Source organism: Candidatus Margulisiibacteriota bacterium (genome assembly GCA_041661965.1).
Classification (GTDB): Bacteria; Margulisbacteria; WOR-1; order O2-12-FULL-45-9; family XYB2-FULL-48-7; genus XYB2-FULL-45-9.
The window spans coordinates 1-57,671 of record JBAZTH010000001.1 but is presented as its reverse complement, the minus strand read 5'-3'; the positions used below and the strand labels follow the sequence as shown (position 1 = coordinate 57,671).

The following is a 57,671-nucleotide window of genomic DNA, read 5'->3' as shown; positions in this document are numbered from 1 at the left end:
TTCTACTGGGGCGACTCCCCGTCCGCGATTGAAAGCGGCAGTGCCGCCAGCTTGCCGCACACTTTTGCCTGCGCCGCGACCGACGCCTGTAAATATACCGTTCGGGTCGTCGTCGAGGACAGCAACGGCAAGACGTCGGAGCTGACTTCGTTGGTCACGGTTTGGCCGCAGTAAAGTGAAATTTTTCCGGAAAGTCAACGATAATACATATGATAAGGAGTAAAGATGCAGACAAGACCGATCAACAGAATTAAGGCCGAACAATCGCCGGCAAGGGAACTATTCCCCGCGCGGCGTCTTTCGCGCGGCGTCTACCCGGGAACAGAGAAAGCCGGTCTCTCCTTGTCCGGGTTGGAACAATTTGGCCGTCGAACGCTTATTAATATTACCGCCCGCGCGGCGGAAGCATATTCCCCAGCCGTCGCCGGATCCCCCGAAAATCCGTTAGACATGACGATCGTTTTTATGGCCAACAGCGGCAACACCGCGACCAATATCATGCGCCCTAACAATAACAGGCTAACCACGCGGTCCTTAACCAATCATCTTAATGATAAGATGACTTCTTTTCAGAAGCGCTACAATTCGCTCCTGTTAAATAATTGGGTAACGCTAAGCGGAGTCGCTTTGAGCGTCGGCGCCGGCTTTATGACCCCCTTTTCCTGGACGATGACCGCCGCTTTTTCATTCCTCCCGATCACCGCGCCGGTCTGGGCGCCGGCGGCGCTGGTCAGCTTAATCGGCCTGGGAATCGTCGGCCTGGTCCGGGCCGTCGGCAGACTGCGGGTCAATTCGTCGGTCGAAGAGCTCAAAACACTGGCCGAGGGAAGGGAAAAGAACCTCGCGGGCATTCTCCATCAGCTGGGCGACGATAAAAAAGTCGATTATCTCTTAAATAAACTCCCCCAAGCGCTCCGTGATAAAGTCGCGCAGGAGTTGGTCCGATTAAGCGGGCTGAGAACGGATAGGCCAGATTCTCTTGCCCTGGAATTAGCTTATGACGCCCTAAATGAATATTTAGCTTTGCCGGCGGCCGAACAACTGGCCAAAGAAACTGAAATTGCCTCCCTGATCGAAGAAATAAACACCGCTTCAAAAGAGCTTGGTTTTGACCTGGTTCCTCAAGCCAGGAGCGGGAGCATTATCCCTTATGTGATCGTCCCGGCTAACGCCGCCGCGAAACAAAAGATCAAAGCCCTGGCCGATCGAAAAAATGATAAAGGCTTGCCCGATCCGGATGTTCCCCCGCTGATCGACGGCGGTTGTTTCCTGGGTCGCGGCGGAATGGGGGAAGTTTATCTGACTTTCAACCCTCAAGACCGCAAATTTTACGCCGTTAAAATTATGCTCCCCCAACATCTTAGTTCCGGCGCGGCAATTGACAGTTTCCGCGAGGAATATGATGTTCAGGAAAGGCTTAACCACCCGGCGGTCGTTAACGCTTTTGCCTTCGGCCGATTCGAAAAGAACAGCAAAAAAACTTCGGACTGCCCTTATTTTGTGATGGAATTGATCGAAGGAGTCGACCTGGAAGAATACGCCCGAAAGCTTAATCGGCGCCTGGCGCCGCAGGAAGCCCTGGTTTTCCTCGCCAAGATCTGCGATGCCATGATCGCGATCACCAATGAGCGGGTCACGCATCGCGACCTTAAGCTAAGCAATATTTTTGTCATCCTAAACGGGCTGGCCAAAATGATCAAGATCGGCGATTTCGGACTTCTCGCCAATATCGATAAAGATGACAAATCGGCAACCGGTATTCTGAAAGGGACGGTTACCTACATGTCACCGGAATATCCGCATGAATACGCGAATCTCACCAAACTAGAACGGGAAGCTCGGGCCAGCGCCGGGACTCTCTTTCCAATCTTGGTCCGTCATGACCTGTACGCGGTCGGCGTAATCCTTTATCGCTTGCTAAGGGGGAGCGCCTTGATCTGGGAACACAACGGTCAACTTTATAAAACCTCCCCCAACCTCTTGCAGCCCGGCACCGCCGTCGATGGACGAACCAAACGGGATATCACCGAGATCAGCTGGCTCTTCACCTACGCCGCCGATTATAAGGCCTATCGCGAAGCCAAAGCGGTCGGCAGTCAAGTCGTGATGGATGACATAAAGGCTAAATACCGGCTCCTGCCGTTGGGCGATGAACCGGTCGAGCGGGCAATCACCGAGCTGGTCCAGGAAGCCACCTCGATCGACCCGGCGGAACGGCCGCAGAATTTTACCGGGCTGCGGGATAGGATCGTGGCGCTTTTCAATCAGTATTTTCCCGGCCAACTTATGGACGACAGCTTTATCCAGGCCGAGCTTCTCACCGCTCCGGAGCTCTCATTCCACGAAGAATCGAGCGAGGAAGAAACCAGGCCGGGACAGGATGACGACGAAAAAACCAAGCCGCGGCTTAGCGGAGAGGAACCGACCAATATCGACGGCAATACTCCAACCAACCCTTTGTTGTCAAATACCGCGATCCCGACGCTCCCACAATTAGTCCAAACAATAAATAGCGGCAGCAAGCCGGACCGGCTGCTGCTGCTGCAAAACATCGAACAATATGTCGATGACACGACCGTGGCAAGTCTATTAATCCCCGTGCTTCAAAGATTCATCAAGGTTGAATCAGACCCGGATCTTAAAGCGGCCGGGCGTTCGGCCATGGCCTATCTCTTTGATTATATCCAAAATGATCTTGATGATAACGGAGGCACAGCATGATCTCCAGAATAACAACAACCCATCCATCTTTTGCCAAACTTCAGAAAACGGAAAGGACCTTCTTATCTCTTATCACTAATAAAAGAGGAAATGTTGAGGCGGCGGTCCGGCTTCAAAACGCGCAAAAGTTGCTGGCCGCGGTCCAAAAAGGGGTTATCTGCGATGAAACGGCGATCACCAACGCGTTATCGCCGTTAACCTCTCATCCGACACTCGGAACGCTCTCTGCCCAAATACTGGCGGAGCTTAACCCTGCGCCGGTTTTACCGCCCACGCCGCCAATAATTAACCCGCCGCCGCAAGCGTCGGTCATTATAAACTTTCTTCCGGAAGAGCCGGAACCGCCGACCGTCAAAAACCCGGGCTTGTCACAACCTGCCCCCGTCAAGCCGTCTCTCCCCGTTAAACCAGCGCCGGCGCATCCCGGCCGGGCGTTAGCCATGCTCAAATGGACCGGCCTTATTTTGTCCGGTCCAATTTGGTTGTTGCCGTACCTGGCTTATAAGTTGGTTGCCGGCCTCTATCGGCTGGCAACCCCGAAAATGCCGGCTCATGCCGCGACAACTAAAGGGGCCCTTTATACTCCTTTAAATATTGGTTTTGGGTTGGGCGGTTACTGCTCGGTCGGGGGGCGTGAAAACAACGAAGACGCCGCCGCGATCGACATTGACGGCCCGAAAAAAACACGGTCGCTTTACCTGCGGTTGGTTGACGGAATAGGAGGGCATAACGGCGGCGAGACCGCGGCCGATATCGTCACTCATAAAACCCGTCAAGCCTATCTCGGCCGATCGCCGCGCAAGCCGTTCGACGCGGCCGAAGCGCTGGTCTTAACCGATCAGGCGATAAAAGACCGGGCGGCAAAAAACCTTGCTTTAGAAAAGATGGGGGCGACCGCCGCCACTCTCTTTATTGAAGGAAAAACCGCCCAAGTCGCTTGGGTCGGCGATGCCAGGCTATATATTCTCCGCGAGGGGGACTTGATCCTGATCACCCCGGACAATCATCTCCACACGGCGGTCTATAGGAACGACAAAAACGTTCCGGACTTATACATCAACGGAAAGCTAAACTCCGAATATAGTTTTAATGGGGCGGACGCCGCCGCTTATCATGAATTCACCAGGACCGACTCGGGCTCAACCAACGTTATTACCACCGCCCTTGGTTTACTGCCTCAAACCACGGTGACCGATCCCGACGCCAGATTGGCCGCTCAAAAAGAAAACATCAGCCATCGGCAAATCGCTTTACGACCGGGCGACACCGTCCTGTTGTCTTCCGACGGTCTGCACGGTTTTATCCCCTTCGACGAACTCCGCGGCCTGCTGCGGAATAACACCCATCTCCCGGCAGCGGCGAGGGCGCGACTGTTGGCCGAAACCGCCCTGGATTACATGAAAGCCGCGGGAAAAGAAGGCGACAACGCGACCGCCATTATCGCCGACCTGGTCGACGATAAAAATGGGGGAATAACCTTCCGTCCGACCGCCGCCAAAGCCGCCGTTCAGCTGATTTTACCGGGCGAAAAGAACCCGACCAGGATCGCGCAAGATACCGCCACCTATTACGCCGATGACGCCGCAACGCTCCGCTCGGTTGAACTAAATGAACTAAAAAAATTCCGCGGCGACTTTTTCCCGGCCGGGACGACCGTTTATTTTTCACCGGAAGGCAAGCTCTCCGGGTTCCGTTTAGCGGCCGACCAATTAATCGCTGGGACCAATTTCCCCGCCGGCACCAGGCTGTGGGTTGACGACCAGGAAGAATTGACCGGCGCCCGACTCGGCCAGAACTGGCACCTTCCCGCCGGCCTTGACGTCAAGACCGGTTCTTATCTGTTTTATGAAAAAGGAAAATTGATCAGCGCCGAGCTTTTTGGCCAACATATCCTGTTCGGTCTTTCTCATCCGCATCGGACTAATTTGAGCTTTAAAGATGATAAGGTCACAATCAGGCTGAAGCTTGGAGGCAACAAGAGTAAAAATGTCGGCGGGATCAATTATGAGGCTAAGAGCAGCTTAACCTACGACCTCGGCAAACTAACCGTAGCGGTTTTCTACGGCAGCTTAACCCTGCCCCACTTCACCGAACCGGTTCCGGACGGCAGTCGGCTCATATTTTCCCCTAACGGTGACCTAGAAAAAATAAAAATTTCCGCCCCTCTTCGGGTTTTTGATAAGAGCGATCCGCAGGTTTATGACGAATACCCGGCCGGCTCAACCATTATTTTTGATAACGGGCGCAAAGAAATCGCCAGCATAATCATCGGGGACAGAATGAATGACGCCGCCCTCGGTTCCCAGTTCTGGCTAAACGAGAACCAGGCGATCAGCGCCATTAAATACAACCAACCGCTCACGTTGTTTGGGGTCGACTTCGTACCCGGAGCAACCGTTCAGTTCAATAACGGCCGGCCGCTAAGTATTACCCCGGCTGCCGATCTGGTTTTGGGTAATTTCACGATCGGCGCCGGCTTGAAACTGGACATCAATAAAGACAACGAATCGTTCGTCATCACGGTCCCAGCCGATGCCACCAAGCTCGCCGACCGTCTCAACGCTTATACCGACCTGCCGGTCGGCTCTCAACTGGAAATTTTGGGCAATGGCATGGTTTATTCGATCACCCCGGCGGCGGAATGGGAAGGGATCGTCGCCAATAACACCGTTTATTATTATCCGAATGGCCAACGAGATTTTATGGTTATTCGCAGCCCGCAGGAGATCGGCGGCTATCGTTTCGCCCCCTCCACTGATCCGCTTTTCTTTAATGGGCAAGGCGGTCTGACACCAGATTCGATCGCTCGCGGAGTTAAGGTCAAAACTACCCAACCAGAACCGCCGACCCCACCGACCAGATTCGCTCTGGCGCCGGCCTATGATATTAATGATGTTAAATCGGTCAGAACTTACCTTCGAGCGTTAGGCGCCCTGGCCGACATCGAAGGCGAATTGACCACGGAAGAAGAAGCGATCGTCAACCAGGAGAACACCCGGCTGGCAGAGATCAAACAACGTTACGGCTCCGACCAATGGATCAATATGCAATGCCTAGCCGCCAGGACCAAGATCCTGGAGCTATTAATGTCATAAATAAGGGGATAAAAAATGCCAACAGCTATTAGAATCGACCGTAATTTAATTAATGCGATTAGAGCCCAGCTCCCCAAGGCCAAGGTAAGAGCGGACCTAAGAGCGATTACCGATCGGGTTATAAATCCGGTTACTTCGGGCGCGGTCACCGTTCCTGCAGACATCAAATTAGAGATCGAAGCTTTGCAAGCCCAGCTCCTACAGATCGTCCCCACATTACCAAAAGGGGCCGCCGTCGCGCCGATCGATCTTGAGGCTCTGGCTGGTCAGTCGGCGTCTCCGCCAGTTCCACCGCCAGGCCCACTCCCGCCAGTCCAGCCGCCGCCCCCCCCCAATCCGGGCCGGCAATTGCTGGCGGCGCAACAAAAGGTTGGCGAGCTCGAAGGCCAATTAACCACTCTCCAGGAATCCACCAAAAAGGCAATTGAGGCAAAAGAACGACTCCTCTCTGAAGAAAAAGATCGCACCCGTCGGTTGGAAGTTTCACTCGGCACTAAACGCCAAGAAATAGCCAATTTAGAAAATGATAATAAGACCATTCGGACCAAATTGCAAAGTCTTGAAACGGTCGCTCAAGAACTCAAGGACGCAAGGGCGAAGATTGCCTCCCTGGAAACCGGTCAACAGGCGACCGCAAGCTTAAACGCCGATCTCCTTAAAGCTCAAGGGGAGATTAATCGTTTAGCTTCCGCCCTTACGGCTCTTCAACAGGAGACCAAAGAGAAAAGGATTACCCAAGCCGTACACGCGCAAAAAGTCGAAGAACAAATACAAAAGCTGACCGAAGAAAAACAAGCCTGGCAAGCTAAACTGGAAAAGATCAAAGCTTCAACCGCCGAAAGCATCGAAGAATTATACGCCGCCAACCGAACGCAGGGAAAGACCATCGCCGAGCTGACCGCTAAGCTTGAAACCGCGACCGCTCAAGCCGCGGAGCAAGCGCGGACAATTGCCGAACTAACCGTGGAAATTGCCAAGACCCCTTCTTTTACCATCGAAAACCTTGCCGCTTTAATCAACAACGGGGTCGCCGAATTGCAGGCCCAACTGCAAACGATCAAAGCCGCTTACGCTAAAGCCAATTTAGACTTGCATAATAAAGCGGAAAGCATTGAAGAGCTTGATTTTTCGATCTCCGTCAGGGAAGCGCAAATCGCCCAAACCAGACAAGATTATGACGACCAGATCAAAAACACCCGGGAATTATTCGACACCGCCGCTGTCAGGGACCGGGGAATTCAATTGGCCAAAGACCGGGTCGCGGCCCTGGAAAAGAACGGCGGAGAATTCACGCTCGATCCCGAAAGAAAGAAAAAGATCCAAAACGCGAAAGAGTTTTTAGCTGTTTTGGAAAACGAGCTGAAAAGAAAACTAAAATTGGACGACCCCCAAATATTGGAAAAAGAAAAAACCGAAGCGGTCGCGACGCTGCTCGATTCCTTAACTATGCTGCGCCGAGACCGGGACGCTTTAATTTCCGAGCAAGAGGAAATCAAGCGGGAAATAGTACAGATCACCGGGCAGGCCCAACCGATCGCCCAATCTTTGGCGGCTTTGGCCACTACTTTTTCCAGAGCAAAGGACGGGGTTGCCGAAACCGAAAGGGACCTGCTCTGCACGTTTTCACCATCGGTCCCAAATTAACTGAAATTTCCCCCAGAGGATGTCGATAATTATAAGGAAGGAACAGGAGCGCGCGGCCATATGGCCCCTCGCCCATTTTACAGGAGGCAAATAAAATGATTCACAGCACCAGACCAGCCAGCAGAACAATGACGACAATTAGACCGGGAACTTACGCGACGTCGAGAGAGCATTTCTCTTCTCTCTTGCGGACGGCGACGAGAACCGTCGGTTTTGCCGGCGCGCTCGGACTGGTTCACCTGGCCGCTTGCGGCGGCGGGGACGAAAGATCGCCCGGACTGGAACAACTCGAAAACGGCCTTGACGCCGGGACTTTTAACACTTTTGACGGCGGCCGGACGGACGCTTTGCCGGCGGAAGCCGCCGCGCAAACAGACGCGGTCTCTGAAGAGGTCAAACAAGACCCGCCGATTGGGATTCTAATTCAAAGCGGATGGTTATATAATGAAGCCACCATGATCGGCAAGACCCAGTTTGTTGAAGTCCCTTTTAAAGTTGAAACTGCCGACGGCAAGCCTATCGTCGTGCCGGGCCTGCAGAACGCCAGCGAGGTCCGCTTCGAAATTTACTCCGATTCGACCGTTCTCCCCACCCTCTATGACGATCCCAATAAGAGCCCGACGGCGACCTATCCTTGCTGGCCCGGGATTTGTAATCTTGGGGTTGACGCCGCCGGCAATTATTTAATCAATCTCATTCCGGCGGAAGCGCGCAAAATAATTCCGCTTTATCTGGCCAAAGCCGAAGTTGCCTCCCTTATTTCCAACGGCGGCACAAAACCGTCGCAGTCCCCGGAATTTGACATTGATGCCAACCCTAACGAAGTCGGCGTTGGTTGCGCCCCGGAAATAATTGATGCCGGCCCCGCCATCAAAACCACCCCGGCTTCATTTGCCTTAGACCAGGCAATGTATAATTCCGGCTCCATCCAATGGAACGGCAAAATTTCTTTCGCCGTCAACACCGAAGGGCTCTCTTACAGCGGCTACGCTTTTAATGTTTATTATCTTATTAGGGTGGTGAAATAAAAACATGAAAAATTTCAGAAAGACGTTCGGGACCCTGTCGCTTATTCTCGGCCTGCTTTTGCTGACCGGCGGTTTTTGCGCGGCGGAAGCGGTCACCATCCCGGCTAAAAGCGCCGTTAATCCCATCTATCAAGCAATGTACATCGTAGACAACGCGCCGATCCCGGCCCAAACAGGGGTCTATTCTCAAATTAAGACCTATCAGTATTCAAATGGTTGGTCTTCAAGCCCTAATACCCTCTCTTTGAGCGGGATCTCCATTACCGCCCAAGTCTTCGGTTTAGCAGTTTCCGATGACGGCAATTCGTTATTTGTTTCAATTAACGACTTGACCCAATCTAAGGTCAGGATTTATACCCTGGCAAACGGCGTTCCAACCGGCACCTATCAGAATATCAACATTAACACCGAAGGCTCCGCTTCACTCGCCGGCATGGCGGTCAAGGGGGACATGCTCTTCGTTGCCGATATGAACCTCGGCAAGGTCCACTATTTTAAAAATACGAACGGGACCTGGGCCCACACCGGCGACATTTACAACACGTCCTACATCACCAGGCCGCTGTTTGACGTTGCCGTCTCCCAGTCGGATGCCAGCGGCAATTATTTGATCTTCATCACCAACAAAGAAACCGACACTTTAAAAGAACTCCTTGTTTATAAAAACACCGGCGGGACGATCTCGGCCAACCCGGTCGCCTCCTTTGATCTGCAGGTCCCAACCTCCCTGAAGGTCGCCGGCGACAAGCTCTGCGTCGCTCTCAACGGGACCGACGGCGATGTCAAGATCTATACCATCAGCACTTCCTCCCCTTACTTGACCGAAAAGGCGACCATCAAGAATCCGTCAGGGGTCACCGCCAACTACGGCTGGAACGGCTTTGACGTCACTCCGGATAATACCTATCTTTATTACATCCAAGCCCAAAACGCCAGTGAAACTTCGACCAAGCTCTATAAGGTTTATTTGCCAACTGCCAGCGGCCAAGTGACCGCCCTCAATGTCAACAGCTATACCACCACTTCAAAATATGACGGGTTGGTGATCTCCCCCGATCGTTTAAAGCTCGCGACAACTTATAGCGGCAATGGAAGTTATTTGTCTTTCAATCTTAACTCCGACCTCGGCAATCCCGGCGCGATCCCGCCGGTCGTCACCTCGATCACGCCAAATTCAGCCAATTGGGGGGGGACCAATGTTTCTGTCTCGATCAAGGGTGAGCATTTCCTCTCCACCACCACCGCTTTCCTGGTCAACGGAACGGAATACCAGATCCTGGTCAATGAAGTCCTTTCTTCAACCATGATCGACGCGACCATCGATACCACCCAGTTTGATAACGCGACCAAGACTTATGCTTTGCGGCTCAAAAACGGGACCTCGCAGAACGAACTGCTTAGCGCTTTCACTATTAATAAGACCAATCAAGCCCCGAATGCTCCGACCAATTTGACCCAAAACCCAGCTTTTGGCAATAGAACCAACGCGAACACCATCACCCTAGGCGTCAAAATGTCCGATCCGAACAATCCGGACACTCTGACCCCAGAATTCAAGATCGGCGCTGGCAGTTGGGTCGCCGGCAGCGCGGTCTCCTATTCCGGGACTGCGGTTTCCGGAACTAAAGCCGTTGACATCAGCGCCTTAGCCGACGGCAATTACAATTGGAGCGCCCGGGTTAAAGACGCGGCCGCCGCCTACAGCCCTGAATCCGCGCCAACTTCTAATCCCGACTTCATCATCGATCGGACACCGCCCAAAGTCAGCTCCACGACCCCGGCTGAAGGAGCGACCGGCGTCGCCAGCGGCGCCACCATCAAGATCGTTTTCAATGAAGCGATGCAAACCTCGGTTTTCAACGGCGCGGCCGCCACGGTCAAGGTCGGCGGTACGACCATCGCGCACACCGAAAGCTACGATAACGCCACTAACACTTTGACGATCACGCCGAACGCCCCCGGTTTAATGCCCGGCGCCGCGATCAAAGTTACGCTCTATATGAACAGCGCCAACCAGAACATCACCGACGTCGCCGGCAACGCCCTCGACGGAGACAAGGATGGGGTCAGCGAAGGGTATCCGGCCGACGAGTTCAAGCTGAACTTCACGATCGGCGGCTCAAACTCCGCCCCCAACGATTTCAATAAAATTTCACCGCCCAATATCTCTGATGTTTACACCCAAACCCCGACCCTATCCTGGGAAGGGAACGGCGACCCTGATGCCGGTGATTACGTCGACCATTACTATATTACCGTTTTCGACAACATCACCCACACCTACTCCTATTATACGGTTGCCGGAACGCAAACTTTTTACACCTTTACCGCGCCGCTCACGATCGGGACCAATTACTCCTGGTACGTGGACGCTTTTGATAAATGGGGTACGGTCACCCACAGTTTGCCTTCTTGGTCTTTCGTCGTCAAGGAGGTCCAGGCGCCGACCATCGACACGGTCATCCCCTCCGCCGGCGAGCAAGGCCAAACTCTCAACGTGGAGATTACCGGGACCGGTTTTTACGACCAGACCGCCGTTGATTTCAGCGGCACCGGCATCACCAAAAATTCGACCGTATTCAACAGCGCGACCAAGATGACCGTCAATATCAGCATCGCCAATAACGCGACCCTTAGCGCCAGGGATGTCACCGTTACCAATCCCGGGCAAACACCCGTCACCAAGACCGGCGCCTTTACCATTGTCGCTCCGGCCCCGGCGCCGACCATCGGCACGATTGTCCCCGCTTCCGGCGAACAGGGGCAAACGCTTGACGTGGTTATCAACGGTTCCGGTTTCAACCTCTTAACCGACGTCGCTTTCAGCGGCATCATCAAAGATATTCAGGTTAATTCGGTAACGTTTAACAACGATGCCAAAGTGACCGCCAACATCACCATTTCCAACTTGGCCGATACGACCTACAGGAACGTGACCGTCATTAATCCCGGCGGGAAAACCGCGACCCTGGCCAATGGGTTCAAGGTTAATGAAGCAACGCCGACCCCTACCATTAAGAGCATTGCCCCGAACAACGGCCTGCGGGGTGAAAATGTCTCGGTCACCATCGTCGGCGATAACTTTGCCGCCGGCGCTACGGTCCGCTTGACCAAAATTTTCCAGACCAACATCGACGCAATAAAAGTGATCGTCGTCTCCGCTAAGGAGATCACCTGCGAACTGCCGCTCCCGGCCCTCGCGGCTGTCGGAACATGGAACGTTGAAGTTCTCCAGGGAAGCAAGAGCGCCGTCCTAACCGACGGGTTCACCATTAATTCAAGCGGCGGGACGGCCGATGTCCCCCTCAATCTCAAGGCGGCAAAATCAGGCAATGACGGCCTTTTAACCTGGGAAGTTCCACAAGCAGGTGAACCTACCGGCGGCTACCGCGTCTACCGCGGCACCAGCCCAACCACTATCACGACCCAAATAGGCGGGGATATTCCGGTCGGCGCCCATCAGCTAACCGATACCGGAGCCCTCTTAACCTCTGATTCTTACTACTACGTGGTAAAATCTTTCAGCGGGGCGACGGAATCAGGCCCCTCAAATATGGCCTATATATTAAAGACCAATATTACTCACAATGTTGGGATCGGCAACAAGATCATTATCTCGCTCCCGTATTTAAACAATTACTCGACCCTGGCCGACATTCTCGAAGACATCAACGGGATCGCGGACATAACCACCGGCAGCGGCTTGATAACCGCTCCGACCAAGGTCGGTTACATCGCCAGACTTAATCCGGCCACCCAGGTCTATGAAACCGTTTCCTGGGACGGCGGCTTGGGACAATGGATCTCTTCCGTTGACGACTTCGGCACCGCCAACATGGAATCAGCGCCATACGTGAGAGGCGAAGGGTTCGAGATCGAAGCAATGATCGACTTCACCCTGCAAATCGCCGGGGGATCAGACGGCAATTTCACTTTTGCCCTGACCCACAACATCGGGATCGGCAATAAAAATATTATCTCCATTCCTTACGAGAACAAATATTCGACTATTTCCGACATTCTCGAAGACATCAACGGGATCGCGGACATAACCACCGGCAGCGGCTTGATAACCGCTCCGACCAAGGTCGGTTACATCGCCAGACTTAATCCGGCTACCCAGGTCTATGAAACCGTTTCCTGGGACGGCGGCTTGGGACAATGGATCTCTTCCGTTGACGACTTCGGCACCACCAATATGGAATCAGCGCCATGCATAAAAGGCGAAGGGTTTGAGATCGAAATCATGACCGACTTAAGCTGGAAGCCGACCTTGTAAAGGGGGAAAATGACAATGAAAAGAGCCATCAAATTATTAGGGGCCATATTCATCGCAACCATCTTGTGCGCCTCGGCAGTGTTAGCCGCCGGCGGGTCACACATTATTTCAGGCAAAGCCCAGCCGCAGGGGACAAATTATACCCCGGCGACTTATAAGGTCTGGATGTCTAATAACTCCAGCCAAACCCAGTCCGGAAACTGCGCCTACAGCGCCACCAATTACACTTATTTTCAGGAAAACCTGGCCGACCCAGGCTTTAACTCCTCCTGGACCAACGGCCAGATAGTCATCGGGATCATGGAAAAAGCCAATGGCGCCGAATCGGGCGCCGGTTTATTCACCGCGTCCAGCGTCACTCTTTCAGACGCTACCACCACGCAGAATTTTTCGCCGGACTTCCCCGCCCTGGCTAATGTCCCCCAACCAACGGCAACCGTCAACAGCGCCCAGGGACGGGTTGATCTCTCATGGACAGCCGCGACCGCTCCTGCCGGTATCATCAGCGGCTACAATGTCTACCGCAGTACCGATGGGACGACTTTTACAAAAATTAATGACGCTTTAGTTTCGGGTACAACCTTCAGCGACACAGCGGCCAACAGCACGCCTGATCCCGTTGTCGGCGCCGCTTATTACTACGCGATAAAGATTGTTTTTACGGCCAACGTTGAGTCAACTTATCGGTCTCTGCGCTCCAGCCAGGTCACTTACCCGGCGGCGCCTTCGGCCGGCGCGCTGCAATTCAGCGCGGCGACCTATACTGTGGCGGAAAATGTCGCGACGATCGCGATAAACGTCACCCGGACCGGTGGTAGCGGCGGCGTGGTCAGCGTCCAGTACGCCACCAGCAACGGGACCGCGACTTCCGGCTCCGATTACACCTCTGCCAGCGGCACCCTGAACTGGGCCAGCGGCGATTCGGCCGTCAAAACTTTCAATGTCACGATCGCCAATGACCCGCTTGATGAGGTTGATGAAACGGTCAATTTGGCCTTGAGCGGACCGACCGGCGGCGCCACTTTGGGAACGCCAAATACTTCGGTCCTAACCATTAACGATGACGACGCGGCGCCGACCGTGGCCTTCTCCGCCGCCAGCTCCAACGGCTTGGAATCGACGACCCCGGCCAATCTGGCAGTCGCCCTCTCGGCCGCCTCCGGCCAGACCGTCACCGTCAACTACAGCGTCACCGGCGGGACCGCCACCGGCAGTGGGACCGACTACACCCTTGCCAGCGGGACCCTGACCTTCAATCCCGGCGAGACGACCAAGAATATCAGTGCGACGATCGTTGATGATGCCATCATTGAAGGAGCGGAAACCATCATCGTGACCCTGGCCGCTCCGACCAACGCCACTCTCGGTTTACTGACAAATCATACGTATACAATTAATGATAACGACACGGCCGCCGATCCCCAGGTCACCAGCATCACCTGGGAACCGGGAAAAGATTCCGGCTATGTCTATGGGACGATCAACCTCAACGGTACCAATTTCGGCGCGACCCAGGGGACCAGCACCGTCGCCCTCCAATTCCAGGGCGGCGCTTACAATAATTTAGGCGCGGCCCAGATCTACTACTGGTCCGACACCAAGATCCAGGTCGGCGTGCCGATCAGCATTTCCGGAACGTACGCGGTTGCTGGAACGACTAATGCCCGGGTCACCGTTAACGCCAAAAACGCTTCAAATACTTTCAGCTTGAAACCGAAAGTTTACAGCGTTACTCCGAACAACGGGCCGGTCGGGACTTCCGTCGCGATCGAGGGGACGGCGTTCAACCAGACCGCCGCCGGCAACTCGATCAGCTTTAACGGGACCGCCGCTTCCGCCGGCAGCATCGTCAACGCCGCCGACAAGAGCACCCTGACCGTCGCCGTCCCAGCCGGGGCGACGACCGGACAGCTTTTGGTCACCGCCAACAGCCAAACTTCGAACACCCATTATGATTGGGCGCCGTTCGATCAGATCGTCTTCACCGTGACCAGCGCGGCCCAGCCGACCATTACGACCAACAGTCTCCCTAATGGGACCGTTGCTACGGCTTACAATCAAACTTTGCAAGCCATGGGCGGGACCGCTCCGTACACCTGGGCAATAACCGTCGGCTCACTGCCAGCCGGTCTCTCGCTCAACACTTCAACCGGCGTGATCTCGGGAACGCCAACGACCGCGCAAACCGCGAACTTCACCGTCCAGGTGACCGACGCGGCCGCCAAGACCGCGACCAAAGCCCTGTCGATCACGATCGATCCGGCAGGCGTTGTCAGCGATCCTTCGATCTCCGGGATTTCACCGGCTTCAGCCTACGCCGGCCAAACCCTGATCATTAATGGTTCTCACTTCGGTTCGTCCGGCACGATCACCATCGGCGGAATCAATACCCAGCCAACTGTTTGGACCGACGGGCAGATCATTGCCTCAATTCCAACCGGGGTCGCAACTGGTTCGGCCGCGATCATAGTCAGCGTCGGCGGAAAGAGCACCGACTCCACCGTCACCGTCGACAACAGCCGGATCTACCTCGATGATTTCGAAGGGGGTTCGGTCGGTAATTTCACCGCGCCGGGAACGAACACCGGCTATTACACGTTCGGGACCGGGATCGCGCCGGATAACGCCAATATCAACGCCAGCGGCCCGCAATCCGAAGCGGCCAAAGAAGGGGCCAAAGGGATGAAGGTCAAATACTCCTACACTTCCGATTGGGGCGGCGGCTGGGGGGCGAAACTCGCCAACCAACTCGACCTTTCCAGCGCGGACAAGATTAACTTCTACATCACGTGGGACGGTTCGAGCAACGACGTTAAAGTCAGCCTTAAAGACGCCGACGGGACAGCTGTTGCCGCGACCGTCACCAACGCGGCCCTGGCCGCTGTTTCCGGGTACGGTCAGGTCAGCCTTGATAAATCAAGCCTTGTTTATGACAAAGACGGCAGTGATGCCGCCGCCAACGCGAGCTTTGATTGGACCAAGGTCAACGGCTGTAACTTTGTCTACACGACCAAAGGAACAACCTCAAACTACCACTATATCGACAGCCTTTACGCGTCGGTTGGAAGTACTCCGCCGATCCCGCCGTCAAGCACCGAGTCGCCGGTCATTACTTCAATCGACCCAACCGCCGGACCAGCCGGGACCAAACTGACCATCATCGGCTATAACTTCCGGGACAAAGAGACCAGCACCTCCCGCAAGGTCTTGTTCATTTCGGCCTCCAACACGATCATCGAAGCTGCGATCGTCAGCTGGGAGAGTACCCGGATCGTCCTGACCGTCCCCAATACTTTGGGCACGGGGACTTACGACATCAAGGTCCTGGTGGAATTCCCGTCGGCCTCCGACCCGAGCATCATCCGGTCGTTCTATTCCAACCCGGCCGCCTTCATGGTAACCGCGGTTGCTCCAGGCCCCGGCGCGATCATCGCCTACCCGACGCCGTTCAACCCGAACACCGGCGTGCCGCTCAAGATCGAGTTCGATCCGGGAACGGCCACCAACATCGGCGTCTACATTTTCGACATGACCGCCAAGCTGGTCTCCCGCCAGACCGTCACCGGCTCTCCGGTCACCTGGAACGGGGTTGACATGTACGGCGCGACCGTCGGGGACGGCGTCTTCCTCGTCCGGATCGTCAATAACGAGAACCAGGGTCTGATCGCGAAAGGCAAGATCCTCGTCGTCAAGAAGCAGTGAAATTCATGACAAAACTTGACGATATATATACGAGGGGGAAATGCCAAATGTCAAATTTCAAATGTCAAATTAAGTGGCTCCCGGAAACCGCGACGATATTGTCGCGTGTTTGCGTGGTTCTCTTACTGCTTACAGCTTTAAGCTTACAGCTTATCAGCCCTGCCTTCGCGACCGGCTACCTGGCCGATCCGATGTCAATCGGCGTCGGCGCCCGTTCCATGGGGATGGGAAAAGCTTACGTCGGCATGGCTGAAGACGGCGACGCCATCTTCACCAACCCGGCCGGGATCGCCGGGATCAGCTCCGCCAAGCTGACCACCATGTACACCAACTTGCTCAACGACGTCAACTACACCGTTATCGGCGGCGCTTTCCCGTACGGGGAAAAATCGTCCATCGGTGTCGGTTTGGTCAGTTCCCGCGTGGCCGATATCGTTTTGCGCGACGGAACCGGCGCGATCACCGCTTCGAACCTGACCTGGGGGAGCCACGTTCTCTTCCTCTCCTACGGTACCTATTTAAGCGAGCTCAATTTAAACCTGGGCAAAGATGTCGCGGTCGGCGCCAACCTGAAATATTATAATGTCGGCGGTTCCGGGATCGACGGATCCGGCTCCGGCTTCGACGCCGATCTTTCCGCCCTCTACCCGGCTAGCGAGTACGCGACCCTCGGCGTAACCCTGCAGAACGCCCTGCCAGCCGCTCTCGGCGCCAAGATCACCAAGGCGGGCAGCGAATACGACAGCATCCCTTCGACCCTGAAGGTCGGGGCCAAGGTCGCCCTGCTCGACAAAGAAGGGAAAGGGCTTTTTGCCAACAAGAGCCGCAAACTTTACACCAATATCGATTACGATTATTATCCGACCCGGACCAGCGTCCCAGGGGTCCTGCACGCCGGCCTCGAATTCTGGCCGACCGAAAATCTGGCCCTGCGGGCCGGTTCCGACAACAGCGATCTGACTTTAGGGGTCGGGATCCGGGTTTCCGGTGTTTCTTTTGACTATGCCTACCACCCGTACAGCGGCATCACCGAGAATACTTCCCATTATTTTTCGATCAGTTACATTGGCGATCCGACCAAGCGGGAGCTCCAGCTCTCCGTCGATTCCCCGATGGACAAAGCGGTCATTTACGACGACAACGTCAAAGTCTCGGGCCGGGTCAAATTCACCGAAGGCGAAGTCGGCTCGTCCGTTAAAGAGGTCACCGTCAAAGTCAACGGCGTCAACGCCCAAGTCATGCCGGACGGGACCTTCACCGCCACTTCACCGGTCAATAAGTACGGCAAAAAACTGATCGTCGTGGAAGCGGCGACGCCGAATGGCGATCTCACCAACAAAGAACTGCGGCTCGTCCGCCTGACCTCCTTTGCCGACGTCCCCGAAGGTTACTGGGCGAAAATGCCGATCGAAAACAACGCCACCGTCGGTTTGGTCCAGGGTTTTCCGGACGGGAACTTCAAACCAAACAACGCTCTGACCCGCGCCGAACTGGCCACCCTTTTGGTCCGGGCCAAAGGGATCGAAGTCCCGAACACCCGCGCCCGCCAGGTCTTCAAAGACGTCAAGCCCGATTTCTGGGGCGCTAAATATGTTGAGATCGCCCAGCGCGAAGGCTTGATCAAGGGTTATCCGGACAAGACCTTCCGCCCGAACAACAAGATCAGCAAAGCCGAAGGGATCGCGGTCCTGGTCCGCTTCGACAAGCTCCCGCTGGCGGAAGCCAACGCCAAACCGTACTGGGACGTCTCTACCCATCACTGGGCAGCCAGACACATCCAGGCGGCCAAGGAAGCGGGGATGCTGAACTTTGTCGACAACAATAGGCTTGGTCCCAAGCAGGCGATGGTCCGCGCCCAGGCGGTCGACATGCTCGGTAAGACCTCTCTGGCCAGCACCAAGGTCAAAGACCTGTACAGCTGGGAAAAAGGTTTCCAGAAAGATTTCACGCCGGAAGATCGGCCGAAGATCAGGGCGTCTATTTACTAATACCTGTAATATTGATACAATTAGCGACATAAATAGTACCTCCGAGTGCATAATTAGTTTTTGGCATCCAAGCATATCGGAGGTATGATAATGAAAAAAAATCGAAGTCCGCTTGTTTTACTTGTCCTTTTTGCTTTTTTTGGCGCTTCTTCTGTCCTCGCGGCCGGCGGGTCGCATGTTATTTCCGGCAAGGCTCTGCCTCAAGGAACAAATTACTCTCCAGCCGCTTACAAAGTCTGGATGTCCGACAATTCCAGCCAAACCCAATCCGGAAATTGCGGCTACAGCGCGACCAACTATACTTATTTTCAAGATAATTTAGCCGATCCCGGATTCAATTCTTCCTGGACCAACGGCCAGATAGTTATTGGTATTATTGAAAAAGCTAATGCCGCCGAATCGGGCGCCGGGTTGTTCAGCGCTTCCAGCGTCACCCTCTCCGACGCGACCGCGACCCAAAACTTTTCGCCTGATTTTCCCGCTTTGGCCAATGTCCCCCAACCAACAGCCACCGTCAATAGCGCCCAGGGACGCGTCGATCTCGCCTGGACGGCCGCTTCGGCTCCAGCCGGCACGGTTGCCGGCTACAATGTCTACCGCAGCGCCGATGGAACAACTTTTACCAAGATCAACGATGCCTTGGTTTCCGGTACAACTTACAGCGATACGGCAGCCAACAGCACGCCTGATCCCGTTGTCGGCGCCGTTTATTACTACGCGATAAAGATTGTCTTTACGGCCAACGTTGAGTCTGCCTACCGCTCTCTTAGATCAGCCGCCCAAGTCACCTATCCGGGCGGGGGGAGCCCGGCTATCTCTCTTAATAAACCAACCATTAGTCTCGTAATCGCTCAAGGAGAAAACGCCGCCGCTCAAACTTTCACCATCGGCAATACCGGTACCGCCGCTTTGAATTACACTGTGGCCGATAACCAAACCTGGCTTGATATCAATCCGAAAACCGGTTCGGTCGCCCAGGGAGCCGCGGCTCAAACCATCACCGTCTCGTTTACCACCGCTGGACTGGCCGCTTCGGCTACTCCTTACAGCGCGACCATCACCGTAACCGACCCCAACGCGACCAACAATCCGCAAACGATCGCGGTCTCTCTAACGGTCAACGCCTCCGGCGGGACCAACCACGCGCCAACCGCTAATGATGTGACCGTCTCGACCGCCAGCAACACCGCGGTCGCGGTTAACTTTAGCGCCACTGACGCGGACGGCAACCTCCTGACCTATTCGCTCGTTTCCAGCCCGACCCAGGGGAGTTTGGGGACGATCTCCGGCAACCAAGTAACCTATACTCCCGCCGCCAGTTATGTCGGGACCGACAGCTTCACCTACCGGGCTCATGACGGCATTGCTTATTCCAACGTCGGCACCGTCAACATCACCGTAACCAACGGCACGCCGGGCCCCGGACCGGAACCAACTCCGTCCGGCACCGCGCCGATCATCAATAACATTTATCGGTCCGGCGCTTCCTCTACCGATCCCGACCGGGCCAAAGGTCCAGCCGGAGTTCGGATCATTCTGGAAGGGACCAACTTCCGCGACAGCTTAACCAGCTCCAGCCGCGCCGTGGAATTCACGTCGCTTACCACCTCCGCCCTGACTGAAGGAATTATCCTGAATTGGACGACCACTTCGATCGAAGTTGTTCTGCCGGCGGGCCTCCCCTCCGGCATGTACGGAGTCGATGTTAAGGTTTCCGCTCCGTCAGCGTCCGACCCGGCAGTCGTCACGACCTTTGTTTCGACCCCGAAAGACTTCCTGGTCACCGCTTCCGCGGCCGGGGATGTCGCCCAGGTTTATCCCAATCCCTTCAACCCGCTGGCCGAACAGGCCAATATCGTGGTCAGCAATACCGGCGGCGCCTCCCGCCTCGGCTATTACATCTATGACATGGCGGCCCAGCTGGTCTACCGGACATCGACCGGCGCCAGCCAGATCACCTGGAACGGCGTCGACCAATGGGGATCCCTGGTCAGCGACGGCGCTTATATCTTGAGAGTCGTCAACGAGGATAATAAGAGCCTGCTCGCTAAGGGGAAGATCCTCGTGGTGAAACGGTAATGGAGGAGCAAATGGAGAACATCATGAAAAATATTAACAACCGTCTGTTACTGATAATCGCTCTTATCGCGCTTACAGCTTACAGCTTACAGCTTACCCCTGTCCACGCCGCCAGCTACCTCGCCGATCCGACCGGGATCGCCGTCGGGGCAAGAGCCTTGAGCCTGGGCCGCGCCTATGTCGGCATTGCCGAGAACGGCGAAGCGGTTTTCGCCAATCCGGCCGGGCTCGCCGTGATCACCGGGCCCAAACTTAACGCGATGTACTCTTCGGTCCTGGGCGATGTCGGCTACAGCGTTTTAAGCGGCGCTTATCCGATCAACCAAAAAGCGGCGATCGGCGTTGGGTTCGCCAGCGCCAGAGTTTCCGGCATCCCAATCACCGATTCGACCGGTAATGTTTTAGGCTCCGGCGGCTGGGGGAATCACGTTCTGACCCTCTCCTACGGGACCTTCTTGAGCGCCATTAACCAAAACTTCAACAAAGAGGTCCTGCTCGGAGCGAACTTAAAGTATGTCAGCGTCGGCGGCGATGGGACCGGCGTCGGCACGGTCGGCGGCACAACGCTTAATGCCGACCTCGGCGTTCTTTTCCCGGCCAACAATCAGATCACGCTCGGCGGAGTTTTCCAGAACATTCTCGTCGGCAGTAAGGTCAACGGCAGCGGCGGCCAAACCGACGACAGCCTGGCCCCGACGCTGAAGCTCGGCTCCCGCTTCAGCCTGATCGGCGAAAGCGGCAAAGCCTACTTCAGCCACGCCACCCGCAAGCTCTACCTTTCGGTCGACGGAGATCTTAACTTAAGCAGCCGCAAACCGTCGGCGCTTTACGCCGGCCTCGAGTTCTGGCCGGTCAACAACCTGGCTCTGCGCCTCGGGTCCGACAACAGCGACCTGACCGCCGGGATCGGCATCCGCTATTCCGGGGTTGAGTTCAATTACGCCTACCACCCCTACTCCGATATCCGCGAGAACACGACCCACTACTTCTCGTTCGGCTACCTCGGCGAGGATAAAAAACGCGAGTATGTCATTTCGCTCGACAGTCCGGCTGACAAATCCATCGTCTATAATGACAACATCCCGGTCACCGGCCGGGTCGAAGGGCTCTCTTCGACTGATGCCGCCAAAACCCTGACCGTCAAGGTCAACGACATTAACGCGGTCGTCGAACCCGACGGTCGTTTCCAGGTGAATGTCCCGGTCAACCAGTACGGGAAAAAACTTCTGACCGTCACCGCAACTGATATTGACGGCAACTCCGGCGCCAAGGAACTGCGGATCGTCCGCCTGACCTCCTTTGCCGACGTGCCTGAAGGCTATTGGGCCAAGATGCCGATCGAGAACAACGCCACCGTTGGCCTGGTCCAGGGTTATCCCGACGGCAACTTCAAACCGGAGCGGCCGCTGACCCGGGCCGAACTGGCCACGCTTCTGGTCCGCGCCAAAGGGATCGAGGTCAAGGACGACCGGGCCCGCCAGGTCTTCAAAGACGTCAAATCTGATTTCTGGGCCGCGAAATACATCGAGATCGCCCAGCGCGAAGGGTTGGTCAAAGGTTATCCCGACCGCTCTTTCCGCCCGAACAACAAGATCAGCAAAGCTGAAGGGATCGCGGTTTTGGTCCGGTTCGACAAGCTTCCGCTGGCTGAAGTCAACGCCAAACCGTACTGGGATATGCCGGCTTACCACTGGGCTTCCCGTTACGTGGAAGCGGCCAAAGCGGCCGGGATGCTGGGTTTTGTCACCAGCAACAGACTTTACCCGAAACAGGCGATGCTCCGCTCCCAGACCGTCGATATCCTAGGGAAGACCTCGCTGGCCGGCGGCAAGATCAAGGACCTCTACGAATGGGAAAAAGGGTTCAAGCAACAGACGATTGAACGGGCGACGCTGAAGGCCTCGTTGTACTAAGCTTAAAAAAGCTTACAGCTGTAAGCTTTAAGCTAAAAAAACTAAAAGCCCTGGGGAAACCTGGGGCTTTTCTGTTTCTCCAAATAACCTGAAATTTTCCCAAACACCCTCCGATAGATACATGGTAGATCTTATTAATACTTTGCAGGAGGAAAATTTAATGGTTATCAGAACTAGTCCCGTGGCCCATTCTCGGATTGCTCATATAATGAGAAGGCTTGCCGCTCCGGCACTGCTCCTGGCCGCCCAGGCCGGTTGCGAAAAATCAGCCGCGCCGATCGATGCTCGATGCATTAACCTCCCCACCTCCACTGCCGTCCAAACACCGCCCGCTCCGACCTTATCGGCACCGGTCGTAATTGAAACGACCAAGCTTGATGGGATAAAGAGCACCGCTCCCGCTTTAGCCCCTACCTCGATTACTATTGGGAAAGACACTCCCCTGGTTTTCACCTTTCCGGAAGGGACAAAGGTCGCGTCAGACCTCACTTTTTACGTTAGAATTTTTGACCAATTCGACACCTCCCCTTATCCTTTGTTTGATGGCACCAAAACTGCAGACAACGCCGTGACCGTGACTATTTCGGCTCTCTCTGGCAGACCGGCAAGCGACAATAGCGTCTCATTGTACGCATATGACACGAAAAGCAACCTGTATGCCATCTGGGACTTCAACAAAGTGGAGATTTTGGCCGCCGCCGTGAAATCGACGGGAGAGACCAAAACGCCGCTTCCGGGAAATACTAGTTCCAAGACGCCGGCCGCGACGGATCCTTGCGCCAAAATAAAGGACGACGACATTCGAACGGCCATGGGCTGTCAGTAAGCGCATATTTCAGATGAAATTTCCTTTATATTTCTTCGATAATATATTAGAGGGAATAGAACGGTCAAAAATAAGAGTGAAATTCCCTCCAAAATCTGACGATATATATAGGGGAGAAAAAAGATGAGCTATACATCAATAAACAGGGTAACGCGCCGGATCGCTCCGCTGGCTCTTTCAGCCGCCTCGCTCGTCGCGGCTTGCAAGGGGGCGCCGCCGAAAGAACATGTTTCCGGCCAGCTGCCGAATTACGCTTACGCCAATATTCTTAGCAGCCGCGATCTGATGGGCAAGTCCGTCTGCGGCGCTGAAAGTTCCAACGGCCCCATCTTAACCGCGCCATATAACCCGGTCCTTACCACCACCTTCACCGTTAATGATCGGCAATTGCTTCTGGCCAACGTCGTCGCCGAAGCGGTCATTCGGGAAAGCAAGGAACATCGGGAAAAGTTCCTCCTTCTCCCCCCACAAAAGCAAGCGCAGGCGATCAAAGAGATATCCGAAAAAATCACCCCTAACGGCGCCATCTTATCCAAGGACGATAAGGCCCTTGATTACCTTAAACGTTACTGCGAAACCGGCGGCAACAACACCCCGCTCGGTCTTATCCCGCACATCGATCTTGGGATCACCGACGAGATGATTAAGACCGCGCTTGGTTTAAACCCGGCGGCCCCGGCGGCGGCAGCGCCGGTTCTCGGCTTACGCGCTTGCGATGTCAATCTTCCTTGCGGAACAACTAATATTGCCCCCGGGCAAACAGTTACCGTCACCCTCGTTCTAAACGGCAAAGATCTCCCTTTAAATATTAGCGATTACCTCCTTGATATCGGCAATAACGGCTTAAAAGGGGAAATTAAAACCATCGAAGCCCATGATCGCAATTATACGATCCCTGGCCTCGGTCGTTCCTTAGCGGCTGATGGGACCGTTTTTACAATCGGGTTCACCGCGGCATCTTCCATCCGTGAACCACTGCTTCGCCGACTTGAGTTAAAAGCTAAACAGAACAGTAATCTAGTCACTGTTGCCAACCAAGCAGATTACATCAGAATTAACTTACCAACCGTGGCGCCAACAGCGACGGCAACGGCAACCGCCACAGCAACGGCGACAGCTACTGCGACAACCACGTCAACTGGTAAGCCGCCGGCCGCCGATCCATGCGCCAACATAAAAGACGACGACATTCGAACCGCCATGGGATGTAAATAAGGAGAATAAATATGCCAGATTTAAGTGTGAGTATTAGCACCCTTTCCCCGGCCCAAAAAACAATGGTCCGAGACAAATTAGTTCTGGACGACTTTATCGCTTACACCAGAACTTCTTTTCTTGATGAGGGGGCATTTGTTTCCAGCGATACCCGCAACGCCTTAAAAGGAGCCAGCGATATTTCCGAGCTGGAACGCCGGCTCGGGATCTCCGGTGATGCGGCAAGAAAAAAAAGCGGCATTAAAGGGGCCTTGGATAAAAAGCTAACCAGAGACGGAGAAGCCAAAGCAGCTTATGATCTTCTGGCGGCTACGCTAGTGGACCCGAACACCTCCAAAGATCTGGCAACGGTTCTCGACGACCTGAACAAGCTGGGCCTGTCGGAAGCTAAAAAGAAATTAATCAGGGACCGGTTGGTTATCGAAGATTACATCCATTACACTAAAACTTCTTTTCTAAATGACCGCCAGCTCTCTTCCGATGAAATGAAGAGCGCGTTAACCGGCCAATCCGCCGCGCTGGCAACCTTGCTTTCCGTTCCTGATTCGGACGACACGAAAAAGAAATCAAAAATCAACCCTCTGCTGGACCAAAAGATCAAGGCCGACGCTACGGCCGCTGACGTTTACAGCCAACTAACCAGACGGCTGACCCTTAATAATGGAAACAATGACCTGATTGGAGCCTTGTGCACGCTCGATAGCAATGACTCCTTCTGTCCCGCCTTTGCGGCTACAAATAAAGCGCCGTTTATCCCGGCGGCTCCGGTTACCGTCACTCTTACCGGGGTGAAAAACGTGACCGCGGATAATTTTATCGCCCGGGTCCTTGACGGTGAAATAGTTGTCGCCGATAACTGTAAGATCAAGGTCAGCGGGGAAACGGTGACCTTCGAATTCGTGCCAACCGCCGCCAACAAAAAATATACCGTTCGTCTGGTCAGCGCCGACGGTTTTATAACGGCTGAAAAAAAGGAAGCTGTGGAGCTCGTTCCTTTTACCGCTAAGATCAAAGAGACGACTCCGATCCAAGCCGGCAAAGAGACCACGTTTACCATCACCAGTGAATTTGAATTTAGGGCCGGTTGGAAGATCAAGATCCCTCTGCCAGGCTTAGCCCCGCTTGATCTGACCGTAACAACGAATATGCTTTCGCCCGACAAAAAGAGCTTAACCGTAAAAGTAACCATTCCGGAACAAAAGAAATAATTAGGAGAGTGTAAAAATGACCTTACCAATTAATTTACTCGGACAAGTCGGAGGGACCCGGTATAAAGCGCCCGAGGTCACCGGCACAAAAAAACCGAACGAAAGCACTGAATATCAACTGCCGATAACTATTACCACCGCCGATGATGTTGTAATCGTCAATCCGGGGCCTTTAACTCTGCAGCAACCGAAGGTCGGGGACGACAATCAACTTCCCTCTTGGCGACGGTATATCGGCACAGAAGATACTCCGGGGATGGTCAATCCCTCTTTCCGCTTGAAGCTCGGCTCGGTCCCGAGCGACGAAGCGCCGGTTGCGCTCGGCTCTTATTCCAATTTTGGCGTCGCCCCGCTGGTCCTGGTCCGCTGGGTTGGGCCTAACGGGATCGTCGAAAGTCCGCGCTTGGAAGTTGCCACTCCGCTCAAGGCCAGCTTCGCCACCGACTTCGGCCAGAATCGGTTAATGGATGCCGGCGCCGGGGTTGGCGCTCGCTACGCTTTTTTCCGCGGCTTCCAGCCGGGAATATACGCTCTCGGGGAAGCTCGCAAGAGCCACGCTGAAGACTCGACCCGCCAATTCCCAACCGGCGACGGCGCCACCGCCACTTACGGCCTGGCCGCCAGCGGCTTTGTCGGAGAATCGGCCAGTTACGGCGCCTTTGTTGAACACGATCGGACCGTTTTCTCCTTAAACGACATCGAAGTTTACGGCGGCCAATATGAAGGGACCCGCCGGTCAATTAGAGCCGGAGCCCAGTTCAGATTCAATCCGTATCGCGACCTCCACGTCACCCTTGGTTACGCCCAACTCGCTTGGGGGGAACAATCCGCTCCCGACACCCTGGCCGGAGAAGATTTTCAAGAACGGCTCGGCGCGCAAGCCGGCAGTTTAAGAGCCGATTTCCCTAACCATCGTTGGCGGCCATACGCGCAGTTTGGTTACGGCCGTGAAACTTTAGGCAATAATGATTTCAAATGGCAGACCATCGATCTAACCCAATTCGGGATTGGCGCGTTATTCCCCTGGGGCCGGCCGGAACTTTGGCTCGGCAACATCGCGCCCAATCATTATGCCGACGAAAGCCGGACTTTCCTTCAGGTTTCCTACTTCCCTGAATTCGGCGAAAGTCTGCCGGTCCTCGCCCCACTGGGGGTCAACCTGCAAGTTGCCGATAATCGCGGTGGAGTAACTGCCTCGCTCACTTATGAGTTTGTCAGAGGAATAACCGCCATCATCTATCCATCAAGCGTCTACAAAGGCCAGAGCCGGCTGGGACCGTATTCCGCGCCGCTCCTGCCGATGGGGACACCGGTCAGAAATCTGACGACCAGCAGCGCCCTCCCTTCGTTCCAGAGGCCGCTTAATGTCCACGGGGCCAGCGTCCCGGCAACGGTTGAAGCTTCCGTCGGAAGCGACAAACCTGCCACTGCGGCGGAAAAAAAAAGACCGTAGGTAAACCGCCGGCAACCTTGACCGGCCAGTGGATCAAGCTCGATCGCGGCGGCGAGACCACTTACGCCGTCGTCACGATTGAAGGCAAACCGGGCGAATATATCTGCCCCAACTACTTCGGCGATTGCCACCCGATCACGACCAAACAAGCCGGCCCCGACCATAACCGCGCGGAAATCGACCAAACCGAAGCCAAAAAGGTCAGCGCCAACACCCGGGAAATAACTTTCCGGACTACTATCCCCGGCACCGGCAGCAGCGCCACTGTTCAGCCAACGACTCATCCGGACGGACCCAGCGACGTCCCAAGCGGCCCGGAGATCGCCAGCCAGGAACCGGCAGAAGTCGGTTACAGCGACCGGCGCAAAAGAGAACAAGCGTCAGTCAGCGTTAAAAAAGCGCTCAAAACTTTAGCCGGGCGGGGAAATCTTCAGTTAAAGATCGAAGTTGATAGTGAAGGCAGATTGACGCTTAAATCGACATCCGGCCGCTGGTACAATCCGGAGAATGACTCCAATACGATCCCGGAAGACGAGATCAAAAGACTACTTGGCAGTATGACCTTTTCTCCGGATTTGAGAGGAATACCGGTAATTACTTTTACCGTTCCGTTTACCAAAGTGATGCAGTAAACTAGTTTGAAGCGGACAGCTTAGAGCGTGGCGATCCTGCTCTAAGCTGCCGCTTTTTTTCGTGTAACCAGCCATTTACCAAGTTGTTACCAGATTGTTACCGCTCAAAAGTGAAATCAATCTCCTTTTATCGTTGATATAGTAGTGAGCCCCTTAAAAGGAGAAAAAAATGAACAAGCTTTCTCGTGTCATCCCCTTCATGTTCGCTTTAGCCGTCGCCAAACCAACCCACGCGCAAACCATCACGCCCCCGCCCGTCAAGTCAACCTGGACCGACCGTCTGCACCCAACCGGCCGGCTCCGCCTTCGCTATCAAGGCGAAGAATTGGCTAACGATCAAGAAGGCCGTCACCGGTTGCGTTTTCTCGCCCAAGGGGGACTAACGATCGATCTCCCGGAAAATTTTTCGGCCGGCTTTGGCCTGGCAACCGGACGGGAAGATCCCCGTTCAAACAATGTAACCATGACCGATGTTTTCCGCTCCCCAGAGATCGGGCTGACCGAAACATATCTAGCCTATCAACCGACCCCTTGGTTCAGCCTGGGAGCTGGGAAAAGAGCCTCCCAGTTATGGGTGGTCAACGATGCCACCTGGGACCATGACCTGCGGCCAACCGGCGCTTACTTAAGACTAAACAACCCCGGGGAAAAAGCCAAATTAGGTTTTCCTTTGTTTTTTAACCAATCGGCTTACGTTATCAACGAAGATAAGGCCAAAGCCGACCAGTGGCTAACACAATCGCAACTTGGTCTGCATATCAATCTTGGAACTGATTGTTATCTGCGTCTGGCCAGCGAGTTCAATTATTACCACCGCCTGGCTGGTTCGTTTCTTCCTTATTCAAGCCTTTCCAACAGCCGGACCGAAGTTCCCGGTGAAAAAGATGAAAAGATCAAGGTCTATAGTTATGGTTTCAATTCACTAAATTTTCTTGGCGGACTTAACCTGACGGAAAGCGGGGGGATCGGGATCAGCCTTTTCGGCCAATACCTGCGTAACCTGCAAGCCGCATCGGAAAACCAGGTCTATCTGGGAGGCCTGACCTTGCGGTTTGGCAAAATCTTCAGCTTATCTTACGTCGAAAGTCGATTGGAAAAAGACGCCGTTTGGGATGGCCAAACCGATTCCGACCGTTACGGAGGAAAAACCGACACTCAAGGAGAAGAAGTTGTTGTTCGTTATCGATTAAATCAAAACTTTGAATTCGGCCTTGATTTTTACCGCCAAAATACTATCAAGGGAGAGAAAAACAAACAAATATTAGGTCAGTTCGATCTTTCCGTTATTTTACCGTAAAGATAAGTCGACCTCGTTCGCCTATCCGCCTGGCCGACAAAGGCATTTCATCTGCTCCGCCGCAGGGCGGCAAAAGTCGTTTCGTAGCGGTTAGAGGCGTTCCAGACCAGAAAACGGTCGACCCCCAGTTCTTTGGCCGCCCTAACCTGCTCTAAAATATAGTTCGGCCCAAAATTAGGAGAGTTGAGGTTAAAGCCCTGGATCCAGGGGACCAGGGTGGTCGCCTCGCCCGAGAGGATCGCCAGCGAGCGCCTGACCCCCTGGCTCATGAAATGATAAGGGTAGCTTCCCGGATTGGCATAGCCATCGTAGCCGGCATGAAAATGCGACGGATAGAGCATCGGCGAGAGGACATCAAGGTAGGCAGACATCCGCTTCAGGTCCTGCCCCAATAACCGCACGTCAATAGGCTGCTGCCAGGCGGCAATCCCGAATATATCGACCGCCAGCGAGACATTGTACCGCGCCAGCCGCTTCTTGACCCCGGCCAAAAAATCGCAAACAACATCGACCCGGCTAACCCCCGCTTTCTCGTGAGGGAAATAAGCGTATCGCGCTTTCCCTTCGGCCGGGAAGCGGATGTAGTCGAACTGGACCTCGTCGACCCCGGAAGCGGCCGCCCGCTCGGCGACCAGCTCATTATAGAGCCGGACCTCGTCGGCATAGGGATCGCCCCATTTCCCCCCTTTAAGATCGCGGTAATAGTCCCCGCCGGGAAGTTTGATCGCCAGGTCGGGCCTGGCCAGCGCCAGGTGGTCGTCTTTAAAAACCACCAGCCGGACCGAGACGATAAACCCCCGCTCGTGCAGTTTGGCGGTCAATTCCGACAGCCAGGGATCGGGGGCCGCGACCGTTTTCGCCGTTAACTCTTTTTTCTTGAGCAGGGCCAAAAGGGGCGGGGTCAAGGCGAATTTAGCGTCAACGACGATCGTGTTGAGCCCGCAACTTTCGGCCTGGGCCAGCAAACGGTCGAGCATTTTGGGGGTTCGCGCGACATACCAGGTAATATAGATCCCTTTGTCCGAGCTCTTTTTGACCTTAATCGGAAGGGAGGGAAGGTCATCCGCTCCGCTTAGCTGATGAAAAAGAAAGCAACTTGCGACCGCAGTTATTAGTAAGCCGGCCAGAACCGCGCCAAGTGGGGATTTCATGCTCGCCATTGTAGCAGACCGCCAGCGGATTGACTATCTCCCCCTTTCGTGAGAAAATTTCCGAGGAAGGTGATCTTATGGCAAAGCCGATAATCATGGTTGTGGACGACGAGATCGATGTCGCGAACGTAATTTCCGATACCATTAAAGATTCCGGTAAATACGAAGTCGTAACCGCTTACTCCGCTAAAGAAGCGCTGGAAAAGCTGACCCAGCACCGGAGCTTCCTGGGTCTCGGAGGGAACAAAATCCGCCTGGTCTTCCTCGACATCAAGATGCCGGAGATCGACGGCCTCCAGCTCCTGGAGAAGATCCGCAAGGACTACGGCGAGGATATCGGCATCGCCATGCTGACCGCCTGGGAAGACGAGGAAAAGTGGGACCGGGCCACCTCCGGCTTCGTCATTAATTACATCAAGAAACCCTTCAAAAGCGAAGAACTCCTCGCCACGATCGATAAGTATTTTGAAGGCAAAGACACCAGCATGGTGCTGAATACCTTCGAAAAACATATCGAGAAGAGGGAAGAGTTTAAGAAGAAGGGATAGGGGAAAGCTTAAAGCTATAAGCATAAAGCTTTAAGCTGTAAGCTTACAGCTTTAGGTAATCAATCGTTTCTGAAGCCCATTGATCATTCTGCCGACTTCTTCACAATTCCCAAACAATTCAGCAAAAACTTTTACATCAAAATAATTAAGATCTCGCGCGAGAATAAGATGATATTTTGTTTCTTCTAATGAACCAGCCGCAATATTTAAAAAATTGTTAAGAACCTTGTCGCTTTTTCGTCTATACCCTTCGACAATATTTGCCGGAACAGAAGCCGCTGATCTTCTAATTTGTGAAGTTAACCCAAACTTTTCTTCTGAAGGGAAGACCTTTGTCGCTCTATAAACACAGATAACCAATAAATGCGCCTTTTGCCAAACCTTCAGCTCTTGAAAACTCTCCATCCCCACCACCCCACCTTACCTTGATTAGCTTTAAGCTTTAAGCTGTAAGCTTTCCCCGACAACAGCAATTTTATTGCCAATTAGTTAAAACTCCAGCTTAAAAGTCGTCCCTTTTCCCACTTCGCTCTCAACCGAGATGTCGCCGTCATGTTCGCGAACTATTCTGTAAGCGATCGATAACCCCAGCCCCACCCCTTCGTGCCGGGAAGAAAAGAACGGGTCAAAGATCTTTTCTCTGATCTCCGGCGGGATCCCCTTGCCGGTATCGGAGACCAAGACCACCACCCGATTGTTTTCCTGGAAAGTTTTGATCGTCAGCTGTCCGCCGTGGGGCATCGAGTCGATCGCGTTCTGCAGTAAATTAATGAACACTTCCTGCAGAGCCTCCGGATCGCCATTGACCTGTTGCGCGGCCAAAAGCTCCCTGGTTACTTTGATCGTCCCCCAGGACAAGAGCGGCAGGGTCGCATCGATCAGTTCGTTCAGGTCGATCGCGATTTTTTGTTTCGGCTTTTCTTTGGCCAGGTCGAGCATCCGGTTGACGATCCCCGAGATCCGGTCGATGTGCTTGATCAGCAAATCGCGGAAGCCGGCCAGGTATTCAATGTCCCGGGGTTGGTTGGCCAGGCGCTCGGTTTCCCCCCGGATCACGGTCAAGGGGTTGCGGATCTCATGGGTCACCCCCGCGGTCAAAGTCCCTAATGAAGCCAGACGCTGGGAACGTTCGAGCTGGCGCTCGACCACTTCCAGGTCGGCCCTGATCTTTTCGTAAGAGCGGGTGTGATCCAGCGCCATCGCCGCCTGATTGGCCAGCGCCCGCAGGAGCCGGAGGTCCTCGTCCGTATAGGCGTCTTCGGAAAGTTTACTGCCAAGGGCGAAGAAGCCGATCAGCCGCTCCTCCACAAAGCAGGGAATGACCAGAAAAGCCTCGATCTCCCTGATATCGTGAAGCGGGAGCCGCTTGTCGATCAACGCTTTGAGCCACTTGGCGTCAAACGGAACGATCGAGCCTTCGGTTAAGGGTTGGAAATTCGTCTTGTCGTAAATAACATAGGCTTTGGAGCTCTTTTCATTATCCGAAAAGTACTCCGGCAAAAAGATCCGGGGATTGGAGATCTCAATGACATTGGTAAAAGTGCTGTATAAAACCTTTAGGATCTCGGCCAGAGACATTTTTTCTCCGACTTTGGTGGTAACATCGGACAATTCTTTATAATAATCATATTTACCCCGCAAGAATAATTTATCGGATGTCGTTTGAACGAAAATCCGAATATTGTGGTGCGTTTGACCGACAAATATCCCGTAAATAATGGTCAGACTTAAAAATACCCAGCCAATATTATGACCGACATAGGTAAGGTAGCCCCAAACCAATAACAGATAAAAGGAGGTGTGAATGCCGATTGTCAGGAGCTCGGCAAAAAACCGGCTGATTACGATGGAAATATCCATCAAGTGATGCTTGGTTATAGCATAGGCAGTAAAGACCACAATAAACAAGGTCGAGGCGGCTCCCAAGCTATAAAGAGACTGCGACCTGGTCAACAAAGGTATAATAATATTTGAAGTCCCGCCTACACAGGCCGCCAAAAAGGTTCCGGCAAAAAAGTAGCGAATCTGCGTTTTTTTGTCGGCTGGCAATACCTTATAATTTTTAACCAGCTTAATAAAGCCGTATCCCAAAGAAAGCAAAAAATATAATGGGAAGAAAAAGTATGTTGGCGGCATGCCGAACGCCACGCCATAATCCGGAAATATCACGGTACTTACAATGTAATTGTTTATTATTAACACATCGATGAAAATACATAACGACCCAAAAACAACAAAATCCGGACCGATCATTCTCTGTTTATTCTCACTAACGAAAGAATTTGCAAAAGCGATAAAAAATAAGGGGATAAAAGACGCACAAATAAACAATAATTTTCCAACAAATAAAACAGGTACAATTTGAACCAGGTAAATAAAAAAAATCCACAAGGACAAAGCAAAAACAATTAATGAAAAATGCACATTCAACGACTTCCTCGGGTTTTGAATTAAGACTAAAACACCAAGGAACATATTTAAGGCGGCGATAAAAAGTAGGGACAGATCATATGGGTTTTTTAGGAACATGTCACAATATTACTTTATATTAAGAAAAATTCAAGAAATATGAAGCGGAATAAAACTATGGCTTCCTTAAGACAAAGGTATCGTTATCTCCACCGTATAAATCCGTTCTAAGCCCTACCAGCTCAAACCCCACTTTATTTATCGCCAGATCCTGCCAATAACTGGTCGGCTCAAAATGTGGGCTTCCGCCCATCAAAACTAGTTGGAAAGGGGCAAATTTAAAAAAACCGGCATAAAGCTCAAGCTTATATTTCTGAAGCTCAAACCATGCTCGGCATGTTCCATATTCTTTAGAAAAACTGGCCGAGGCTAAACTGATTTCCTCTTTAACAATATTTCTTGGATTACTGCCGGCCCTTGGATTGCTAACTACCAATAAACCTGTCGGCCGCATAATCCGCTTAATCTCTTCGAGAGTTAACTGTGGGTTTTTCGATAGGTATAGGCCATTAACAACCGCGACGCCATTAAATACTTCGCTGGAAAAAGGAAGATGCGCATCCATATTTGATTGAACAAAGCTCGCGCTCGGCACCTTTTTTTGGGCGATCCTCAACCCAGCCGCGTTATTGTCCATTCCCACAATTTCAATGCCAGGCTGTAACTGCAACATGGTACAGGCAACATTTGCGGTCCCGCAAGCAAAATCAAGATATCGACCACCCGGCTTCAATTGCAGGGATAATGCCACCTCTCGGCGCAATCGCGTATTAGAGTGCATTTTGGCCAGAGCATCATAAAACTTAAAATAACCGGACCAAAATGAGGAAGAGCCAACAATTCTACTTAGTAAGCTCGGCATGTATCTCTCCATTATTTAATTCCTCGAGTTTGTTGTTGCGATTTATCCACCACATATAAAGCGAAACTTTAATCGCTACTCCCAATCTGAAAAAACCAACTATCGGCAAAGTATCAAGTTCTCCCAGCTCATCAAGCGCTTTATTAACATTGGCATACCATTTTTTAGTCAACCAGGATGTAAGCTTCGCAAAATATGTCCTGGGATAAAGATTAAATGTCTCTTTTTCCTTAAAAGCAATACGACCTTTATAAACACCCCTCGCAACTAAGGATTCATCTAGCGGCCGGCTGTGTTGCTCTGAAAAATGCCGCACTATTAACTCCACTTTTTTAGGCGTCTTCTCCCCATCCATTGGAAGCCAAAGATTATCAAGGTCCAGCATGTTGCCAACCACTCTTTTGCTCTGAGTCCAAGCAAAAAGCGGAATCCCCTCATAAGCCATTCGAAAAACCCTTCGGCCTATCGGCATTTCATACCACTTCCGCCAAAACTCCTTCAATAACATTTTTAAAGTTACAAAGGTTACAACTCCCTTCCTCTCCGCGCTTGGTCGAATCATGGCCACAGGAATTTCGAAAGCAGTCCCAACGCCGGGAATATCATCCTGAACATTTCCGGAAATAAAACCCTGGAGCTCCCCGTTTTTCAAGACAAACGTTGCATATCTGGCTAAATAAACTTTTCTTGCGACTTCTTCCGGTTGATCCAACGATAACGCCGCAACAATGTCCTTGTCAGACATTCCGGAATAATCGGGGTTTTCCCGGTACATCGAAACGATCAGTTCCCGGTAAACTCTAACCATCGCCCCTCTAACATCATAAAGTTTTTCTGAAGGGATTTGAACAAAAAGGATCTCTGATCCACCAAAATTCAAAACTTGAGCATGTTTCCGAACTTTATCGAACAGTTCTTGATCACTAACCTGCCAGCTTTCGCCAAAATACTCATGAAAACTGTCACGATCCTCTCTCTCAATTTCAATTTGTCCGCTTTTCGTTTTTCTAAGAATTATTTTATCCGACGTTTCTTCCGGTTTCTCTTCGCTGTTCCAAATAGCGGAAATAGATCCCCCCCTGGCTTCTTTGCGGGCGGCTAGCTTCTCCGCGACCTGGTGGAGGACCATCGTGTGCAATTTGGCGACCAGATCGTCTTTGTCGGTATTGGGGGAGATCGGCGGCCGGTTGGCGATATTAAAATTTTCTTCGTACCTCGCCTGCCCTTCTTCGTCGTTAAAGACCCGGTTGGAGACATGCCAATAACCATAAATACTGCGCGCCCTGATCTCCCGCCTTTCTTCCTGCGGAGCGCTCTTGTAACGCTGTTGGTCTTCCCGGCTTTTATAGACCAGTACGCCGACCAGCAGTTCCGCCTTGTCCCCAATAAAATTTTTAGCGTCGCTTTCTCTGGAGGCGTTGTCAACGAAAGGCTGGTCTTCATTTAAGTTGACCACAAAGGCCTTGTCGTCTTCTTCCACATAACGGCGGCGCGCTTCCGCCAAAAGATAAGCCGGTTCCGTCCAGGCGCTGTAATGAGACTCCGATTCATTCCCTTTCCGTCTAGCCGCCAGGCGGACCAGCCCGGTCGCCGGATCGGCGATAAAGAGCGAGGTTGAGGCCCAATTCCGTCCAAGACATTGCTCGGCGGAGCGGCAAACTTCATGCAGAGTTGCCGCTATTTCCAAACCATTAACCAGATCTTCCGACGTCGATTTGAGCACGGAGATCTGATTGACGATCCGATATATCCCCTCTTTGCCGGGATGTTCTTCAATCTTAAATTCACCGATCATGAACTTTAAAAGCTCGTCTTTTCCGGGGAAGCGATCGCGCTCTTCCGGTCGAAAAGAAAGATCAAACCATTGATCGAATTCAGTCCGGGAAAATTCATGTTTGTTGACCCAGCTGTTCGACCTGACCCGGGTAAAAACGCGTTCGCTCGCCTCCCGGTTCCTGACCGGCTGCATGGTGATCGACCGGGCAACGTAAGCGCCGCCGGCCGGACCAAGCATCCGGGATTGCTCGTCTTTTATCATGGCGACGCTCATGACCGTTAAAGGGGAAAGGGAGGCAAGAGTCGCTCCGGCCAGATGGTTGGCCATAACTGAAATCAAATGATAATAAATACCGGCCGGAAGGTACTTTAAACTAGCCTGATCGGGGAAACTAACCCTCGCGGCAGTCTTGCCGACAGCCAGCCGCTCCCGGCCATAATTACAGTAAGCTTGCAAACGGGCTTCGCCAATAAAACCGCTTCGGTTCCCCATGAATTTTTCCTTGTTTTTAGTGTGTTTTTCAGCCGAATCTCTCTACCTAATTGTTTTCGACATGAATCGGCTAAAATTTCAGTTTAATTGGGGGAAATGCCGATCCGATCGGGACGGTTTCCAAGTTGGGACCGATGAAAAAGGCAGTCAATGAGAAACGGAAACCTGTCCCGATTCGATCGGGACGGTTTCCCGGCTTATTTAACCGCGCAATTAATTGCGCGGTTAAATTGGAAGCCGAGACGCCTGCCCGAATGAAAGTCATAAAAAGTCAGGATCAAGGCAGATCAATCTCGTATATTATGGCGTGATAACGTTTAAAATATGGTTGATGAATAGGTTGATGATAAGTCCAGCCGACCCCGGAACTAGAGGGCGTTACCACCTTCCGCTTAAAGAAATCCGATGAACATTGTTCGAGGAAAAATTGACGTCCTGAATATACGCGTAATCGAGTCTGGCGTGGCCAACTGTAAACCCGACGCCGGCGGTCAGGCCACCGTTATATCCCGCCCGATAGGAAGTACACCCCTGCAACCACTCAAACCCGGTCGCAACCTCCGGAGAGTAGCCCGACTTAATGGTTTGGCTGACATCAACCGCCACCCGGCCTTCCTTCCACGGAAGCCAACTCAAGCCGAGCCGTGCTTTGGGCGGGACATGCTCCACCGTCCCGGTCCCCCACTGCTGGGTATTGACCAGTTCGTCGATCTTAAAACCAAGGGTAACAGGGAATGTAGGGACAGCCCTTGTGGCTGTCCGTTTGGTTCGGACAGGGACAAGCCCTGTCCCTACATCAGCTGTCCCCACGTCTGTCCCTACATCATCGCCACCAAACTTAATAAGTATCCCGGGAGTCAAAGAGTAGCCCCAGCCGCTCCCCCCGCTGATCCCAAACATCTCGGAACTCAAATACTTGGCAGTTAGACCAAAGGCGATATGGTCGTTCAGCTTTTTACCGTAGGAAAAAAGGTAGGCGCTCGAAAAGTAGCTGAATAAGCTAATATTCTGAACTTCGTTGTGGATATCAACCTCGCTCGAGGTTTGGGCAATATTCCCCAACCCAACCTGGATCCAGGAAAGACCGATCGTTCCCCCCAGAGCTGGGGTTACGTAACTAAGATAGTAATGATCGGCATCAGTCGAAAGCCTGGTTTGACTGCTGGTTATCTCCTGGCTACTAATAAAACCTAAGCCGGCAGGATTCCAATAGGGGGCGTCGGCATTATCGGCAATCGCGGTGAAAGCGCCACCCATGGCTAAGGGACGAGCGCCAACACCGGCATTAAGCACGGCGAGGTCGGTCCCGGATTGGCCGAGAGCAAACGCAGGAGAAAGCGTTAAGCAGTAAGCGGTAAGCAAGAAAAATATATTTTTTCTCATTTGAGCACCGCTATCTTTCCACGGCCGCTGACGGTCTTATCACCCATTCGCGCCGTGATCTCGAACGGATAGATTCCATTAACGACCATGTCCCCTCGCCCATTCCGCCCATCCCAGGAAACGTCGTTATACTTCTGCCAGACGCTCATTCCCTCGCCATTGGTTGTCCCATCAAGCTCGGTCACTAATGATCCGGTTATGTCGTAAATCCTGATCCTCACCTCATCGGCGTCAGCCGAGAGCCGGTAGCGGAGTTTGGTCTCTTCCCGGTTCGGATTGAACGGGTTCGGATAGTTAGTCACCCCGGCCAGGGTCAACTCCGGTTGGATCCGGAAGCCCCAGCTCTCCGAGGTCGCCGCATTGGTCGGCGACAGCGCCGTCACTTTCCAGAAGTAGTCGGTGTTCCGTTCCAAGCCAGGGTCGAATTCATGGATGGCGTAGTTAAAGTAGTAGAGATTGCTATCGGCCTTATCCTGCGTACCCGTCCCGGCCGCTTTACTAAAGGTCTGGTGGTCGATCGTAAAGCTATCGTTTTTCGCCACCTCAACCCGATACTCGGTCGTATCCGCCTTATGGTGCTCCCATTCAAAAGCGGGCCGGATGTTTTGGACATCCTGGCGGTCCTTGGTCGGAGCGAGGAGAGAGGGGGTCTCGAGGGTTACGGCTTTTGTTGTTATCTTATCGATCTTAATGGCATATGCGGATGTAAAATCATATGAACAGAGAAGATCTTCACTGGTCGGGTAACTGCAATAATCGCCGCCCGCAGACTGTGATTTGAGCAATGCCGATGACCATGATGCTGCCATCGGATTAAAAATCGCCGTCCAATTATTCCCGTTATAAACCATAGCGGCAACTTCAGAATAACCATCCCCGGCATAGTCACCGACAGTAACGTAATTATAAGGGGAAGCATCCTGAAACATAATAGTATTTAAAAGTGAGCCGGAGGCGCTATAGACATAATAACAATTAGACCAGCCTGCAGGATGATTAACTTGGGGGCTGCTCATCACTATTTCATCTTTGCCATCTCCCGTCATATTGCCGCAGGCAACATAACCAAGATTCTGCGGCGCCGACCAACTGGAATAATAATTGTTCCCGGAAGCTCCATCGTCGATATTCCCCGGATCGAACAAATAAACCGATGTCCCGCCGTTTTGTATTGTTACAATTTCATCTTTCCCATCTTCGTCAAAATCCCCCGCCGCCATCACATTCCCAGCCGCCTTGAAAGACTTGCGCGGAGACCCGTTATAATTATAAATCCTTATCCAGCCATCGTTCCCCAAAGCGGCAACCTCGTCAACTCCATCGCCGTCATAATCGCAGGCCGCCAGACCAGGGTCGTTCGGAATACTAAAACTGCTGACAAGGCCGTGACTTCTTGGATTTATGACCTTCAACTCATTACTGCTGTTACGAACGGCCAACAATGGCTGGCCATTTCCCATAAAATCGCCGGCCGCGCTCGAGGTATGTAAATCCTCATTCGCCGACCAAAACGATGTTGACCAAGTCCACGAACCTTTTGCAATATTGAAAATGCGGATATCTTCGGAATTGCCCTGATTATCATCAACCATAATAATTTCATCGCGGCTCTTGACTCTGGCCTTATTGGGAGAAGTCCAAGACGCTGAATTGAGCGCAGCGTCTTTTGCCGTTATTCTCGCCGAGTATTTGCCGACCGGAACAAGTGAGCCGCTGTTGTTTTTGAGATCCCAGACAACGGGACTGCTGATATTACTAAAGCTCCTGATCGGATTGTCGCCGCTATCTAGAATTTCAAGATCGATCGCGGTTGCGCCGGAAACACTAAAGTCAATAGAGGTTGAATTATTCACCCCGTCGGCAAAAGCGACCTTCGGGATAAAGTTTATCCCCGGGTTAAGGCCAACAACCAAAAGTGTCGGAGGGGTATTATCAACCATAAACGAATAATTACTTGAGTTTGCCGTATTATCGGCATCATCGATGGCATAGAGCCTATAACTGCGCGCCCCTTCTGAAACGGAAGTTGTTGGGTTCCAGGTAAAACTATGCGGCCCACTGCCGACCCAATTATGGATAATAATATTATCTACGTATAAATAGGTGTCACAACGCTCGTTCACCGAATAATTAAAAGTTATTAAGTCATCACTACCCTGGCTCGCGCCGGGGCTAAACGGTCCGTCATCACTAATATCGGAAATTGTCGGCGGCTGGGCATCGATCGTAACGAGACCGGCATTCCCCCAATCCCCATAATTGCCAGCGTTATCCTGGGACTGGACCGAAGCATAGAAGGTTGCGCCATGCCAAAGATTACTATTGGTCATCCAGGAAGTAACATCCCCGACATAAGTCGAGGAAACGACGTTATCCCCACCCGCAGAAGTGCCAATCTTAATATAGTAACCCTTCACTCCCGATGTCACGTCACTAACCGGCGACCAGGTCCAGAGCGGCCGTAATTGATTGTATGGGGTCCTTGGCGGACTGGGCGGCAAGCAGGTTCCCGGTGAGGCCGTATCTTTCTTAATGTAAAAAACATCGGTCAAAACGGCTTCATTCCCGGCCCGATCAAAGGCTTTAACCGTTACATAATTGACCCCTTCGCCGCAAACCGCCCAATCAACCGGCCAATTATCCGTATAGCCGGCGGCGCCGGTCGTAACTGTCGTCAGCGGTAGCCAACCGGAGAACGAATTATCGGGCCGCCGGACCTGATAAAGGACTCTTGAGAGTTTTGACCCATTATCGGCAAAATCAACGTCGTAAAGCGTTCCGCTAGAATTGGCCCAAGTATCGTTACCAGGTTGATTGTCGGTAATAATTGGCGGAGTACTATCAACCGTTACCCATTTCGAGAATGGACTGCCTGGGTTACCGGCAAAATCTTTCACTTCCACAGATATTTTGTATGCGCCATCGACCGCCGGATCACCGGCAGCTAACTTGTCCACTCCGGTCCCAACCCGCCCATCCCAAATGACCGCTTCCGGCGAAGCAAAGGCCGAAATATCCTTAACAATCGTCCTGATTAAATTATCGCCTATGTCATGCACTTTAACGGCATAGGTCCCGACTCTTTTACTCGCTGAAAGCCCCATCGCTTCGATCCGCTCCGGATCGGAATGCCCTTCCGGGGTAGTTGATAAAAATATGTCGAACCATATTTTTGTCGAATTGAGCGAGCTGTTGCCGACTGGAGAAAAATATAACGGATCAGGGTTGAGACCGATAATAGAGGGTTGAATGATGTCCAACACATTTACTTTGATCCAAACAGTGCCGCCCCATTTCCGCTGGGTAAGATTGCCGGCCCGATCACGAACTTCAACAATAAAAGCGTATTTCCCCGGGTCGGCAAAGCCGTCGTTATTGTCGTCAAGCGTCGTCGACTCCCCTCGCCACTGGAGATTGTGCGTCCCCTGGAATTGCAGAACATCGTCCAGGACCGTCGCCGCCCGGTTCTCTTCCCGGAAATCACTCGCCGCGTAGATCGTTTGATCATTGGGAACGCGATGAACTTTTAAGGTCACATGCCCGTCTTCACTGATCGAGTAGCGGAGCGTGGTGTAATTGGGCCGGTCGCCGGTATCAAGCGGATCGGCGTTGGTATAAAACGGGCTCGGACTGGCAATAATATCCGCGCTTCCAGGTTCGGCAATGCCGACGGTTGGATTCAGCAGGTCGACCACAAAGCTTTCGGCAGTCGAGCTCGTTTGAACAAATCCCTCATTCCCGGCATAATCCTGCCCGCTAATAGTGATGACCGCCGGGCCTTCAATCTCTTCCCCAATATCATAACGATAACTGAACTCATGGTCTGAAGCAACAAAAGAACAATTATTATCGTTAACTTTAACCGTCGGATTAAGCGGCAAGGCCTCCGAAGCGTAAAACGAAATCGTGACGCTATCACCGGCTTTGGCGTAATTATCGGCTTTGCCGATTATTGTTGAGCTGATCCGGTCGAATAGCGGTTTGGCGGTATCGACCGTGACGGAGCGGGCAAGCACCGTCTGATTTCCGGCCAGATCGGTCGCTTCTATTGTAATAGCGGCCGGGCCATCCGCTCCGGCACAAGGCTCATATTTTGCCTCGCACAAACTGCCGGCAGTCCCCCAGTCCCCTCCGGTTACGGCCAAAAGTTTTGGCCCATTCGTCTGGGTGACATATACTTTCGCGGCCTGGAGCGGCTCTCCAGCCTTAAATTTAACGCTCAAAGGGCCGCAAATCGAAGCGGCGCTGACCGGATCGGGAGAGATCGAAAGGTCGCTAATTACCGGAGAGGTCTTATCAATTATAAAACCGGCCGTTTTGCTGATCTGGTTCCCCCCCTTATCAACAGCTTTGACCTTAACGGCGACAGCCCCTTCATTCTCATCCCCGTTAACCTTATAGCCGTATTGGAAAGAACCGCCGCCGGTCGATATTAAAGTTGCCGTTCTGACCGCGCCGCCACTTAATTCCAACTGAACGGACGGCGGGGCCGACAACTCTTCGCTAAATTGCAAATTGACCAGGACGTCCGTACCCGATTTCGCGTAAGCAGGCGAGACAGAAAAAGCCGCGGGTTCCGGATTGGCATAATCGATCGAGAACGACAAAATCTTATAAATCGCGGGCGAGCCAAGACTGTCGGCGCCTGATATCCTAACGTAATAATTGCCGGCAGTTAACTTTTGCCCATATTTGTCGATCCCATCATATTGGTAAAGATATGATCCGGCATTGCGGGCAATTCCTTTCTCCCATAATATCTCGCCATTGGTCGATAAAACCTGAAGAACAACCAGGCCGGGCATTGATTGATAATAATCGGCGTAATCGAAAGTATAATTAAAATCGAGCGTATCAAGAGTCCCATCGTCATTAGGAGAAAAAACCGGGGCGCTTAAAGCAAGATCAACGGTCGGACTGGTTGAGACCGCCAGGATACTTCCCAGCCCTTCAACCCGCGCTCCAGTTGAGTCGGTCACCTCAATCTGACATTGGTAATGGCCGTCAGGCGGCAATGGCTTGAGCGGCTCATAAGGGAGCCAGGAGAAAAGCCACTTTCCCGGCCATTCCGGTTCATTGTCGGCCAGGCGCTGGTAGATCGTCCCAAGCGGATTCAAAATATTTACCGTCACATTATAGGGCGGGACTCCCCCACTCAAGGAGTAGGCTATCTGGGTCATATCAGTATGGCCATCGCCGTTTGGCGTAAAGGTCGCGGGCTTCGCGCCAAGTCCGTCAATCTTGATCGGGGACGGCACAATTAAGAATGTCTCACTCTGTTTCTCATCTTTATTTTTCGCCGAATCTTCCGCCGCGACGACAAAATAACGACCGCTGCCAGTCTGCCCGTCATCCAGGCCATAGACGATCTGACGCTCGCCGGCATCGTTATCTTCGGTTGAAAGAGTGGTCAGCAGGTCGCTGTCCGAATTGAAAACTTTGACGGTCACTTTCGATTTTTCCGGCAGGTAGAATTTTAAAACCGCTTTCTTCGCGGTGTAATCGACTGTTACCGGTTGAAGGGTCAAATATGGCGGGGTCGCGTCGACCGCCAGATTAAAGGAAACCTCTCCGCTCGCCAGATTGTATTCGTCATACGCCGTGACTTTGACTTGATACGCCCCATCGGGGACTTTCCTGTCATCACGGCTGGAGTGAGGCCCCACATATGAATCGCTATAACCACCATCCCAATCAACCGAATATTCTCCTTTATTTTTAAGCACCCCATCAACCAACGTCTTAACAATCTGCTTCTCCTTTCCGATAACAACCACGCTAACTTTTAGGTTATCTCGGGAAAGAGCGTATTTGATCCGCCCCGGTTCAATTGCCGGGGAAAAGGGATCGTTTTCTCCGTAGGCATACTTAACCAATGACGGCTCACGATCGACCACGATCAGACCCGCTTCCGAAGTAACAAGGTTCCCTGCCCGATCTTCAGCCGAGATAGTGTAGCTGTAATTGCCGCCGATAACTTCGCCATGTTCTCCCTGGCCATTCCAGGGAAGCGATAGATAACTCCCCATCGATAACGGGCGAAGCTCTCGGAAGAGCTTTTTCCCTTCGTTATAAACCATGATATTCGATTCGACCGATTCGGAAAAATGGCTCTTGAAGGTCGTCGTATCTTTCACGCCGTCACCGTTCGGAGTAAATGGGTTTGGTTCGGCGGTAGCGTTGGCGATGACCGGCGGGATGGTATCCACCTCGATCGAGGTTGTTTTTGACGATCGGTTCCCGGCTTTATCAACCGCCGTGACTTTTAGCCGGTACTTACTATCAGGAACTGGCTGGCTGGAACTGTCTTTGCCTGACCAGGTAAGAGAAAAAGCATTCGGTGGCATGTTTGAAACTGTTAGCGGGATAGGAAAACCGTTACCATCTATAACCTCGACTTCAACCATATTAATGCCACTGCCATAATCACGAAGCTTGAAGCTGGCCGTTAAAAGATCTTTTCGGCCATCCCCATTCGGGGAGAAGGCGGGATTATCAATTTGGAAGTCATCGATCAGCGGGGCCTGGCTATCGACAACAACCTCACAACTCCCCGTGCCCATATTTCCACAATCGTCAATCGCCCGGAGAACAAAGCTATAGTTACCATCATAAACCACGCCATCAACTTTGCCGTTCCAGAGATATTCTCTTTCCATTCCTGTTGGCAAACCGAATTCTTTCCAGGGAGAGTCGATCAGGCGGCCATTCCGATAAGCTAATAGATAAGCGTCAACCGTCGGAGAATAATCGGTAACAGTCATTTTTAATCTGGCCGAATCGTTTATTCCATCCCCATTTGGCGACACGTAGCTCTTGTCCGAAGAAATGAATACCTGCGGCGGGCGACCGTCGATGACAATCTTAGCTTCCTGGCTCTTTTGATAATCACCGAAAGAAACGGTCGCTTTAATAAAATACTCGCCGTCCGGGGCAATTTCAGAGATATTGATCATTTCCTGGGAAGCGGTTTTGATCAGGCCGCCCCAAAACTCGTTGTGAACCCCTTTTTCGCGAAGCGAGTCGCTAGCCAGCGCATAGCTTGGCCGACTGGCAGTGTAGGTAAAAAGCTGGCCAATCTCTTCTTTGGCAGAATTAAGGAGGCGTAAAGTCACTTTCCCTGGCTCGGTTAGTTCATAACCGATTAAAGCAGAATCTCCATTCCCATCACCATTGGGAGAAATCTTTGTCGAACAGCCAAAGTCCTTAATCTCACCTCCGATGTCCCAAACCAACGGCCGGTTATAATTGGCATCGGCAATATAGATATTACTCCCTTTAAGCTTTATCTTTAACGGTGTTATCTCTCCGTCTTCAGAACGATATTCTCTTATATAATCTCCGGCCGAACTAAACTTAACGATCCGATGATTACCAGTATCGGCCACAAATATGTTGCCGAGACTATCAACATCGATTCCTTTCGGCTGACTCAACGTCCCTTCCCCAAACTTTGCCCGGAAAGAGCCGTCAGAATTAAAGACCTGAACTCGATTGTTGCCGGTGTCAGCGACGTAGAGAAATGAAGCGCCATAAGCGTAAACCGATTGAGGCAGAGTAAGACGGCCATCATCACTGCCGGCTGGATTGTTGTGTAAATACATCTCTTTTACCCAATTTTTCCCGCCATAATAATGTGTTTCCCTGACTGAAGAGTTATCAAAATATATATCGTCATTTAATGAGTTCGAGTAAAATAGCGCTTTATCAACTGTTTGGCCGCTTATCCCACTATTTATATTAAATTTGTCCCTAGCCTTATCTTTTAGGTCTGCCTTCAAAATCGAGAACTTCTCTGCTTTCCCATCTAAATCGTACTTTAAGACCCGATGCTTATATCTATCGGCTACAAAAACATTTTTATTTGTTATCGAAACATCTTCAGGCAAGCCATAGGTTTCTCCTCCTGGGCATTTCTTCCCACTACCAGCCGAGTCGGAAAAGCTCATATTGGAAAAACCAAACGCCCAACTATAACTATCAACCTCCCCCTCAACTATATACGCGTCTCTATCCTTTATTTCCCTAATAAGATTCAAATTATTGTCGCAAATAATAAGTCTGATATTGTATGAATCGGCGATATAAACACGGTCCCCCGCAGCAGACAAGCCAAGACCCAGGGGGCAAACCATTGGAATATCGTTAAATCTCCCAACAGTTTTAATTTCTTTTCCGCTCGGATCATACTTAACAAGTTTCGCGGTTTGCCCAAACAGAACATACATATTCCCGGAACTATCAAGATCAATGTCGGTAATTTTGGGCCTGACTTCCCAAGAGGGAGGCTCCGGCAGTTCTACCCTATAAACCTCTCCGGTTGGCGGGGCTGGATAATAACCACCTCTATTGACCGTCATAGTCGGCGAGTAAAATCTCGAAATGTTTCCCGCCAGATCAGTCATTATTATCTCAAAACGATAATAACCATCGGGATACGAGAACGCCTCTTCCCATTGAATCGACATCGCTTCGTCTTTTTTCAAGGATGGATTTGAGGCGATTCTCTGTTGGACAAGGGAATAGTCGCTCTTGACAACATTAACCATTAAAGAATACAAGTCCTCGCTAGGGCTTATCTGGGCCGTAATAATATCTTCAGGCCCAACAACTGTATTCTTTAACATGGTTATTAGCGCCGCTGGCCGGATGTTATCTATTGTTATCTGATCATCCGCCTCCCTCGTCGAAATAAGACCAGTCTCTCTATCTTTTGCCGTTACGCTAAAGCTATATACTCCGGCCGCTTTCCCCTTTCCCCATTCGGTGCGAAGCCAATCCTGATCGATGATTTTCAACTCGTCATATTTTCGATTCGAGCCGTCATAAAACGTGATCGTCCAATCCGATTTATTTTTGGTCCGTGATTCAATGAGGACGTTTTGTTGAAGGTTTTGGTCTATATCAAGAAGATTTGAAGAAATTATCTTATTGTTCGCGTATACGTAAAATATTTCCGGAGGATCAGCCTCAACACCAACAGCAGCCGCTCGCACCCCACCACCCACGCTTGCGACGGCGACCATTGTCCCTTTCTCGCTGGCGATGTCGTCGGGGAGCCAACCAGCCACATAAATATTGGGGTCAACAAAATCCACAAGACTCATCCCAACCGTAATTGTTCTTTCAACTAAAGAATGATCCGCAATGCTTGGAGTAGTTAAATGAAATCCTGCGTCGCCAGGCCCATCACGGTAGCAGGAATATATTTTTGCTGTTATTTTGTATGTTCCGGCAGTTGGATAGAATTTAACCGAATAAAAGTCCTTTGTCACTTCTGAACTTGTAACAAAAGGCTTGGAAAAATTATACGGAGGATCGTTAACCATTTCTTTTAATTTTCTATAACTATCAAAAACGATGGATCTGGTAACCCTGTTAAAATCCTTTGCCCCCAATATTTTTTCAACCTCAAATTCAATTTTGTAGGGGGTCGAATTATGTCTACCGGTATAATGATATGCCTCAATTATTGCCTTAATAGGCTCGCTTGGCTTGCCTACATGTATCACTTGATTTTCGTCTTCTTTTAATTCCGTATTTTCTCCATTGAATGTTTCATCTGATCCAGTAGCAATCAATTTTATCAACGGATCGCCTACCATTATAAACTCGCCATATTGAGGCTGTATCATACCCCCTAATATTGGGTTTATCGTACTTGAAGGATCGAGTTGTTTAGAATCGCTATTGCTCCCTATGCTAAAGTGGAGATGTTCGCCTCTTGACGCTCCAGTATTGCCAGATAAACCTAATATTGTGTCAGTATCCACCAATTGCCCTTCTGTTGCTTCGATACTGCTAAGATGAGCATATCTAGTTTGAAAAGTGCCGTGATTAACTATTACACAATTGCCCCAATCACCGTTATGCGGGTAAACATGGGCGGTGCCAGAGGATACGGGGTAGATATTAGCATGCGTTTTTTTGTTCTCTATATAATAGTCAAATCCATCATGATATTTATAAGTGTTTAGCCCGCGATATTCACCATAATTGTGATTAATATAACCTTTGTCTTTTGCATTTTGCGTATATTCAATTGGGGCGCTTCTAACAAGAGTATAACTGGCATTGGCTTGCAATTGCGCCAAAATGAGAATAGTAAATAATATACTTGTTTTACAAGACTTCACGGATATATTTCAATTCCTTTAATAAAGGATAAAAATATTTCTCGATAAGCTCTAACATCATTAATTGGATTACGGTTTTTATAAACGCCTAAGCTGACATCACAAAACCCATCAGTTTTTTTGAGATAAAAAAGAGCTCTCGTTTCAGAATATCTTTCATCTTTATGTTTATAAATGTATATTTCTCCTCCACGAACACTAATTTTCCTTAATCCGGCAAATGTTTCTTCATTAAGACTATTCAATTTTTTAGCAAAATAGACAAGCTTTGCTGGCAAACCCTGCCTGGCCACCTCCCCTCCCTTTGGGCTTCCCAAATACAAAGAGGCATCCTTAAAAACAGTGAAATCTAAAGAAACGGATTCCTTAACATCTCCGTGATTGATTTGAAAGTTTCTATATCCTTTCAATTCCTCTTCCGATGGTTTAATATCTTTTTCTTCTTCTAAATACCAATCCGCTGGATACGACACCGAAAACCCATATTTACTGACATATGTTTTCATCTCTTGAGTCGAAGCTTGAATCGTCTCAACAGCCGCAGCAGAGAATTGTTCGACTTCCTTCTTTTTTGGCGGAGCACAACCAACAACCATTATTAATATCACTAAGCCCACCAGAAAAAATAAAATTAACCGTTTATCCATTTTCATACCCTCCTATTATTTTTATTGCTCCATTCCTGATTTTTCACTTGAATCTCGTCAATCTTGGCCGTTCCAGTCTCATTAAATACTTGGATCGTCCAATCAACATTTCCCCTCGCCCGCGCTTCGATTAACGCTTTTTGCTGGAGATTAGGATCAATATCAATCAGGTTATTGGTTATAATACTGTTGTTAGCAAAGACATAGAATATTTCTGGCGGGCCAGTATCGCCAACCGCGGCGGCGGCAACACCTCCATGGCTGAAAGAGGTTGACGCCAACATGACACCTTTATCACCAGCGATATCATCAGGAAGCCAGGCGTAAGAATACTCATGGTCTACATAATCAACCATATTCATACCAACAGTAATATAACGTTCAATTATGGTTCCCTTGGTTACACTTGGCGTGGTTAAATGAAAGCCAAAATCATCTCGATAACTAGCATATATTTTTACAGTAATTTTGTACCTGCCAGCTGTAGGATAAAATTTAACAAAATAATATCCTGGATCAGTATATTGCCTTGTTACATAGGGCCGGGAAAAACAATAGTATTCGCCGAAATTATTCAGAATATTAGTCATGGTGTCAAAAACAATTGTTTTCGTCTGTTTTGTCCAAGAAGCATCATTAAACTTTTCAATCTCAAATTCAATTTGATATGGATTAGAACCAAGACTGTTTTCCGTCAGATAAGCTTCTACTATTGCCCTAACGGGCTTATTTGGCTCCGGCACATCAATTATTTCATTTTCCCCATCGAAAGTCCTATCTACACCAGTCCCTAATAATCTGATTCTTCGCTCTGACACCAAATCGGTAACAAAAGATAAGACCCCATAAGAAGATTGTTTTAACCCTGCAAATATAGGGTTTACTGTGTCAGTTGGCAAAACAGATGTTATCCCAAGGCTAAAATGCAGATGCGGCTTCATGCCAGAGATTTTGCCTCCCTCTGTCGAGCCAGAAACACCCAAAACTGTTGATGTGGTCACTGCGGCATTTGCTTCAACATTTATGCTATCAAGGTGCGCATATCTTGTTCGATAACCATCTGGATGCTCAACAACTACATATTTACCCCAAGCATCTGTATTTGCTGGAAATATTCTGGCCGTTCCGGCAGCAACAGGATAAACATTTACTCCTGTTTTCGCCTTAAAATCTATTCCATCATGGATTTTGTATGTTCCCGTTCGGCTTCTAAATTCCCCGAAATTAGCATTAGTTCTTTTATTAATGGCAAGAGGGGTCTCTCTTTCTAGAGAGAACTCCGCGAAAGAACTATTCACAATAAAAACAGTTAGTGTTAAGCCAAATAAGCAGGCCTTCTTTATCATAATTATTTTAATATTTTTATATAAACTTTGTTCATTATTTCTTCTACCGAATATTTACCTTGATTATAAAATATTATCGAGGCTACGCTTCTTGTCTGTGGCAAATAAAATATTAAAACATTGTATTTTTCAAATATCCCCCTAGGTTGGCCATAAGCCAATCCAAAAACATTTTCTCCCTTATCAATCATCTTATAATCTTGAATAGTATTCATGACAACGTTTTCTTTTTTAGCAAAATAGCTTAATTTGTCCTTAAGCGTGTTTGGGCTTGATGATAAATCTTTTTGCGTCTCAAAAAACATATCGACATTCTCATTCTCACTGCCGAGGTCAAAAGACAACCAACCCTTTTTATCTTCTGGAATATTTGTTGTATGCCAATTTTCTTCTAACACCCAATCATTCGGATAACTCACTGAAAACCCATACTTACTCACATAGGTTTTCATTTCTTGAGTCGAAACTTGGGTGACAGCCTTTGTCGTGGCCGACAACTTTTTGTCACCTTCTTTTTTTGGCACACAGCCAACAACCAGCGTAATCGTCAAGACCATCAGGGGAAGCAAAACTAATCGTTTATCCATTTTCAAGCCCTCCTATTATTTACCATCTTTTTATCGAAACAGAAAAATTGCCAGCTTGATAATCCATTCCATCATGAAAATATGTTGGGGATCTATATTCCCCATAATTGTGGCTGATATATTCTTTCTTATTGAGCTCTTCCTGTTTATATTCAATTGGCCGAATTTTACCAAAAGGATACTCGGCATAACAAAATGCGCTTAACAATAACAACAAATATCCAACAAGAATTACTTTAATTAATTTATTCATTCTTTTTTATCGTGTCAATGATCTTAAAATATTCTTCCGTACCATGTTCGGAGTCCAGATCAACGCCAAGCAACGCATCGCTTTCTTGAATATAAAACATAATTCTAATTGGCTTAGTTTCATATTTAACTAGAATTCCAGGGTAAGCCATATTCAACTTGGTCCTATTTTTTTCATTCTCGCCCATATATAAATTATGTTTTCTTGCAAGAAACAATATCCTCTCATAGGGATCAGACGGAATCGTTGACTTATCAATGCCTTTGGTAGTTTCGTCATTAAAACCAAAACTAATAGACACCCCAGGCTCATTTTTTGGATGGTCTGCATCATAATTGTAAATATCAAAAGGGCGATACCCTTCCTTGCAGATATTGTCCGTGTCCTCCTTCAAAAACCAATCCCTCGGATAGCTTACTGAAAACCCATATTTGCTAACGTAGGTCTTCCATTCCTTGGTAGATGTTTGGGTGACGGCCGCTGTCGTGACCAACAGTTTTTTATCTCCTTCCTTTTTCGCTGGAGCGCAGCCAACAACAACCAGCACAATCGCCAATCCCGTCAGAGAAGACAAAATTAATCGTTTTTTCATTTTTAAGCCCTCCTAATACTTATTATTACGCCATAATTTAAAATGCCGAAGTGAAGATGTTCTCCTTCAGATTTTCCCGTGTTTCCTGACAACCCTAAAACTGTTGAAGCGTTCACTGGTTGCCCGTCGGACACATAAGCGCAGGTCAAGTGGGCGTATCGCGTTTGATAAGTGTCATGGTTTACTATCACGCAATTGCCCCAGCCTGTTTTCTCCCCAATTATGCCTTTTCGCAATATTGCTTTTGTTCCTTCTGAAGCGGAGCAAGCCTCGATGCTCGCTGGCGCGGTGCTTGCCTTGAAGATAGGGGTCACCTGGTTGTAATCAATAAACAGCCCTTTAACAGCAGCGGAATCGGCCATTGGTATCGCTGACTTTAAAACTTTCCTAGTTAGGTCTGGGTAAACATAGGCGGTGCCAGCAGCAATGGGATAAAGATTGGAATGATTTGTTTCAAATATCCTGAAATCCGTTCCATCATGAATGTAGCTCTTCGATCTGTATTCGCCAAAATTGTGGCTGATATACCTATTTTCTATCAACTTGTCCGAAGAATATTCGATGGGCAAAACATTACTAAATGGATACTCGGCGGCACAGACATTTCGCGCAAGCAGCAAAAACAAAACAACTAAATATTTTTTACTGCCTATTCGCATTTTTCCTTATTGAATAAACTATCGATAGGAATTCTTCCGTTCCACCGTCCGATTCTATGTCAATCCCGACAGTACTCCCCTTATCTGGAATATAAAATATTGCTCTTGTCGGTTTGTTTTGACGATACTTGTCATAGACCAAGTATCCATCGTAATCCAAATTGAGCTTCTTTATAATATTGCCTTTCTCGTTAGCGTAAAAATTATCTTTTTTTAGAAGCGCCTCAAACTGGTCCGACGAGCTTAATGATTTATTTATATCCTGGGACTCATCACTACCAATTTCAATGCCTATAACAATTCCAGAAGGATCCTGAGGACGACGGTGAAAGTCATCGGTGTATATCCGATAGGATTGGTTGCCAGTTATATAGTCCGACTTCTTGGCATCTGCGTCCCTCTCAAATGCCCAATCCTTCGGATAACTTACCGAAAACCCGTATTTGCTCACGTAGGTCTTCCATTCCTTGATAGATATTTGGGTAATAGCCTCTGTCGTAACCGACATTTTCTTGGAATCTTCTTTTTTTGCCGGGGCACAACCAACCACAACCAGCACTAGCAATAATGCCAACAAGGGGAACAAAGCAAGTCGTTTTTTCATTATTAACAGCCTCCTTAGTAATATCGCCAAACAGCAGTAATAATTTCACCTATTCACGTCGCTGTCAATGCCGAGAAGTCGTCGCTAGGATAATAATTTCCTGTACAAATTATGAGGAAACCGCGGCGATATTGCCGCTGGTTTCCTCGTCAGCTAAAGAGGGTTGCACATAGCCGCTCCAAAACTCGTTGTGCACCCCTTTTTCGCGAAGCGAGTCGCTAACCAGCGCATAGCTTGGCCGACTGGCGGTATAGGTAAAAAGCTGGCCGATCTCTTCTTTGGCAGAGTTAAGGAGGCGTAAAGTCACGCGCCCCGACTCGGTCAATTCATAGCCGATTAAGGCGGAATCACCATTCCCATCGCCATTGGGAGAGATCTTGGCCGAACAGCCAAAGTCTTTTATCTCTCCCCCGATCTCCCAAACTAGCGGCCGGGAAGAATTCGCGTCGGCAATATAGAGCTTGCCCCCTTTAAGCTTTATCTTTAATGGTGTTATCTCTCCGTCTTCGGAGCGATATTCTCTTATAAAATCTCCGGCCGAACTAAACTTAACGATCCGATGATTGCCCGTATCGGCAACGTAAATATTGCCCAAACCATCAACGTCTATTCCCTGTGGAGAAACCAATGTGCCTTCTCCAAATTTAAACCGGTAAGAACCATCGGCGTTAAAAACCTGAACTCGATTATTGCCAGTGTCGGCGACATAAACGGAACCGGAGGCTTGGGCGAAGGCGACTTCCGGAGCAGTTAGCTCCCCTCCTCCAGCGCCATTCCCCGTCGAAGAAATCTCATGAATCATTACATTGGGATGGGGAGCTCCATCCATCGCGTTAAAAGCAGAATAGCCGATCCTATCCGCCCGGTGTCCACTGGAATCTTTTGTTTCATTCAAACTATTAGTGTAGTGGTAACAACAATTATCATCGGGGCCGTGTTTCCCCTCCAGCTTATCAAAGACAACCTCGTCACCGTTAAGATCATATTTCAATATCCGATGCCGCCCTGAATCGGCGACGTACATGTTCCCCCCGGCAAAATAAACATCTTTCGGCTGATCGTAGCCTTCCCCAAGCATTTCATACCGATAATGGTTAGTCGTATGCCCGGTTTTAATAAAGAAAAAATAATTATCAATCTCGTCCCTTGTATACTCTAGGAAAACATCCCGCCCCTGAACCGCCTTTATTAAATTTAGGCCGCCATCAAAGATCAATAAACGATCACTATAAGTATCGGCCACATAAACCCGATCGCCTGACGGGGAAACCGCCAAACCTTGCGGATACCAAAAGTAATCCTGACTATCAGCGCCAAACTTCTCTATCTTGCCAATCTCTTTCCCACTGCCGTCATATTTAACCAGTTTCATCTGCTTCGTATATAAAACGTACGAATTACCATTATCGTCAAAATCGATATCGCCGACCGCGATATTTTTCACCTCTTCGGGCGGATTGGTCCGTTTGATAGGCTCCGTCGGAGCGGTAGTCGTTGGGGAAACGCCCCCCGGCAGGTCGACCCGAACGGGGACATATTTAACCGTTCGATTACCGGCCAGATCGAAGGCCATAATCTTTAAATAATACCAGCCGTTAGCATTGGCCCAAGGATTGACCCAATCAGCTTGAAAGAGCTCGTCTTTCTTTAGATGCGGCTGGACCTTAAAATATTCGGCAATCGATACTCCGGCAATGTCCACGATATCGACGCGCGCCAGCGCCAGGTCTTCGTTGGCGGTAAATTCAACGACCGCTTTCGCGTCGCTGGTCGTAATGTTGATTGTCGAATCGCTTTTCAGCTTTATATCAGGCGGCTGGTTATCGACTATAATTATGCCAATCCCGTCTCTTTCCGCTTTTTCACCACTAACAGCGTCTTGAGCCTCAACCTGATAGGTGTATTTCCCATTCCCCGCTCCCGCCCATTTTTTGGATAAACGATCGCCGGTGCCGGTCAGAGTGGCTGCTGTCCCGCCGCTCTCGTCAAATATCTTGACCGTCCAATTAACATTTTTATCGGCCCGGGCGGAAATGACCGTGTTTTTCGGATAAGTCGTATCTCCCGGGCTCATAGAAAAACGGGGGGCGCTAACGTCGGTGTAATAGATTGTTGGCTCATCATCACCTACCCCAGCGGCGTGAACACCACCGGAGGAAGCCAAACCAGGCAATCCAGTATTTGGGTCGTATTGCGCGAAAGCGTAGCCATAGGGAGAGTCATAATCAATTCCGGCCAGCCCAATTGAAACGATCCGCTCTTTGATTATCGGCGTTTGGAATTTCAACACGCCCCCTTCACGGTACGCGGCATAGACCTTGGCCTGGATCTTATATACCCCCTCGCCGGGAGTCCAATCCATGTAATAATAGGCGGCGCCGCTAAAAGGCTTGGTGATAAACGGCTTGGTAAAGCAATAATATTCGTCAATTTTGCCGTTTATTTCGGAAAGCGTCTTGTTAAAGCGGACGACCTGCGATTTGTTATATGAACCACCAATCTCTGTAATGTTAAATTCAACACCATACGGAGCGGTCCGAAATCCGTTAAATAAGCTATTTTGGTAAGCCTCAACAACTATTTTGATCGGTTCCCCCGCTTTCGGGTAGTTTAGCTCTTCATTCTCCTCCGGATCTTCGATCTTGTTATAAATATCACCTGATTTTACATAATTCAGCCGATCGAATTTACCATCATCACCCGGACCAAGCAGACGAATATACGCGTTCCCCGGAAAAAGGGCGTCGGAATAGGCTTCAATCGTTGTTTGCATATAATTCACGTACGGCTGATTAAGTCCGGCCGCAAGCGGGTTTTCCTCCCCTCCTCTGATTGCCGGGTTCCCAACCTGAAAATGCAAGTGTGACCCAGTCGATGCTCCCCCGCCAGTTGAACCGACATAACCGATGGGGTCAGTGGTGTTGACATTGTAGGGAACTCCTTCTATAAGGCGAGTATTTATCTTGTCTTCATAAGGTATGCTACTCATATGGGCATAAAAGGATTGGTAATTTGGCACACTATTGGTGTGCTTAATTATAAGCACATTGCCATATCCAGGAGATCTCTTTCTTAATTCAAACACTTCTCCCGCAGCAACAGAATATATTGGGGCATTATCTTCATCATCAAGATCGATCCCTTCGTGGCCACCAACATAAGTTATTTTTTTTGTGCCATCAATCTGCTTCGTATATTCTCTGAATTGGCCAAAGGTTGCCGTTACTTTAGCTACCTTCTCAAGAGGATATCTTGTAAATGAGTAATCGGCATAAATCGTTCCACTTGCCAGAACAATACTAGCAAAAACAATAGCTATTTTTATTATTTTAAATCGTAAGCACATTTATTTAAAAACAAATACTTCCTGTTCATTGATTGAAATATCGCTTTCTCCACTTTCTGACTTAAAAATCAAGAACCCCTTTTGTTTAACGGCATATAATCCATTTTTTTCAAAATACTTAACAACCTTATCGTTAATAATTGCCCATTCTGAATTTGTAATATTTCCATTTTGCTTCTTGTCCCATAAATAAAACAAAAATTTGCCATCATATTTAGTGCGGACCGATAAATATCTGGCAATTAATAATTCGCTCACTGGTTTGTCATATTTAAGCAGCTTCGTTTCACCTTCTTTGGGAAATATTACCCATATGCCTTTATCATTATCTGTCATTATGCATTCATCACACACCGAAACCGCCGATGTATTAAAAATTTTATATATTTCTTTATTATCCAAATATATTCTTGATATTTTAGTATTCCCAGGCTTCCCTGCTCCTTTTGTCGCATAATCATAAACAAGCATCCCGTTGTTCATTGGCTGGGTATTATAAGGATTTGTATACAACCCTTTGAAGGTTTTATCGAATGTTACTTTCCCAGTACTATCGACCATCACCAGACGATAATTGTTTTGCCATCCACCAATACCATAGATCATTAAACAATATTTGCCATTTTCGGAAAACTTCTGATAATCATTGCCAAAATAGGCTTTGCCGTCCATTTTCACTTCAAAGTCTTTCAGCTTTTCCCCCTTCGCGTTCATCACCGCATAAGTCCTTGGCAAATGGATGCCCTGGTAATCCCAACCGGGCGCTTCGATAATAAAATTGCCGTCAGGGGAAACGTAATAACAGGTGTACGCGTGCTTCTTTTCCCAAAGGAGATTTCCTTCGAAATCGTAATATCTAGTTGTCTGGCTAAAATCCCGCTCCCTATATTCACCAACAACCATGGCGTAACGTTGATTCCTGGCAATGCTAATATCAATTTTGCAAGCTTCATCCGATAGCGTTAAAACTCTTTTTACTTCACCGTTCTTTCCAATAAAGGTTAAAATATGATGATTATTGTCAATATGTTTATGAACAATATGCGGCTCATCGATCTTGCCATCCAGCATATCGACGTTGTATAAAGCCTGCGAAATAGTTTCGTTCGTCCCGGAATAGATTAACTGCGGGGCCAATTTCCTAGCCGCTTCGCTAGTGTCCAGATGGAGGGTTTTAACTTCTACTTTTTTGGCGGCGGCAATGCTCAAGCCACAGAGGGCCAGCAAGAAAATCACCATTATAAACTCACGCGGTTTTTTCATTTACAACACACTCCTTATGTTTATCGACAAACAGCAATAATAATTTCATCTATTCACGTCGCTGTCAATGTCGAGAAGTCGTCGGCAGGTCAAAACAATTTCCTTTTTTATTTGCGAAGCAAATAATCCGATCTATGATAGTTATTTCAAAGCCTTATTTAACTCTATAACTGATAAAATAGGGTTATCGCGATTGCTTAAAACCCATAAACGATCATCAGCTTTTGACATATAAATATTGGTCGCGTCCCCATCAACATACAAGGTTTTAACATTTATTAATGACGACAATTCACATACTTCAATCCTGCTTGGAATATAATTCTGATAATCGTAACTGAATGGGGCCTGACCTTACCCCCAAAAACTGGACCACTTGCAATTAGAATTTAGGCCGGTAATACTAATTGAAGGAGGATCATTTATGAAGGGGAAAAGGATGTCCGAAGAACAGATAATTGGAGCGTTAAAAGAGG

The 57,671-nt window shown here is 50.2% G+C and carries 33 protein-coding genes (1 of these 33 running past the window's edge); 17 read left to right on the top strand and 16 right to left on the bottom strand.

Annotation, left to right across the window (positions count from 1 at the left end; genetic code table 11):
• The 16 genes from WC772_00165 to WC772_00090 form a co-directional block, all read left to right on the top strand.
• On the top strand, positions 1-174 hold the 3' end of the coding sequence (locus WC772_00165) for a PKD domain-containing protein (protein MFA6169172.1). It extends 3,042 nt beyond the left edge of the window; the window shows 174 of its 3,216 coding nt (coding positions 3,043-3,216); its start codon lies off the left edge, out of view; it ends in the stop codon at positions 172-174.
• Positions 175-225: 51 nt separating this feature from the next.
• Entirely contained in the window at positions 226-2,721 is a 2,496-nt protein-coding gene (locus tag WC772_00160; GenBank protein ID MFA6169171.1) for a serine/threonine-protein kinase, read from the top strand.
• Positions 2,718-5,816, top strand: a complete 3,099-nt coding sequence (locus WC772_00155) for a PP2C family serine/threonine-protein phosphatase (GenBank protein MFA6169170.1) — start codon at positions 2,718-2,720, stop codon at positions 5,814-5,816. The genes WC772_00160 and WC772_00155 overlap by 4 nt, the downstream gene beginning before the upstream one ends.
• A 15-nt stretch (positions 5,817-5,831) precedes the next feature.
• Positions 5,832-7,460, top strand: coding sequence for a hypothetical protein (locus WC772_00150; protein MFA6169169.1), 1,629 nt, complete (start codon positions 5,832-5,834; stop codon positions 7,458-7,460).
• A 95-nt stretch (positions 7,461-7,555) separates the two neighbouring features.
• Positions 7,556-8,488: a hypothetical protein gene (locus tag WC772_00145; GenBank protein ID MFA6169168.1), complete on the top strand. Its 933-nt coding sequence runs from the start codon at positions 7,556-7,558 to the stop codon at positions 8,486-8,488.
• Between the two features lie 4 nt (positions 8,489-8,492).
• Positions 8,493-12,767, top strand: coding sequence for an Ig-like domain-containing protein (locus WC772_00140; protein MFA6169167.1), 4,275 nt, complete (start codon positions 8,493-8,495; stop codon positions 12,765-12,767).
• A 15-nt stretch (positions 12,768-12,782) separates the two neighbouring features.
• Positions 12,783-16,469, top strand: a complete 3,687-nt coding sequence (locus WC772_00135; protein MFA6169166.1) for a Calx-beta domain-containing protein — start codon at positions 12,783-12,785, stop codon at positions 16,467-16,469.
• Positions 16,470-16,516: 47 nt separating this feature from the next.
• The gene (locus WC772_00130; protein MFA6169165.1) at positions 16,517-18,457 is read left to right on the top strand and encodes a PorV/PorQ family protein; all 1,941 of its coding nucleotides are present in this window, start codon (positions 16,517-16,519) and stop codon (positions 18,455-18,457) included.
• A gap of 90 nt (positions 18,458-18,547) precedes the next feature.
• Complete coding sequence (locus WC772_00125) at positions 18,548-20,536, top strand: Ig-like domain-containing protein (GenBank protein ID MFA6169164.1); 1,989 nt, start codon at positions 18,548-18,550, stop codon at positions 20,534-20,536.
• 23 nt (positions 20,537-20,559) lie between these two features.
• The gene (locus WC772_00120; protein ID MFA6169163.1) at positions 20,560-22,449 is read left to right on the top strand and encodes an S-layer homology domain-containing protein; all 1,890 of its coding nucleotides are present in this window, start codon (positions 20,560-20,562) and stop codon (positions 22,447-22,449) included.
• A 208-nt stretch (positions 22,450-22,657) separates the two neighbouring features.
• Positions 22,658-23,275 (top strand): hypothetical protein, encoded by a 618-nt coding sequence (locus WC772_00115; protein ID MFA6169162.1) that lies wholly within the window; start codon positions 22,658-22,660, stop codon positions 23,273-23,275.
• Positions 23,276-23,398: 123 nt separating this feature from the next.
• On the top strand, positions 23,399-24,490 hold the full coding sequence (locus tag WC772_00110; GenBank protein ID MFA6169161.1) for a hypothetical protein: 1,092 nt from the start codon (positions 23,399-23,401) through the stop codon (positions 24,488-24,490).
• Between the two features lie 11 nt (positions 24,491-24,501).
• The gene (locus WC772_00105; GenBank protein MFA6169160.1) at positions 24,502-25,698 is read left to right on the top strand and encodes a hypothetical protein; all 1,197 of its coding nucleotides are present in this window, start codon (positions 24,502-24,504) and stop codon (positions 25,696-25,698) included.
• Between the two features lie 16 nt (positions 25,699-25,714).
• Positions 25,715-27,151, top strand: a complete 1,437-nt coding sequence (locus WC772_00100) for a hypothetical protein (GenBank protein ID MFA6169159.1) — start codon at positions 25,715-25,717, stop codon at positions 27,149-27,151.
• Positions 27,152-27,168: 17 nt separating this feature from the next.
• The gene (locus WC772_00095; protein ID MFA6169158.1) at positions 27,169-27,783 is read left to right on the top strand and encodes a hypothetical protein; all 615 of its coding nucleotides are present in this window, start codon (positions 27,169-27,171) and stop codon (positions 27,781-27,783) included.
• Between the two features lie 169 nt (positions 27,784-27,952).
• The gene (locus tag WC772_00090; GenBank protein ID MFA6169157.1) at positions 27,953-29,080 is read left to right on the top strand and encodes a putative porin; all 1,128 of its coding nucleotides are present in this window, start codon (positions 27,953-27,955) and stop codon (positions 29,078-29,080) included.
• Between the two features lie 47 nt (positions 29,081-29,127).
• On the opposite strand, the gene WC772_00085 is transcribed toward WC772_00090, so the two are convergent.
• Positions 29,128-30,231, bottom strand: coding sequence for a putative glycoside hydrolase (locus WC772_00085; protein ID MFA6169156.1), 1,104 nt, complete (start codon positions 30,229-30,231; stop codon positions 29,128-29,130).
• Between the two features lie 77 nt (positions 30,232-30,308).
• Here WC772_00085 and WC772_00080 point away from each other — a divergent pair, with 77 nt between their 5' ends.
• The gene (locus WC772_00080) at positions 30,309-30,779 is read left to right on the top strand and encodes a response regulator (protein MFA6169155.1); all 471 of its coding nucleotides are present in this window, start codon (positions 30,309-30,311) and stop codon (positions 30,777-30,779) included.
• Between the two features lie 51 nt (positions 30,780-30,830).
• Here the strand turns inward: WC772_00080 and WC772_00075 are convergent, their stop codons facing one another.
• The 15 genes from WC772_00075 to WC772_00005 form a co-directional block, all read right to left on the bottom strand.
• Positions 30,831-31,184 (bottom strand): four helix bundle protein, encoded by a 354-nt coding sequence (locus WC772_00075; protein MFA6169154.1) that lies wholly within the window; start codon positions 31,182-31,184, stop codon positions 30,831-30,833.
• A gap of 84 nt (positions 31,185-31,268) precedes the next feature.
• Complete coding sequence (locus WC772_00070; GenBank protein ID MFA6169153.1) at positions 31,269-32,828, bottom strand: ATP-binding protein; 1,560 nt, start codon at positions 32,826-32,828, stop codon at positions 31,269-31,271.
• 535 nt (positions 32,829-33,363) lie between these two features.
• Positions 33,364-34,110, bottom strand: a complete 747-nt coding sequence (locus WC772_00065) for a methyltransferase domain-containing protein (protein MFA6169152.1) — start codon at positions 34,108-34,110, stop codon at positions 33,364-33,366.
• Entirely contained in the window at positions 34,091-36,379 is a 2,289-nt protein-coding gene (locus WC772_00060; protein ID MFA6169151.1) for a hypothetical protein, read from the bottom strand. The genes WC772_00065 and WC772_00060 overlap by 20 nt, the downstream gene beginning before the upstream one ends.
• 378 nt (positions 36,380-36,757) lie before the next feature.
• On the bottom strand, positions 36,758-37,762 hold the full coding sequence (locus WC772_00055; protein MFA6169150.1) for a hypothetical protein: 1,005 nt from the start codon (positions 37,760-37,762) through the stop codon (positions 36,758-36,760).
• Positions 37,759-46,860, bottom strand: coding sequence for a FlgD immunoglobulin-like domain containing protein (locus WC772_00050; protein MFA6169149.1), 9,102 nt, complete (start codon positions 46,858-46,860; stop codon positions 37,759-37,761). The genes WC772_00055 and WC772_00050 overlap by 4 nt, the downstream gene beginning before the upstream one ends.
• A gap of 1,034 nt (positions 46,861-47,894) precedes the next feature.
• Complete coding sequence (locus WC772_00045) at positions 47,895-48,545, bottom strand: PsbP-related protein (protein ID MFA6169148.1); 651 nt, start codon at positions 48,543-48,545, stop codon at positions 47,895-47,897.
• A 2-nt stretch (positions 48,546-48,547) separates the two neighbouring features.
• Positions 48,548-49,891, bottom strand: coding sequence for a M23 family metallopeptidase (locus tag WC772_00040; protein MFA6169147.1), 1,344 nt, complete (start codon positions 49,889-49,891; stop codon positions 48,548-48,550).
• A gap of 2 nt (positions 49,892-49,893) precedes the next feature.
• Positions 49,894-50,478 carry a PsbP-related protein gene (locus tag WC772_00035; GenBank protein ID MFA6169146.1) on the bottom strand — a complete coding sequence of 195 codons (585 nt, stop codon included), beginning with the start codon at positions 50,476-50,478 and terminating at the stop codon, positions 49,894-49,896.
• Between the two features lie 19 nt (positions 50,479-50,497).
• Complete coding sequence (locus WC772_00030) at positions 50,498-50,731, bottom strand: hypothetical protein (GenBank protein ID MFA6169145.1); 234 nt, start codon at positions 50,729-50,731, stop codon at positions 50,498-50,500.
• Entirely contained in the window at positions 50,724-51,323 is a 600-nt protein-coding gene (locus WC772_00025) for a PsbP-related protein (GenBank protein ID MFA6169144.1), read from the bottom strand. Before WC772_00025 ends, WC772_00030 begins: the two co-directional genes overlap by 8 nt.
• Before the next feature lie 2 nt (positions 51,324-51,325).
• Complete coding sequence (locus tag WC772_00020) at positions 51,326-51,982, bottom strand: M23 family metallopeptidase (protein ID MFA6169143.1); 657 nt, start codon at positions 51,980-51,982, stop codon at positions 51,326-51,328.
• Positions 51,966-52,586 (bottom strand): PsbP-related protein, encoded by a 621-nt coding sequence (locus tag WC772_00015; GenBank protein ID MFA6169142.1) that lies wholly within the window; start codon positions 52,584-52,586, stop codon positions 51,966-51,968. Before WC772_00015 ends, WC772_00020 begins: the two co-directional genes overlap by 17 nt.
• A gap of 109 nt (positions 52,587-52,695) precedes the next feature.
• A complete protein-coding gene (locus WC772_00010; GenBank protein MFA6169141.1) occupies positions 52,696-55,359 on the bottom strand; it encodes an NHL repeat-containing protein in 2,664 nt (887 codons plus the stop codon).
• A 573-nt stretch (positions 55,360-55,932) separates the two neighbouring features.
• A complete protein-coding gene (locus WC772_00005; GenBank protein ID MFA6169140.1) occupies positions 55,933-57,195 on the bottom strand; it encodes a hypothetical protein in 1,263 nt (420 codons plus the stop codon).
• Positions 57,196-57,671: the final 476 nt, after the last annotated feature.

What these genes read in the sequence shown, in the direction of transcription:
- WC772_00160 (MFA6169171.1), top strand. Translation starts at nt 226, where the DNA reads ATGCAGACAAGACCGATCAACAGAATTAAGGCCGAACAATCGCCGGCA.
- WC772_00155 (MFA6169170.1), top strand. Translation starts at nt 2,718, where the DNA reads ATGATCTCCAGAATAACAACAACCCATCCATCTTTTGCCAAACTTCAG.
- WC772_00150 (MFA6169169.1), top strand. Translation starts at nt 5,832, where the DNA reads ATGCCAACAGCTATTAGAATCGACCGTAATTTAATTAATGCGATTAGA.
- WC772_00145 (MFA6169168.1), top strand. Translation starts at nt 7,556, where the DNA reads ATGATTCACAGCACCAGACCAGCCAGCAGAACAATGACGACAATTAGA.
- WC772_00140 (MFA6169167.1), top strand. Translation starts at nt 8,493, where the DNA reads ATGAAAAATTTCAGAAAGACGTTCGGGACCCTGTCGCTTATTCTCGGC.
- WC772_00135 (MFA6169166.1), top strand. Translation starts at nt 12,783, where the DNA reads ATGAAAAGAGCCATCAAATTATTAGGGGCCATATTCATCGCAACCATC.
- WC772_00130 (MFA6169165.1), top strand. Translation starts at nt 16,517, where the DNA reads ATGTCAAATTTCAAATGTCAAATTAAGTGGCTCCCGGAAACCGCGACG.
- WC772_00125 (MFA6169164.1), top strand. Translation starts at nt 18,548, where the DNA reads ATGAAAAAAAATCGAAGTCCGCTTGTTTTACTTGTCCTTTTTGCTTTT.
- WC772_00120 (MFA6169163.1), top strand. Translation starts at nt 20,560, where the DNA reads ATGAAAAATATTAACAACCGTCTGTTACTGATAATCGCTCTTATCGCG.
- WC772_00115 (MFA6169162.1), top strand. Translation starts at nt 22,658, where the DNA reads ATGAGAAGGCTTGCCGCTCCGGCACTGCTCCTGGCCGCCCAGGCCGGT.
- WC772_00110 (MFA6169161.1), top strand. Translation starts at nt 23,399, where the DNA reads ATGAGCTATACATCAATAAACAGGGTAACGCGCCGGATCGCTCCGCTG.
- WC772_00105 (MFA6169160.1), top strand. Translation starts at nt 24,502, where the DNA reads ATGCCAGATTTAAGTGTGAGTATTAGCACCCTTTCCCCGGCCCAAAAA.
- WC772_00100 (MFA6169159.1), top strand. Translation starts at nt 25,715, where the DNA reads ATGACCTTACCAATTAATTTACTCGGACAAGTCGGAGGGACCCGGTAT.
- WC772_00090 (MFA6169157.1), top strand. Translation starts at nt 27,953, where the DNA reads ATGAACAAGCTTTCTCGTGTCATCCCCTTCATGTTCGCTTTAGCCGTC.
- WC772_00085 (MFA6169156.1), bottom strand. Translation starts at nt 30,231, where the DNA reads ATGAAATCCCCACTTGGCGCGGTTCTGGCCGGCTTACTAATAACTGCG.
- WC772_00080 (MFA6169155.1), top strand. Translation starts at nt 30,309, where the DNA reads ATGGCAAAGCCGATAATCATGGTTGTGGACGACGAGATCGATGTCGCG.
- WC772_00075 (MFA6169154.1), bottom strand. Translation starts at nt 31,184, where the DNA reads ATGGAGAGTTTTCAAGAGCTGAAGGTTTGGCAAAAGGCGCATTTATTG.
- WC772_00065 (MFA6169152.1), bottom strand. Translation starts at nt 34,110, where the DNA reads ATGCCGAGCTTACTAAGTAGAATTGTTGGCTCTTCCTCATTTTGGTCC.
- WC772_00060 (MFA6169151.1), bottom strand. Translation starts at nt 36,379, where the DNA reads ATGGGGAACCGAAGCGGTTTTATTGGCGAAGCCCGTTTGCAAGCTTAC.
- WC772_00055 (MFA6169150.1), bottom strand. Translation starts at nt 37,762, where the DNA reads ATGAGAAAAAATATATTTTTCTTGCTTACCGCTTACTGCTTAACGCTT.
- WC772_00045 (MFA6169148.1), bottom strand. Translation starts at nt 48,545, where the DNA reads ATGGATAAACGGTTAATTTTATTTTTTCTGGTGGGCTTAGTGATATTA.
- WC772_00040 (MFA6169147.1), bottom strand. Translation starts at nt 49,891, where the DNA reads ATGATAAAGAAGGCCTGCTTATTTGGCTTAACACTAACTGTTTTTATT.
- WC772_00035 (MFA6169146.1), bottom strand. Translation starts at nt 50,478, where the DNA reads ATGGATAAACGATTAGTTTTGCTTCCCCTGATGGTCTTGACGATTACG.
- WC772_00030 (MFA6169145.1), bottom strand. Translation starts at nt 50,731, where the DNA reads ATGAATAAATTAATTAAAGTAATTCTTGTTGGATATTTGTTGTTATTG.
- WC772_00025 (MFA6169144.1), bottom strand. Translation starts at nt 51,323, where the DNA reads ATGAAAAAACGATTAATTTTGTCTTCTCTGACGGGATTGGCGATTGTG.
- WC772_00020 (MFA6169143.1), bottom strand. Translation starts at nt 51,982, where the DNA reads ATGCGAATAGGCAGTAAAAAATATTTAGTTGTTTTGTTTTTGCTGCTT.
- WC772_00015 (MFA6169142.1), bottom strand. Translation starts at nt 52,586, where the DNA reads ATGAAAAAACGACTTGCTTTGTTCCCCTTGTTGGCATTATTGCTAGTG.
- WC772_00010 (MFA6169141.1), bottom strand. Translation starts at nt 55,359, where the DNA reads ATGCAAACAACGATTGAAGCCTATTCCGACGCCCTTTTTCCGGGGAAC.
- WC772_00005 (MFA6169140.1), bottom strand. Translation starts at nt 57,195, where the DNA reads ATGAAAAAACCGCGTGAGTTTATAATGGTGATTTTCTTGCTGGCCCTC.